Source organism: Nocardia xishanensis NBRC 101358, from assembly GCF_001613365.1.
GTDB classification, from domain to species: domain Bacteria; phylum Actinomycetota; class Actinomycetes; order Mycobacteriales; family Mycobacteriaceae; genus Nocardia; species Nocardia xishanensis.
Genome location: NZ_BDCF01000012.1, coordinates 1 through 57,209, shown reverse-complemented (window position 1 = coordinate 57,209; position 57,209 = coordinate 1). Strand labels below are relative to the sequence as shown.

Below are 57,209 nucleotides of genomic sequence, written 5' to 3'. Positions count from 1 at the left end.
CGACCAGCGCGGCGACGCAGAGGGCCGCGACGGCGGCCGTGCCGTAACGGGTGGCGACAGTGCGGTTTCGGGTGCGAACGAGGGCGCTCACCGGCATGCCGGAGAGGGTACAGGCGTCGAAAGACGCGGCCGAGGCGCGGGTGGCGGCCCGGGCCTCGGCGAACGAACCCGCTACCTCAGGCGACGTCGCCGCCGAGATGGAAGATCGCGCCGGTCGGATCGGCGACCGTGGCCATCCGTCCGTACGGGGTGTCCTGGGCGGCCGAGACGACCTTGCCGCCGAGCGCGATCGCCTGAGCGACCGCCTTGTCCACGTCGTCGGCGCCGAAATACACCGTCCAGCCCGCGGGGGCGCCCGGCGGCAAGAAGCCGGAGGCGTCCATCACGCCGCCGAGCATCGGGCTGGTCGAGTGGATGGTGGTGTAGCGGAAGTCGGGTGCGCCGGGCATCTCGTAGGTGTCGGACCAGCCGAACACATCGCGGTAGAACGCCAGCGAGGCCTGGTACGCCCGGGTGTGCAGCTCGAACCAGGACGGAGCGCCCGCGTGATTGCGCCACTTGCCACCCTCGACGATGGCCTCGGTCTCGATTCCGCCGAACGTGCCGGCCTGCCAGATGCCGACGCCCGCACCGTCCGCATCGGCGAGCACCGCCATCGTGCCGAGATCGCCCACGTCCATCGGCTCCACGATCACGGACCCGCCGTGCGCGCTCGCGGCCGCGGCGGTGGCACGGGCGTCCGGTGCGGACAGGTAGACGGTCCACCGATCCGGCCCGGTGTCGCCGTCGTCCATCCTGCCCATCCCGCCCGCGACGGCCTTGCCGTCCTTGCGGAAGGTGAGGTAGCCGCCGAATTCCGCGCCCGCGCGGTCGACGGTCCAGCCGAACAGGTCGCCGTAGAAGGCGATGCTGCGTTCGGGATCGGCGGTGTAGAGGTCGACCCAGACGGGGTCGCCCGGCTTCGGGGTGGTCATGTGCGGTCTCCTCGCAGGTGACGAACTGTTGTCATCGATAGAGACGACGGCCGCGCCGGGAACTCATCGGCGCACGCCACGGGTGTCGCGCGGGGTACCGCGGACGACCGGTGACCAACGAAATACGACGCAGAGTAGGACCCGTGCTGTCGGCCCTGACGGCACCGTTTACGATCTCAGGAGCGCAAGCGAACTGTCCGCTGTCTCGGGAACGGGATGAAGGCGAGCAGCGGAGCTCGCGGAGCGACCTAAAGGCACCTTCAGGAGGATCAGTGACTGCGGTAGAGCCCAGACCAGTCCCTCAGTTGGAAGCGACTCGACCGTATCCGGCCCGGACCGGACCCAAGGGTTCTTTCCTCTACAAGATGGTCACCACCACGGACCCCAAGGTGCTCGGCACCATGTACCTGGTGACCGCGATCAGCTTCTTCATGGTCGGCGGTCTGATGGCGCTGCTGATGCGTGCCGAGCTGGCGCGCCCCGGCCTGCAGTTCCTCTCCCCGGAACAGTTCAACCAGCTGTTCACCATGCACGGCACGATCATGCTGCTGTTCTACGCGACCGCGATCGTGTTCGGCTTCGCCAACATCATCCTGCCGCTGCAGATCGGCGCCCCTGACGTCGCCTTCCCGCGCCTGAACGCCTTCAGCTACTGGCTGTACCTGTTCGGCGGCACGATGGCGACCGCGGGCTTCGTCACCCCGGGCGGCGCGGCCGACTTCGGCTGGACCGCGTACGTCCCGCTGACCGACATCCTGCACTCGCCCGGCGTCGGCACCGACCTGTGGATCCTCGGCCTCGCCGTCTCCGGTCTCGGTACCATCCTCGGTGGCGTGAACATGCTGACCACCGTGGTCTGCCTGCGCGCGCCCGGCATGACCATGTTCCGGATGCCGATCTTCACCTGGAACATCGCCGTCACCAGCGTCCTGATCCTGCTCGCCTTCCCGCTGCTCACCGCGGCGCTGTTCGGCCTGGCCTACGACCGCCACCTCGGCGGCCACATCTACGACCCGGCCACCGGCGGCATCATGCTGTACCAGCACCTGTTCTGGTTCTTCGGCCACCCCGAGGTGTACATCATCGCGCTGCCGTTCTTCGGCATCGTCTCGGAGATCTTCCCGGTGTTCAGCCGCAAGCCGATCTTCGGTTACACCACCCTGGTGTACGCGACTCTCGGCATCGCCGCCCTGTCCATCGCGGTGTGGGCGCACCACATGTACGCGACCGGCGCCGTGCTGCTGCCGTACTTCTCGTTCATGACCTTCCTCATCGCGGTGCCGACCGGCGTGAAGTTCTTCAACTGGATCGGCACGATGTGGCGCGGCCAGCTGACCTTCGAGTCGCCGATGCTGTGGTCGATCGGCTTCCTCGTGACCTTCCTCTTCGGTGGTCTTTCGGGTGTCATCCTGGCCTCGCCGCCGATGGACTTCCACGTGTCCGACACCTACTTCGTGGTGGCCCACTTCCACTACGTGCTCTTCGGCACTATCGTGTTCGCCACCTTCGCGGGCATCTACTTCTGGTTCCCGAAGATGACCGGCCGCATGATGGACGAGCGCCTGGCCAAGTGGCACTTCTGGGCGACCTTCGTCGGCTTCCACACCACCTTCCTGGTGCAGCACTGGCTCGGTAACGAGGGCATGCCCCGTCGTTACGCCGACTACCTGCCGTCCGACGGTTTCACCGCGCTGAACACCATCTCGACCATCGGCGCGTTCGTCCTCGGCGCTTCGATGCTGCCGTTCCTCTGGAACGTCTTCAAGAGCTACCGCTACGGCGAGGTCGTGACCGTCGACGACCCCTGGGGCTACGGCAACTCGCTGGAGTGGGCGACCACTTGCCCGCCGCCGCGGCACAACTTCTACGAGCTGCCGCGCATCCGGTCCGAGCGTCCCGCGTTCGAGCTGCACTACCCGCACATGGTGGAGCGCATGCGCGCCGAGGCGCACGTGGGCTGGGGCTCCGGCAAGCACGCCACCGCCGTCACCGAGGGCGAGCTGGTAAAGCACTAGCATGCAAAACGACGAATGTGCACCCGTTGATACCAGCGGGTGCACACTCGTTTCATGAGGAAATAACGCCCCGAACCGGCACACAGACTTGGAGCGCACCGACTTGGCCGACACCACCGTTCTCGTCACTGTCACCGGACCCGACCGGCCCGGTGTGACGTCCGTGCTGCTCGCGGCGATGTCGCGGCACCAGGTGAGCCTGCTGGATGTGGAGCAGGTCGTCATCCGCGGCCGGCTCACCCTCGGTGTCCTGGTCACCTGCCCGAACGACCCCGAAGAGCTCCAGGAGGAGCTCGAGGAAGCGATGAACACCGTCGGCATGGTCGTCGACGTGGAGGTTGGCGCCGCGATCGGGCGGGCGCCGATGTCCACGCACGCGGTGGTCATTCTCGGTGCGCCGGTGACCGCCCGGGCGTTCAGCGCGGTGTCGCGGCAGCTCGCGGCGCTCGGCGCGAACATCGACACCATCCGCGGCATCGCCGACTACCCGGTCACCGGCATGGAGCTGCTGGTCTCGGCCACCGACACGGGCGCCGACACCGACTCCAGGCTGCGCACCGCGCTGGCCGAGGTCGCGGTCGCCGAAGAGGTCGACGTGGCGGTGGAGCGGGCCGGGCTGGCGCGGCGGGCCAAGCGGCTCATCGTGTTCGACGTCGACTCGACGCTGATCCAGGGCGAGGTCATCGAGATGCTCGCCGCGCACGCGGGTGTCGAGGAACAGGTCCGCCAGGTCACCGAGGCGGCCATGCGCGGCGAGATCGACTTCGCCGAATCGCTGCGCCAGCGCGTCGCGACCCTGGAGGGGCTGGACGAATCGGTCATCGAGGAGGTGGCCGACCGGATCGAGCTGACGCCAGGCGCGCGCACCACCATCCGCACGCTGCGCCGCATCGGCTTCCGCTGCGGTGTGGTGTCCGGCGGCTTCCGCCAGGTCATCGAGCCGCTCGCGCACGAACTCGAACTCGACTTCGTGCAGGCGAACACGCTGGAGATCAAGGACGGCAAGCTGACCGGCCGCGTGGTCGGCGACATCGTCGACCGCGCCGCCAAGGCGACCGCGCTGCGCAAGTTCGCCGCCGAGGCCGGGGTACCGATGGAACAGACCGTCGCGGTCGGCGACGGCGCCAACGACATCGACATGCTCAACGCCGCCGGGCTCGGCGTCGCCTTCAACGCCAAACCCGCGCTGCGCGAGGTCGCCGACGCGGCGCTCTCGCACCCCTACCTGGACGCGGTGCTGTTCATCCTCGGCGTCACCCGGCACGAGGTGGAGGCCGCCGACGCTCGCGACGGGCTGATGCGCCGCGTGCCGCTGATCCAGTAGTCCGCGCGACGCAACGTCTTTCGCTTCGACGGACCGAACGCGCTGTGGTCTCGGCGGCGAGGTCCGGCCGTGCGCGGGTAATCGACGGACCGCGTCCGACAGCGCCATTAGGCTGGTCGCAGAGTGATCGTTCGGTGATCGGAGGATGCGGTGCGGAAGTCCCTGGCTGTGCTGCTGCTCGGCGTCGCGCTCGCCGCGTGCGGAACCGACGACGGGCACGAGGGGCACACACCGGCGACGTCGACCGTGACCACCGGCGCCGAACCGTCCGGAAACGTCGAGCCGTCGGGAGATGCCATGCACGTGACCGAGGCCGACAGCGGGCAACAGCGCGCGCTGAGCGTCGGCGGGCAATTGATCGTCACACTGCCGTCGAACCCGTCGACCGGATACGGCTGGCGGCTCGCCGCATTGGACCAAAGCGTGCTCCGGCCCGCAGGCGAGCCGGATTACCGGCCGAACGCCGACCGTCCGATCGCGCCCGGCTCCGGCGGCAGCGCGATGTGGACGTTCGTCGGGAATGCCGCGGGCGTCACCGAGCTTGCACTGGAGTACGCGCGCCCGTGGGAGCACGGCGTCGAGCCGGCACAGAAGTTCACGTTGAGGGTCGAGGTGAAGTGAATGAGCAGTCCGGACAGCGGTACCGTGGACGAATTGTCCACGGGGGAGGAGGGATTCCGCATCCGGCACGCGGAACTCGCGCTCGGTTACGGTGGCGCGGGCGATCCCGACGACCCCGATCAGGTGCAGGCCATGCAGATGGTGCTGCACCTGCCGAAGGCGGATCCGCCGCCGCGCAGCGCGTTGCTCGCCGCCGCGGCGGCTTCGGCGGTCGCGCTGTGCCTGGACGAGCGGGTCGGCCCGGACGGGCCTTGGGCGCCACGGTATCTCGCGTGGAAGCGCTCCCGGATTCGCAAGGTGGCGCGGCGTGCCCGCGGAGCTCAGTGGCTGGCGGCGGGCGATGTCGACGGCGTCACCGTGGAGATCGGTGGTGCGCAGGCGCGGGCCTTCGTGCCGAGCGCGGTCGGCGAGGTTGACGCGCGGATCAAGAAACTCCAGATCGGCGGCACCGATCTCGAGCACGACGAGCCCGGCCCGCCGGAACCGGATCTGCCTGTTCTGTGGGTGAATTCGGCGCTGAGGATGACGCTGGGCAAGAGCGCGGCACAGGTCGGTCACGCCAGTATGCTGCTGGCGGCCGCACTGGGCCCCGAAGACGCCTACCGGTGGTCACAGCGCGAATTCCATTGCGCGGTGCGTGAAGCCGATCCCGCACAGTGGCGGGCGTGCACCGAGCGGGTGGCGCGTGGCAGCGCGGTCGCGGTGCGCGACGCCGGTTTCACCGAGATTGCCCCGGGTTCGCTGACGGTGATCGCCGTGCCGCCCGAGTCCTGGTGAGTGGCATCGGGGAAAGACTGGAACCCGCGCCCGGCCGGCACACTGCGCCGCGCCGAGGTGTGGGCGATGGGTATTTGGGTATCAGTGACGCAACAGGGCCTCGGCCCCGCCGTCTCCGGAGGATGTCATGACGACGCTGCTGTTGATTCTCGCCGGATGGGTGCTCCTTTCACTGCCGCTGGCGCTGATCGTCGCCAGGATGTTCCGCCCGCTCGGTGGGCCGCCGTCGGCTCGTCCCCGTGCCGCACGGGTGGCGCGGCGCACCGTCGTCGCCCGTTTGGCCCGTTCGCTGCGACCGATGTGGGTCGGTCGGGCAAACCCGGCGCATGTGGGCCAAGATGGAGCGCGTGCCGCAACCGGATCCCGATCTGCTCATTGATTTCACCGACGTGACCGTCCGACGCTCGGGGCACACCCTCGTCGGCCCGGTCACCTGGCAGGTCGAGCTCGACGAACGCTGGGTCGTGCTCGGCCCGAACGGCGCGGGCAAGACCTCCCTGCTGCGCATGGCCGCCGCCGAGATGCACCCGACCTCCGGAATCGCCCACCTGCTCGGCGAGGTGATCGGCAAGGTCGACATCAACGAGCTACGGCCGCGCATCGGCCTCTCGTCGGCGGCGCTGGCCAACCGCGTGCCGCTGGACGAGAAGGTCAGCGATCTCGTGGTGTCCGCCGGGTACGCCGTGCTCGGCCGCTGGCGCGAACGCTACGACGACGTCGACATCGACCGCGCTGTCGACATGCTGGAAAGCTTGGGCGCCGAACACCTTTCCGACCGCACCTACGGCACCCTGTCCGAGGGAGAGCGCAAGCGGGTGTTGATCGCCCGCGCCCTGATGACCGATCCGGAGCTGCTGCTGCTCGACGAACCGGCGGCAGGCCTCGACCTCGGCGGCCGCGAGGAGCTGGTCGAGCGCCTCGGTGATCTGGCGGCCGACCCCGACGCACCGGCGATGGTGCTGGTGACCCACCACGTGGAGGAGATCCCGCCCGGTTTCACCCACGGACTGCTGCTCAACGAGGGCGAAGTGGTCGCCAAGGGCCTGCTGACCGATGTGCTCACCTCGGAGAACCTCAGCGACGCCTTCCGCCAGTCGATCGCGCTCGACCGCGTCGACGGCCGCTACTTCGCCCGGCGCGCGCGGAAGGCGGGGCAGCACCGGTCCAGGTAGCGAGACGCTGGGGGCTCCATCCTGCAGCGCCGGTTATGGTGCAGGTGTGAGTGAGACAACGACGTCCCCCGGCGATCGGCCGCAGGATTCCCCGCCCGTCAAGGACGCGTCAACGGTGATGCTGGTCCGCGACGGGGCGAACGGTCCCGAGGTGTTCCTGCAACGACGGGTCGGGGCGATGGCCTTCGCCGCGGGCATGACGGTGTTCCCCGGCGGCGGTGTCGATCCCGCCGACAGCACCGTCGAGATCGAATGGGCGGGCGCGGATCCCGCCTGGTGGGCCGAGCGTTTCGCGACTACCGAGGCGCGCGCCAAGGCGCTGGTGTGCGCGGCCGTGCGGGAGACGTTCGAGGAATGCGGCGTGCTGCTCGCGGGTCCGACCGGCGACTCCGTCGTCGGCGACACCACCCCGTACCGCGAGGCCCGCGGCAGACTGGAGCGCCGCGAGCTGTCCCTGGCGACCTTCCTGGCCGAGGAGAAGCTAGTGCTGCGCGCCGATCTGCTGCGCCCATGGGCGAACTGGATCACCCCGGTAGTCGAACCGCGCCGATACGACACCCACTTCTTCGTCGCGGTCCTTCCGGAGGGCCAGCTCGCCGACGGCGCGACGACCGAGGCAGCCGAAGTGCAGTGGAGCACCCCGGCCGAGGCCCTCGACCGCTGGCGCGCGGGCACCGACATCCTGCTCCCGCCGACCTGGTCCCAGCTCGACGCCCTCAGCGAATTCACCTCGACGGCGGAGATTTTCGCGGCCGAACCGGTGATCGATCCGATCATGCCGGAACTCACCGAGGAGCACGGCGCCAAGGCGCTGAGCTTCCCTGGCAACGATCGCTACTTCGCCGATCTCCCCGGAACCGCCAAGCTCAGGGGCTCCGCCCGCGGATAGGGGCTCCTCGCAGAACTTCCACACGCTTCGCAGGCGTTACAGCCGCTGCGAAGCGTGCACAAGGTCTGCGAGGGCGTCAGGTCTGTTGGGCGATCGGTGATGCGGGACGCCGCGGTGGCGCGAGGTAGCGTGCGTGGCATGGCCGAATTCGTGACCCTGGAGCTGCCGGAAGGGGATGGTGCGCGGGGCGTCGCCGTCCTGCGGATCGCTCGTCCGCCGATGAACCTGATCAACGTCCAGGTGGTGCGAGAAGTGGCCGAGGCCGCGGCGGCGGTCGCGGCGCGTTCCGGCGTCGCCGCCCTGGTGGTCTACGGAGACGAGCGGGTGTTCTCGGCGGGCGACGACGTGGCCGAGCTGGCCGCGCTGGACGCCGACCAGGCCGCGGCCATGGCCGCCGACGTGCAAGCCGCGCTCGGCTGCCTGGCCAGGGTTCCGCAGCCGACCGTCGCCGCGATCAGCGGATACTGCCTCGGGGCCGGGCTGGAATTGGCGCTCGGCGCCGATCGCCGCGTCATCGGCGACAACGTCAAGCTCGGGCTGCCGCAGATTCACGCGGGACTGATCCCGCTCGCTGGCATCCGGCGGCTGTCGCTGCTGATCGGTCCTGGCGCGGCCAAAGATCTCGTGTACACCGGGCGTTTCGTGGAGCCGGACGAGGCGAAGGCGCTCGGTCTGGTCGACGAGGTCGTCGCGCCGGACGACGTCTTCACCGCCGCGCTGCGCTGGGCCGAACGCTTCACCGACGGACCCGGACGCGCGCTGGCCGCGGCCAAGGCGGTCTTCGAGGCGGGCCCGCACGGACTGGATCGCGCGCGCGGCGAATGGGCCGGATTGTTCGACACCGAAGATCGCCGGATCGGGACGGAATCCTATGTCGCCGATGGGCCCGGATCCGCGGCTTTCGTCGGGCGCTGAATTCGTCCGGTCAGGGTGTTGCGGGCGGCCGCCCGCACACAGACCGTCCGGTCTTTCCGGGGTGTGCCAGGAGATTGCCCTGATGGGAACACGTTCTCATCTGGCCATCGGTCCGGCGGGTCGCGGAATGCCCGGGCCGACAGCGGGCTTCATCTGGGGATTTATGTAGGCTAGGCGACCATGACGGTACGTCCCGACGACCCCGCGCCGAACCCGCACGCCACCGAGGCCGAGGTCGAAGCAGCGCTCAAGGATACGAAGCTCGCCCAGGTGCTCTACCACGACTGGGAGGCCGAGACCTACGACGACAAATGGTCCATCTCCTATGACGAGCGCTGTATCGACTACGCCCGCGGCCGCTTCGACGCCGCGGTGGGCCCCGCGCCGCTGCCCTACGAGAAGGCGCTCGAGCTCGGTTGCGGTACCGGCTTCTTCCTGCTGAACCTGATGCAGGGCGGCGTCGCCAAGTCCGGTTCGGTCACCGACCTCTCGCCGGGCATGGTGAAGGTCGCGCTGCGCAACGCCGAGAACCTGGGCCTGGACGTGGACGGCCGCGTCGCGGACGCGGAGACCATCCCCTACGACGACGACACCTTCGATCTCGTCGTCGGTCACGCGGTGCTGCACCACATCCCGGATGTGGAGCTGGCGCTCAAGGAGTGCCTGCGCGTGCTGAAGCCGGGCGGTCGCTTCGTCTTCGCGGGCGAGCCGACCACCGTCGGCAACTTCTACGCCCGCTGGCTCGGCCGCATCACCTGGAAGGCCACCACCACCGTCACGAAGCTGCCCGTGCTGGCGGGCTGGCGTCGTCCGCAGGAAGAGCTCGACGAGTCCTCGCGCGCCGCGGCGCTGGAGGCTGTCGTCGACCTGCACACCTTCGATCCGCGCGATCTCGAGGCGATGGCCAGGTCCGCGGGCGCCGTCGAGGTCAAGGCGAGCACCGAGGAATTCGCCGCCGCGCTGTGGGGCTGGCCGGTGCGCACCTTCGAGGCGGCCGTGCCCGCCGAGAAGCTCAGCATGGGCTACCGGATGGCGATGTACCGGGCGTGGCTCGGACTGAGCTGGGTGGACGAGAACGTCATGCGCCGCGTGGTGCCGCGCCAGTTCTTCTACAACGCCATGATCACCGGCGTGAAGCCGGGCGCGTCCGCCAAGTAGGTGGGCTACCGCTTCGGCCGCGCGGACATCGCGTTCCTCGCCTGCGCGGCGGGACGCGCCGCGCTGGCCGAGGTGGACCGGCTCGAGCTGACGTCGGCGACGCACCTGCGCGACTTGGAGCGGGTGCGTCGCGATCACGGCGAGCACGCCGCCGCCCTCGTGGAAACCGTACGGCTGCGGCGCAAAGCCGCCGCCAAACTGCACGGCGCGGGGGATTGGCTCTTCACCGACGACGCGCTCCAGCAGGCGACGCCGACGCCGGTCGCCCGCCACCGGGCGGCCCGGCTGGCCGGTCGGGCCGTGCACGACGTCACCTGCTCCATCGGCGCCGAACTCGTCGAACTCGCCGAGGTGTGTCCTGCCGTCGTCGGCAGCGACCTCGACGAGGTGCGCTTGGCGATCGCCGCGCACAATCTCGGTTCCCGCTGGGCGCCGCTGCCAGGCGGCGATCCGGCCGGACCGCGAAATGTGCTGCTGGCCAAGGCCGATGCCGTTGTGCCCAGTAGCACCGGCACGGTGATCATCGCCGATCCGGCCCGCCGCGCCGACGGCCGCCGCACCCACGATCCGGCCAAACTGCAACCCCCGCTGCCCGATCTGCTCGACGCGTACGCGGGGCGCGACATCGCCGTGAAGTGCGCGCCCGGACTGGATTTCGATCGCCTGGACTGGTACGGCGAGATCGAGGTCGTCTCGCTCGACGGCGCGGTGCGCGAGGCGTGCCTGTGGTCGGCGGGCCTCACCGAATCCGGTGTCGCCCGGCGCGCGACGGTGCTGAGTTCGCGCCGCGAGCCCGAGGTTCTCACCGACGCCGAGCCGGACGAGCTGCCCGAGCATCCGCCGGGCGAGTGGATCATCGATCCCGACGGCGCGATCGTGCGAGCCGGATTGGTCCGGCACTACGCCGCGAGACATGGTCTGTGGCAACTGGATCCGCACATCGCCTATCTCACCGGCGATGCGGTGCCCGATGGCGTGCGCGGCTTCCGTATCGAGGACCGGCTGGAGTTACGCGAGAAGACACTGAGGCAGGAGCTGGCGCGCCGTGGGTGCGGAGCGCTGGAGATCCTGGTGCGCGGCGTGGACGTCGACCCCGACGCGCTGCGCAAACGATTGAAGCTCAAAGGCAGTGAGCCCTACACCCTGGTGATCACTCGCATCGGCCGCACCGCGGCAGCGTTTCTGTGCATCGCGCACGCCGGAGCCGAGCGCTAGCGAGGTGTAGGCGTGAGTGCGGGCCAGATCTAGGACTCCAGCTTCTTCACGATCCGCTGCACCGTCAGCCAGGTGCGAGTGGTGATGTCCTTGCCGTAGGTCTTGTCCAGCCAGGCCATGAAGTCCGGCGTCTTCGGCGTGCTGTTGTCGATGACGGTGAGGAAGGCGCGGGCCTCGGCGTCGTATCCGACGACGCGGGTCAATTCGTCGCCGGTATCCGGGTGTTCGACGTTCGGGCTCTGGTCCTTGAAGAAGGTCACCGTGAGATACGAGCCGCGCTCGTGGGTGAGTCCCTCGAACGGATCGCGATCCAGCAGCTCGCGCAGTTCCTCGTAACTGCGCACGATGGTGCCCCCGGGAATCCCCAGTTCCCGGTTCAGCGCCTCCTGGATACGGTCCTCCAGCGCGGCCGCGTCGGCGTCGGCGCAGCGGAACACCACGTTGCCGCTGGACAAGATGGTCGCGACCTTCTCGAACCCGAGCCCCTCGAACACCGCGCGCAGCTTCTCGTTGCGCATGTTCGGGTTGGTCGGCATGATCCCGCGCAGCAGCGCCGCGTACCTGTTCATGCCGACGACCGTACTCGAGCCCACCGACGACTTCCGTCGAACGGCGCGGAGAACTACGCCTGCTGGGCGACGCCGTTCTTCTTGCGTTCGATGTCCTCCAGCGCGGCGATGTACTTCGCCCGCTCCTCGGCGCCCGCCTCCCAGGTGGCCTTGCGGTTCTTGACCACCTTCGCGGGCGCGCCGACGGCGATGCTGTAGTCCGGGATCTCGCCCTTGACCACCGCGTGCGCGCCGAGCACGCAGCCGCGGCCGACGCGGGTGTCGCGCAGCACGGTCACCTTCGCGGCGATCCACGTGTCGGGGCCGATCCGGACCGGGCTCTTCACGATGCCCTGATCCTTGATGGGCAGCGTGATGTCGTCCATCTTGTGGTCGAAGTCGCAGATGTAGCACCAGTCGGCGACCAGGGTGGATTCGCCGATCTCGATGTCGAGGTAGGTGTTGACGACATTGTCCTTGCCGAACACCACCTTGTCGCCGATCCGCAGCGAACCTTCGTGGCAGCGGATGGCGTTGCCGTCGCCGATGTGCACCCAGCGCCCGATCTCCATCCGGCTCAGCTCGGGGGTCGCGTGGATCTCGACCCGGCGGCCGAGGAACACCATGCCGCGCAGCACGATGTGCGGGTTGGCCAGCCTGAACTTGAACAGCCGGTAGTAGCGGACCAGATACCAGGGCGTATAGGCGCGGTTGGCGAGCACCCAGCGCAGCGACGCCTTGGTCAGAAATCGCGCCTGCTGCGGATCCCGGCGGCGCGAACCGCGCCACCGCGAGCGCAACGGTGCGCCCCACATGCTCGTCACGAACCGTTCTCCCGTCGTGTTCCCCGGGCAGCGACCCGAGGGTCCGTCATTGGCTACACAGCGTACTTTCGTGCCGCATCACGCCCGGGCTCTACCCTCACGTTCGCACTGCCGGAGGCGCGTCATATCGGGCGCAGGCTAGTCTTGCAGCGGCCATCGACCAGAGGGGAGAACAGCAGGTGCGAACCGGAGGCGTGCGGGTTGTCGCGACACGGCCGCGATCCCGGGTGCGTGCGGTGGCCGCGCTGGCCGCTCTCGGCACGCTGGCACTGACCGCCTGCGGCACCGATGTCGACGACATAGCGGTCGGCCCCGGCAAGGGGTGGCCCGCCGCGCATCACGACGGTCGCAACAGCGGCGTCAGCCCCGTGAGCGGCGCCCGCTCGCTGTCGTTGAGCTGGTCGAGACCCGCGGCGGGGCCCATCGAGCAGCCGGTCACCATCGGCGCCGAGGGACAGCTGTTCCTGACCACCCGCACCGCGAACGGGTGCGCCATCCTGTCGTTCCAGATGCCGACCGGCCGCAAGCGTTTCTGTGATGTGCTCGGCCCCAACGCGATCTCGTCGCCGACGGCGGTCGACGGCGTCAGCAATGTGTACGTCGGCGACGACGGCGCGGTGAACTCCTTCAATTACCTCGGTCAGCCGCGCTGGCGCACACCCGTTGCCGGCGTTCCGGTTTCGGTGCAGTTCACCGGTGACAGCAGGCTGCTCACCATCACCCAGTCCGGTCAGGTGGACGTGCTGGACCGGCAGACCGGCCAGCGGACGGTGCCGACCGTGCAATTGCTCGGCGAGCCCGACTTCCTGGAGAGCCCCGCTCTGACCCGGCCCGCCTCGGGCCAGGGGCTGGACGACTGCGGCACCGGCGGCCCGCAATGCCCGATCGCCAACATCTCGGCGATCGACGGAGCCACCGGCCGGTTCTACGTCACCGTGTGGCAGCCCGGTGCGCCCAGCGCCGCACTGATCGCGTTGCGCTACGCCGACAACAAGATTCAGCAGGAGTGGCGCGCGGAGATGCTGACCGAGGGCAGCGCAACCGGCCCAGCCCTTTCCGCCGACGGCGACACCGTCTACGTCGGCGACAACAGCAAGCGGCTGATCGCCGTCGACGCCGCCGACGGCCGCACCAAGTGGGTGCGGCCGCTGGGATTCGTTCCCAGCGGCGGGATCTCGGTGTCCGGCGACGGCCTGATCATCCCGGCGGGCGACGAGGGCTATCTGCTCGCCCTGCGTGACACCGGTGACGGCTCCGAGATCGCCTGGGAGCGCAAGGATCTTGCGTTGCGCGGCGCCCCGGTGCAGACCGCGGGCGACACCGGCTACACCGCCGCCGCGATCGGCGACGGCCTGAGCCTGATCACCTTCGACACCGGCAGCGGCGACACCATCGATTCCGATGTGCTGCCCGGCGCGAAGGGCACCACCACCGGCACCTCGGTCGGGCCCGAGGGCGAGGTGGTGGTGGCCACGCGCATCGGCGAGGTCTTCGTCTTCCAGCCGGAGTAACCCGCCGGTCAGAGCGGGTTGTTCGGATCCCGTTCCGGCAGTGGTCGTTCCACGATGACCGGCCTGCCGAGTGGATTGCGCACGCGGCGTTTGGCCGCCGAGTACACCTGCGCGGTCTCGGCCGCGACGACATCCCAGGCGAAGTCCGCCGTCAGTCGTTCCCGCGCGGCGTAGGCGCGGTCCTGGGTGGCGACGGGGTCGTCCAGCGTGGCGCGCACCGCCTCCACCAAGCCGTCCACGTCGGCGGGTTCGAAGGACGCGCCCGTCACGCCGTCGATGACGGCTTCGCCGAGCCCGCCCGCCGTCGAGGTGATCAGCGGGGTGCCCGCCGCGGCCGCCTCCAACGCCACGATGCCGAACGGCTCGTAGCGGCTCGGCAGCACGATGGCGTCGGCGCCGTGCAGCCAGCCGAGCAGTTCCTGATGACCGAGCTGGCCCGCGAAGGTGACCGCGCGCGCGACGCGGTGCACCCTGGCCCGTTCCCGCAGCCATTCGAATTGGGTGCCGACGCCCGCGATGGTCAGCGTGGTGCCGGGGTGGGCGCGGCGGATGCGGGGCAGCGCCGCGATGGCGTCCTGCACGCCCTTCTCGTACTCGAGCCTGCCGACGTAGAGCAGCCGGGGCGGGCCGGAGCGCGGGGAGCGCGGCCGGAAAGTCCACGCGCCCACGTCGATACCGTTGCGGATGACCGTCATCGGGATGCGCTCGGGACCGTAGAGGCGCTGCACTTCGTCCTGCATCGAGGTCGAGCAGGTGATCAGCGCGTCGGACTCGTTGGCGAGCCACCACTCGACGGAGTGCACCTGCTTGTTGACCTTGCCCGCGACCCAGCCGCTGTGACGGCCGGCCTCGGTGGCGTGGATGGTCGAGACCAGCGGCACGTCGTAGTACTCCGCGAGGGCGACGCCGGGGTGGGCCACCAGCCAGTCGTGCGCGTGCACGACGTCGGGCGTCCAGCCGTCACCGATGCCCGGCTTGCCGAGCGCGACGCCGGCGCGCACCATGGCGTGGCCCATGGCAAGGGTCCACGCCAGCATGTCCTCGCCGAAGTCGAAGCACGGCGGATCCTCGGCGACCGCGACCACCAGCACGCCGTCCTCGATGAAGGAGTGCGTCGGATGCGTCGACGAGTCGGTGCCGGAGGGGCGGCGGGACAGGACGACCACCTCGTGGCCCGCCGCGGCGAGCTCGGTGGCCAGGTGATGTACGTGGCGACCCAGCCCACCGACCACAACCGGTGGGTACTCCCACGACACCATCAAGATTTTCATGCAAGTCCTTCTCAGGCAGGGCCTTGTCGGTCAGGGCCTTCTGCGGCTTGGCCTTCGGGGGCCGGGCCCAGGTTCCCGGTGGGGTCGGTACTGGGGAGCCGTCGCGCATCCAATCCGGGAAAGAATCCGTCGGCCGCGTACCATCCTGCCGCCAACTGCCGCGCTTTGGCGACTTGACCCGCGCCGACCGCCGCCGCGATTTCCCTGACGGCATGCGCGTGCTGGTGCGCCCGCTCCCGCGCGTAGCCCGCCGCGGAGTCCTTGCTGACCATGAAAGCCCAGTCGCTGGACACCGTCAGGATCGCCTCGCGCAGCAACTGATCCGCGACCGGATCGCGCAGCGCGAACGAGTTTCCGGCGCGCATCTTGTCCAGGGTGTCCAGCGCCAGCCGCACCACCTCGTCGTTGAGTTCGACGAGATCGCGCACCTGATCACCGGCCCACACCCGCCAGTCCTTCCCGGAGCCCCAGGACGAATCGGTCAGCTGCACGGGCGCACCGACGTATCCGCGTTCCCGCGCGTCGGCCAGGGTGCCGACGGTGACGCCCGCCTCCGGCAGCGCGCGCAGAACCTGGGCCAGCCACTGCGGACCCTCGTGCCACCAGTGCCCGAACAGCTCCGTATCGAAGGCGGCCACCACGAGGGCCGGGCGGCCGATGCGTTCGGACTCGGCGACCAGCCGCTCGCGCACCGTTCGCACGAAGTCGTCGACGTCGCGCACCACCGCCGCGGCCGCCAGCTCTGGGTCGTAGGGCGCCTTGTCGGGCCCGGCGACCGTCTTGCCGGTGACGCGGGACGGTTTGAGACCTGTCGCGTGGTCGTAGTGATGAAAGTCACGGTACGCGGCCTGGCCCGGATATCCGGACTTGGGCGACCAGACCCGGTAGCTCACTGCGAGATCGCGCCCGAAGGCCACCACATCGGAGTCGCGCACCGGACGTCCGAGGCTGCTGTCGCCGCGCAAAGCGGGCCCGTCGACCATGAAATGCGTCACACCGGCGGCCGCGTAGCCGAGCTCCATCCCCGGGGTGTATCCGCACTCCGGCGCCCAGATGCCGGTCGGTGTGTGACCCCAGCGCCTGCGGGCGTCGGCCAGTCCCTCGCGCAGCTGGAAGTCGCGCAGTCGCGGGTCGAGCAGCGGCTGGAAGGGGTGTGCCAGCGGACCGCCGAGCAGCTCGATCGTCTGCGCGTCGACGAGTTCGCGCCAGACCGGCGCCGCGCCGTGCCGCCAGCGCTGCTCGAACTCGGTCAACGCCGCCGCGGCGAGCCGGTGTTCGTGCCTGCCGAGCGCGACGTTGCCCGCCATGGCGGCCTCGTCGGCGCGCAGCTGCCAGTTGCCGAGCCAGTGGTGCATGCCTGCCGAGCAGTGCGGGTCGTCCAGCTGGGCCGCGAGCACCGGCGTGATGCCGAGGCTGAGCAGATGTGAACGTCCTTCCGCCGCAAGGGTTCTCAGCACCTCGACGACGGGCAGGTAGGAGGCGGCCCATGACTGGTAGAGCCATTCCTCGCCGACCGGCCAGCGGCCGTGGTGGGCCAGCCAGGGCAGATGGGAGTGCAGGACCAGGGTGAACTGGCCGGGTACCGCGTTGTCGGTCAAGGTTTCACCGCGATGGCAACGAGATCGAGACTGGCGTCGATGTCCTCGGTGATCAGGTCGAAGTCGTCGATGGACACCGCGGCCACGTCGGCGGTCAGCTCGGCGGGCCACGGCTCGCCGGCGAGGGCGCGCTCGATCTGCGCATCGATGAACGAGCCACCGTGCTTGGCGTCCAGCGCTTTCAGTGTCGCGCCGTGGTGTACGCCGGTCATCAGCGCGACCTCGAAACCGGCGTCGACCAGCAGCTCGGTGAGTTCGTCCGCGTTCAGCTCGCGGGTGTGGAACGGATTGAGCGGGGTGTCGCGGCCGGGCGAGAAGGTGATCCGGTTGGGCGTGCTGATCAGCAGCTCGCCGCCCGGCCGCAGCACCCGCAGGCATTCCCGCAGGAACTGGCCCTGATCCCAAAGGTGTTCGATGACCTGGAAATTCACCACCACGTCGACCGAGGCGTCGTCGAGCGGCAGGGCGGCGAGGTTGCCCTGGATCATCTCGACGCGCGGGTAGCGCGCCCGCACGTGCGCGACCGCGCTCGCGTCGTAGTCGAGGCCGATCACCTTGGTGGCCACGCCGGCGATCATGTCGGCGCCGTAGCCTTCGCCGGAACCCGCCTCGAGCACGGTCTTTCCCGCGCATCGGTCGAGCAGCCGGGCGTAGACGATCTCGTGCCTGCGGAACCAGTAGTTCTCCTCGGCGATGCCGGGTACGGTGCGCTCGCCGGTCAGCGGCAAAGGCTCGACGGCACCGGCATTTTCCGCAGTCATGACCCTCGGGTCGCCCACTGCGGCAGGGATCACAGCCTCGCTCATCGCACCGACGTTACTGGTAAGGGTCGCGCACGATATCGCCCGGACCGGTGTAGTGAGAGAGAAGCCGCTAAGTTACCCATGAGTAACTTAGCGTAGGGTAGTGTCACGCCCTGAGCTACCTCAACAGGACGTACGGCCCAGCTCGTGCGACCGCCAGATACACGCCCCCAGAACAGGAGGTCGACGAAGACCGATGCCGAACATCGTCGTACTCATCAAGCAGGTTCCCGACACCTGGTCCGAGCGCAAGCTGTCCGATGGTGACTACACCCTGGACCGCGAGGCCGCCGACGCGGTCCTCGACGAGATCAACGAGCGCGCCGTCGAAGAGGCGCTGCTGATCAAGGAGGCCCAGGGCGGCGAGGTCACCGTGCTGGCCGCCGGTCCGGACCGCGCCACCGAGGCCATCCGCAAGGCGCTGTCCATGGGCGCCGACAAGGCCATCCACATCAACGACCCGGCGATCCACGGCTCCGACGCCGTGCAGACCGCGTGGGTGCTGGCCAGCGCGCTCGGCCAGGTCGAGGGTGTCGAGCTGGTCATCGCCGGTAACGAGGCGACCGACGGCCGCGCGGGCGCCGTGCCCGCGATCATCGCGGAGTACCTGGGCCTGCCCCAGCTGACCCACCTTCGCAAGCTGACCGTCGACGGCGACAAGATCACCGGCGAGCGCGAGACCGACGAAGGCGTCTTCAAGCTGGAGGCCACCCTCCCGGCCATCGTCTCGGTCACCGAGAAGATCAACGAGCCGCGCTTCCCGTCCTTCAAGGGCATCATGGCGGCCAAGAAGAAGGAAGTTCAGGTCTTCACGCTGGCCGATCTGGGTGTCGACCCGTCGACCGTCGGTGTGGCCAACGCGGGCACCAGCGTCACCGCGTCCACCCCGAAGCCCCCGCGCACCGCGGGCGAGAAGATCGCCGACGAGGGCGAAGGCGGCACCAAGATCGCCCAGTACCTCATCGGTCAGAAGATCATCTGATCCGCCCCGGCTGACGAGACTTCCTAGGAGAGAACACAAATGGCTGAAGTACTTGTGCTCGTCGAGCACGCCGACGGTGCGATCAAGAAGGTCAGCACCGAACTGCTCACCGCCGCCCGCACCCTTGGCACCCCGGCCGCCGTCGTGCTCGGCGCCGCCGGGACCGGCGAGAAGCTGGCCGACGCGCTGGCCGCCGCGGGCGCCGAGAAGATCTACATCGCCGAGTCCGACGATGTGGAGAACTACCTGGTGACCCCGAAGGTCGACGTGCTGGCCGGTCTGGTCGAGTCGGTCTCCCCGGCCGCCGTGATCGTCGCCGCCTCCGCCGAAGGCAAGGAGGTGTCGGGCCGCCTCGCCGCCCGCATCGGCTCCGGTCTGCTGGTGGACGTCATCGGCGTCAACGCCGACGGCTCCGCCGTGCACTCCATCTTCGGTGGCGCCTTCACCGTCGACGCCAAGGCCAACGGCGACGTGCCGGTCATCTCGGTCCGCCCGGGTGCGGTCGAGGCCGCCGCGCAGGCCGGTGCGGGCGAGAAGGTGACCGTCGAGGTCCCCGCTCAGGAAGAGGGTGTCGTCAAGGTGACCTCGCGCGAGCCGGTCGTCGCCGGTGACCGTCCCGAGCTCACCGAGGCGAACATCGTCGTCTCCGGTGGTCGCGGCGTCGGTTCGGCCGACAACTTCGCGGTCGTCGAGGCGCTGGCCGACTCGCTCGGCGCGGCCGTCGGCGCTTCGCGCGCCGCCGTCGACTCGGGCTACTACCCGGGCCAGTTCCAGGTCGGTCAGACCGGTAAGACGGTCTCCCCGCAGCTGTACATCGCCCTCGGCATCTCCGGCGCCATCCAGCACCGCGCGGGCATGCAGACCTCGAAGACCATCGTCGCGGTCAACAAGGACGAAGAGGCCCCGATCTTCGAGATCGCGGACTACGGCATCGTGGGCGACCTGTTCAACGTCGCCCCGCAGCTGACCGAAGCGGTCAAGGCCCACAAGGGCTAGGCTGTTCCGCCTCTCCGTGTCTAAGGCGGCTGCTTTGGGTGCGGGCTGGGTTGCGCCGCCGTGTTTCGTTGGCGCGGTAGCGGACTCAGCCCATACCCGGTGAGTTACCCGGACCCCGCCAAATCTGTTGTTACGTTGCGTAGCAGCAGGTTTGACGGGGTCTTTTTGTTGCTGTCTCAGCTGCGCTGGAGGGTGGCCAGCAGGGTGGTGAGGATGGGGGAGCGGCGGGCGTCGTCGCGGAGGACGGCCGAGACGGGGATGCGCAGGCGGTGTTCGGCGAGTTGCAGGACGACGAGTCCTTCGGTGGGGCTCTGGGCATAGAGAACGGTCCACGCCTCGGGGCGGTTGATCAGCTCCATGGTGGCGGTGTGGTCGGGCGGGATCGGCGGGCCGAAGGTCGGGCCCACGGGCAGATCAGCGAAGGCGCTGCGAATGATGTTGTGCAGCAGCACTTGTTCCTGTTCGGGCGGCAGCAGCAGGGGATACGGGCTGAGATCGTTGAGGGTGACGGTGTCGCGGGTGGCCAGCGGATGACCGCTGGTGGTGGCGATCACGAGATCCTCGACCCAGAGTTGTTCCACCATCAGGCCGGGCTGGTCGACCCGGCCGCGGATGAGTGCGAGATCACAGTCGCCGTCCGCGACGGCCGTAATGCGTTGGCGGAACGGCTTGATCACGAATTCGATCTCCGCGTCCGGATGCGCGGCCCGCGCGCCCGCGATGGCGGACAGCGATCGGCTCGCGAAGGACATGTTGGCGGCCAAGCGGATTCGTGGCCCGGAGGCCCGAACCGCCGCGCGGATAGCGGATTCCAGGCTGAGCATTTGTTTCGCCAGCGGAAGTAGCCGGGTGGTCGCGTCGGTGGGCACGACGGCCCTGGTAGAGCGCTCGAACAGCGGTACGCCCAAGTCGCGTTCGAGCCGGGCGATCTGGTGACTTATCGCCGATTGCGAGATGAAGCATCGCGCGGCGGCCCTGCTGAAGCTGAGTTCTTCGCAGACCGCGACGAAGTATGCCAGCTGGCGGAGCTCCACGGCAAATCTCCCATTCATGAACGATCCAGATAAGAGTCATCTCTATTATGCGCCTGAACACGTGAAATATCTGCGTTCCGAATGACGGTTGGTAATGAGAGAAGGAGGCTGTCATGGAACACGCAGATGTGGTCGTCGTCGGATCGGGATTCGGGGGGCTGGCCGCCGCCAAGCAACTGGCAAAGTCGGGAATCAACTACGTACTCATCTCCAGCACGCCGGAGCATCTGTTCCAGCCGTTGCTCTACCAGGTCGCGACGGGTGTGCTGGCGTCGCACGAAATCGCCCCGCCCATCGAGTCGGTGCTGCGCAGGCACAAGGAAGCCGACGTGCGCCTCGGCCAGGTCGTCGCCATCGATCCGGATCGCGCGGTCGTGACCTACGTCACCGACGGTGTGCGCCACCGGATTCGGTACGGCTCGCTGATCGCGGCCACCGGCGCCTCGCAGTCCTATTTCGGCCGTGACGATTTCGCCGAGAAGACTTTCGCGCTGAAGACCATCGACGACGCGAAACTGCTTCGCGCGCAGATCGAACGGGTCTTCGCCGAGGCCGCGACCGCGGACGCCGAGACCAAGCGCAGGCTGCTCAGCTTCGTGGTGGTCGGCGCGGGCGCGACCGGCGTCGAGGTCGCCGGCCAGCTGAAGGAACTCGCGAAAAGGCACTACCACCAGGAGGTTTCGGTCTCCCTCGTGGAGGGCGCCGGAGAGGTGTTGCCGCCCTTCGGCGGTGGGCTCTCGGAGTACGCGAAGAAGTCGCTCACCGGCAGCGGCGTCGAGGTGCTCGTCGACACCTTCGTCACCGACATCGAGCCGGGCAAGGTGACGGTCAAGGACAAGGCGGGCGTGGAGCGCAAGATCGCCGCGGAGACCGTGGTCTGGTCGGCGGGTGTGCAGGCGGGCGGGTTCGCCCAGATCCTCGCCGAGGCCACGGGCGTCGAGACCGACCGTGCGGGACGGCTGCTGATCAACCCGGACCTCACCGTCGCCGGTTACGCGGACATCTACGCCATCGGCGATATGACCTCGCTCAACGGCTACCCCGGTCAGTCGCCGGTGGCCATGCAGGAGGGCAGGCACGCCGCCGACATCATCCGCCGCAAGAAGCTGCCGGGCACCCCGTTCAAGTACTGGGACAAGGGCAGCATGGCGGTGATCAGCCGGTTCAGCGCGGTGGTGAAGCTCAACGACCGTATCACCTTCCGCGGCGTGATCGCCTGGTTCATGTGGCTCGCCGTGCACCTGCTGTACCTGGTCGGCTTCCGGAACCGCTTCGCGGCGGTGGCCTCGTGGCTGATCGCCTTCATCGGAACGGGACGTCCCGGCTTCGACGAGGTGGAACCGGCGCCGACGCGAGCCCGCGTACCGGAAAAAGTCGCCGCCTGAAAGCGGCCGAACGAATCGCACCGATGCGCCCGCATCGGTGCGATCGCCGTCTTCGGACGCTGAAAACTTGCCTAAGCAGGGAAAAGGCGACTCCACGACGCGTCGATGCTAACGGTGCGCGACGGGTCGGTGAACCTTGGGTGTGATCGTCGTCTCGTTCACCTAGCCTGCATCGGCAGGCAACTTCGAGGTTGCCCCGGCGCAGTGTCGGACTGGCTTCATGACGGATATGACTATTTCGTCCGTGCTGACGGCCCCGGCTCGACCGACGGACTCGGGGGTGGAGCGGTCGCGCTACTCGCTGGTCGTCTCGTCCGACGCCGACCATCGTGAGGCGGCGCAGCGGCTGCGCTACGGCGTGTTCGCCAACGAGCCCGGCTTCCACATCCCCGACGACGGCACCGGACGCGACGCCGACCGCTTCGACGAGCACTGCGACCACCTGCTGGTCCGCGACGACGTCACCGAGCAGTTCGTCGGCTGCTATCGGATGCTGCCGCCGGACAAGGTCGCCGCGGCGGGCGGGTACTACACGGCCACCGAATTCGACCTCGCCCAGCTGGATCCCTCAGGTCGGCGGATCGTAGAAATGGGCAGGGCCTGCGTGGTTCCCGATCACCGCAACGGTTCGGTGCTCACCCTGATGTGGGCGGGCATCCTGCACTACATCCAGCTCACCGGATACGAGTGGGTGATGGGGTGCGTGTCGGTGCCGATGCAGGACACCCCGGAGGATCCGGCCGGTGTGAATGTGCGCGGCGTGCGGGACATGCTGCTCGGACGGCACGCCTCCGACCCCGAGCGGCGGGTGCACCCGCACCGTCCGGTGGTCGTCGAGGGCAAGACGCTCGACGAGCTGACCCCGCCCTCGCGCCCCAAGCTGCCCCCGCTGCTGCGCGGCTACCTCCGTCTCGGCGCGGAGATCTGCGGTGAACCGGCACACGATCCCGACTTCGCTGTCGCCGACTTCGTCGCGCTGCTCGGCCTCGACACCATCAACACGCGGTATCTGGAGCGACTACAGGGCGCGGCCGCTTCCCTCGACGGGGGACGGTGAGGACCGTGGTCTTCGATGCGCCGCCCGCACAGGCCGTGCACGCGTGGATGCCGTCGAGCCCCTGCGGGCCCGGCTGCATCGAGCCGATCGGCGAGATCGGCACGGCGCGGGTGGTCGCCCGCGCGCTCGGTATCGCCGGGCTGCTGCTGACCTATCCGGTGTGCCACCTCGCGCTCCCCGCGGGACGGCGGGCGGACGTGCAGCGCGGATACGCGCGCGTGCTGCTGCGCTGTCTCGGCATGCGGCTTCGCGTGGTGGACAACCGGATTCCCACCGACCCGGTGCCCGCCGAGCGCGCCATCGCCTCGCGCGTCGGCGCCGAACGCGCCGCCGCCGCGGCCGCCGCCGCCGATGTCCGCTACGCCGATCCCGGCACCGGGGTGCTCGTGGTGACCGGGCACATCGGCTGGACCGACGTGGTCGCGCTGGCCGCGGTGCAGCCGCTCGGGTTCGTCGCGCGGGCGGACCTGATCGACTGGCCGCTGCTCGGTAGCCTCGCCCAGCTGATGCGCGTCATTCCGATCGAACGCGAGCGGTTGCGCCAATTGCCCGATGTCGTCGCACAGCTCAGTGCCCGCCTCGCTGCGGGCGAGCGCGTCGCGATGTTCCCCGAGGGGACCACCTGGTGCGGACGCGCCTACGGCACTATGCGGCCCGCCCTGTTCCAGGCCGCGATCGACACCGGCACTTTCGTGCAGCCCGTGCGGTTGCGCTACTTGAACGGGCACGGCGACCGCTGCACCGTGCCGAGCTTCGTCGGCGAGGACTCCTTCGGCAACTCGGCCGTGCGCGTGCTGCGTTCGCGCGGCATGATCGCCGAGATCGTCCTGGAGACACCGGAATACCCCGGTCTCGACCGCAAGGATCTGGCCCGCCGCTGCGAGCTGGCCGTGCGCGGCGCGGAACTCCCGCGTCACTCGTCGACCGACACCGAATGGATCGAAGCAACCGCGACCCGCGTGCAGGATCCGGCCCCTGCGCCGCAGGAACCGGCGCGAACCGGCGCGGGCGCACATCACGGTGTCAGGCGACCCGGGTTGCGCAGCAGGGCCGTCGCGCTTTTCCGTGGCCGCGCGGCACACCCGCGGCAGGCCACCGACGGCACGCCCGCCTGAGTTCAGCGGTCGCGCGGTTCGCCCGTGGGAGGCACCGACGGATGCCTGCCTGAGTTGAGCGGTCGTGCGGCTCGCCCGCGGGAGGTCGCCGAGGGCACGCCCGCCTGAATCCGAGAGGCGTCGCACGCCGGTGTCGACGGTCGGCATGGACGTACAGTCGACTCACAACCCTCTGGCGCGCTGGCGAATTCAGTCTTCGCTCGGCAACCTGGCCTCGCCGGCAGGCTTGCGAACTGCGGCCTGCACGAGATCGCCGATCCGCGCCGCGGGGACGGCGATGCCGGGCGTGCGCAGCGTCCAGCGGAGGACGTCGTCGACGTTCATCGCGCGCCGTGGCGGCGAACGTCTGCGCGAGTCAGCGACCGCCGTACGCGTTGAGCACGGCGCCGAGCAGTCCGGGAAAGCGGGCCTCGAGGTCGTCACGCCGCAGCCGAACGACGCGCGTGCGTCCCTCGATCGTGGTCGCCGTGACCCCGGCCTCCCGCAGCACCCGGTAGTGGTGCGACAGGGTCGATTTGTGCAAGTCGATGTCCTCGCCGATGCCCGAGCAGTTCTCGCCGTCGCTGTCCGCGAGCCGGAAGGCGATCTCGAGTCGCGCTGGATCGGAGAGCGCGTGCATCACCCCGACGAGGGTGATGTCGGCTGTCGCCGGCTGAAAGGGCACGCGCGGCACGGTCTATCCACAGCCTCGCGATGGCTCGTGCGGAAGGAATCTCCGGCGCCGACCTCGCGCCGTTCGCCGCGAGCATCACCGCGTTACTGCCGGAGATGCTCGATCGGTTCGCCGGCCAGGTCGAGGCGGACGACTTCCCTGGCGGCATATCGACCATCGCCTCGGCGTCGGCAGGACTCGCTCATCTCTCCGAGAGCGCTCGAACCCTCGGCTTCGACGGCACGATGTTCCAGGCATCGCAAAGCCTCGTGCAACGCGCCGTCGATTCCGGTTTCGGGGCCGACGGTCTGGCTCGTTTGGTCGACGCCATCGCCGCCAGGCCCGCGGCCTGATCGATGCGTGTCATGGCGCGCTCCGGCATCTGCGCGGCACACAGCTACTCCCTCGACACCGGGCATTCGGAGTGCTCGCGGTCTAATCAGGGAGGCCGACCGTTTGATCGCAGCTTTCGGGCGGGTCTACCAGGGCGCATTCGGCGGGCGGACGAGTCGGTCGATAGTCCGCGGGGACCCCGCCGGATCGGATGATCGTGCGGTAGGCCTCGACGGCGTCCGTCGGTTGGCGGGCCAGGGTGGGGTCGGCGCGGACGTCGACGGTGTAGAGGCCGAAACGCGGTGTGTAACTGCCCCATTCGTAGTTGTCGGTCAGGCTCCAGTAGTTGTAGCCGACCACGTCGATGCCATCGGCCTTGGCGCGCTGCAGCCAGTAGACGGTGTCGCGGAGGTGTTCGGAGCGAGTGTAACCGTCCGCCCGCGGGAGGCCGTTCTCGGTGGGCATGCCGTTCTCGACGACGTACAGCGGGCGGTCCGGGAACAGGCGCGAATAGTGCCGCAGCGCGTAGTAGATGCCTTCGGTGCGAATCGGCAGTTCCCAAATCGCGGGGCCCTGGTTCGAACCGCCCTGTACCGACTGACCGGATTCCGGCAGCACCGCGAAATAGTAGTCGACGCCGATGAAGTCGAGCTTGTCGGCGATTCGGTCGACCATTGGCTGGTTGACCTCGGTCTCGGCGCCCGCTACGTAGCCGAGGTTGCTGGTGACCTGTGCGTTGGGCGCGGCGCGGTGGATGGTGTCGTAAATCGTGTTGTGGGCCTGAGCCATTCGGTCCAGCATCGCGGGAGCCTCGTCGACGGTGATGGCGCCGATACGCAGCTCGGTTCCGACATATGCGGCGGGCTCGTTGAAAGTGATCCACAGCGGGTTGCGAGAGGCATAGCGGTTCACCACCTTTCGCATATTGGCCAGCCAATCCTCGACCATGCCCGGATTGCGCCAGCCGCCGCGATCACTCGCCCAGCCCGGGTACACCCAGTGGTCCAGAGTGAGCATCGGCCGCATTCCGGCCGCGACGATACGGGCGATCACGTCGTCGTAGAACTGGAATGCCGACGCGTCCCAGATTCCCGGTTCCGGCTGCAATCGAGCCCATTCGACCCCGATCCGGTACACCCGAACCCCCAGGCGCGCGGCCAGATTGATATCGGAGGCATAGTGGTTGATGAAGTCGACCGAATTCGGATACTCGTCCCCGGCCGCACCCGAATCGATGTAGCGGGTCCAGTTGCTCTCGGGCGCGTACCCCTCGGACTGGAACCCGGACGACGCCACACCCCAGAGGAACTCATTGCCGAACGGCACGACGGTCGCGTTCGCCGAGGGGACCACGACCCCGGGCACGAGCAGTGCCGCCGCGATCGTAACGAGTGCGACCAGGGCGTGCCAGCGCTTCCGTGTACGCATCGAACTCCCGTCCCGTCCGGCGCTGCTCGATCGTGCGCACAGCCCGGAACTCGATCGCCGCCGGGTCCACACGATGATCGCCAAACGTAACTATCGGATTGCTGAATCTTTCGAGCCGAAATCGACCGGCGCTCGATACCGGTCCTGAGTCAGTTGTCGGCCGGTCGCCACTGCCGGACCGCGGCGACTATTTCGTCGGCGGCGTCTTCCTGGATGTAGTGGCCGGCGCCGTCGAGAAGGACCGTCCGATGGTCAGCGAACAGTTCCTCCCAGTGACGGCGTTCGGGGGCGCGGAAGGCGACATCCTTGGTGCCCCACACGATCAGTGCCGGCCGGTCCCGCACCGCGTCGAGGTCGCGCTCGACATCGGCGAGAAACGGTCGGCTCGCCAGGATTTCGCGAGGGAACACATGGACCGGCTCGCGCGATTCCGGTGTCGGGAAGGGGCCCCGGTAGGCGTCCATCACCGTCTTGTCCAGTTTCTTGCGGCGCACACCAGCGGGGATGATCCGTTCGACGAAGAAGTTGCGCTGCCGGATCAGCCAACCGCCGACCGGGCCGCCCAGAAATCGCGAGAAGGCCTGCGTGCTCGGGTCGGATTTCGGCCAGGCCCAGGTATTTCCGATGATGAAGGCCACGAAGCGATCCGGGTGCCTGCCTGCCGCGGCGAATCCGATCGGTCCACCCCAGTCCTGCACCATCAGCGTCGCCTCGCGCAAGTCGAGCCGGGACACCAGTTCCGCCACGACCCGGGCATGCTCGACCGGCGTGAAGCCGTAGCCGGGCGCCGCCCGGGACAGTCCGAAGCCGGGATAGTCCACCGCGATGCAGCGGAACCGGTCACGCAGGCCGGCGATGATATCGCGGTAGAGGAATGACCAGGTCGGATTGCCGTGCAGCAGAACCAGCGGTGGCCCGCTGCCTTCGTCGAGGTAGTGCACACGCGAGCCGTCGATCTCAGCGAAATGACTGGAATACGGGTACAGGTTTTCCGGTACCCAGGTCGGGCGGATGGGAGTGCTGGCTTCCTCGCTCACACTGCTACCTCCGATCGCCGGAACTTCATGGTCAACCAAGTCTGGACGACAACGAGCGCGGTGCAGAGCAAATTGACAGCAAATATTTGAATCGTAGAAACCGGCCGGGAAACTGTCGTGCGTTCACTCGAGTGCGGTCCCGGTCCGTGAGGCATGCACTTCATGGCGGATCGTCGCCGCGACGCCCTTTCTGGCCGAGACGGTGCAGACGGCTCGCCTAGCCCACACAACTGTTGACGGTGGAGATCTTCGCCGGTCCGAGTCGTCGGGAACTCATCCACCGCGAGCCAGGTGACCCCGCTGTGACTCATACGCAGCCATTCACCTGGGGCGATTCACCTCGTCGAACATTGTGAGCCGGGGCGCGCACGGGCCTCGTCCAGCAGCAACTCTCCCTGCTGCACGTGCCATGGCCACTGGCATGCGTGTGACTTCTCGAGGTGGGCTCTGCCCTTTGTCCAGGTCCGTTGGGAGGCCGTCGGCTCCCATGAGGTACGCCAAGCCGAGTTCGAAGTGGGGCGTTGCCCTGCACGAAGTAACCCGACAGCAGGCCGGGTCTACTACGACAGCAAGGAGGCCGCTGTCCGGTGGCCGGGCCCCTCCGGTCAATTCCTCGCCTCGGCGAGTTCCACTGTCCTGGCAAGGCGTTCGACGTCCGGCGGCAATCGGCGCCGCTGTGCGAGAGCCCGCGGCAGGCGGCGAACGATTCCCGCGATCGTCAGCAAGGTCCCCGGGTCACGCGTCGCTCGACGCAGCAAGCCGACGGACTCGGCCGCACAACGCCGTAGCGGCCGCCGCATCCAGACGATCAACACGCTGTTGCGCTGTTCGGTCCGCCTGCGCCGACCGGTGGGCGGTCGCCGCTGCGACGGATGGTGGTGGGCGCGGACTTCCGCCACGTAGCAGAGGTGCCAGCCCTGGGCCGCCAGATCGAGTGACAGCAACCCTTCCTCGCCACCGACACCGAACAGCGGACTGAAGCCGCCTGCCTCCAGGTACGCCTCCTTTCTGACGATCGCGGCGCAGGCGAGGAAGCCGAGCACCGATGGGCCTGGCAGGCCGGGGAGGCGTCCGAGCGGGCTGCTTGCCATCCGTTGGTTGACGGGATCCTCGCGGTGGTCCGCGCCGACGAGCGTGCGTCCCGCTATCAGGGCGAGCCGGGGATGGGCGTCCAGCAGCCGCTCCGCTGCCGGGAGCGCGTCGGCGGCCCACCAGGAGTCGTCGTCACTGAAGGCGACGTAGGGTGTCCGGGCCATCGCGACGCCGAGGTTGCGTGCGGCCGCTCCGAGATTGCGCGGCAGCCGGACGACTTCCACATCAGGGAAAGCCTCCGCCGTGCCCGCGGTGTCGTCGTCGGAAGCGTTGTCCAGCAAGACGATCGCTGGACTCGGGCGCAGTGCCCGCAACTCGGTCAAGGTGCGGGCCAGTTCCGCGGCACGGTTACGAGTGACGATGACGACGGTGGTCCGCGCCGTGCTCTGCGCTTCCGGCGCGTCTCGATCGTCGCGGGGTGGGACCACCGGGTGCGGCGACCTACTCGGGCGCCGGACGCAGGTGCACTACCTTCGTCTGGGTCATCTCGTCCAGCAATTCGGGTCCGTAACCGAAACCGGTTCCGCTGGCCCGATGTGGATGCGCCGCACCACCGGGCGCTCCACCGAACACCGCGTTGATCTTCACCGTGCCGACCGGCAGTTCCCGCCAGGCGTGCTGGGCATTGGCCAGCGACGGAGTCAGCACGGTCGCCGCGAGACCGTAATCGTCGTTCGCGGCCTCCGCGATGCCCTGCTCGAACGTATCCACCACCCGGACCGGCGCGACAGGACCGAAGGTCTCTTCGCGCATGATCCGCATGGTCGAATCGCAGTGCGTCAGTACGGTGGCCGGATAGTGCGCACCGGCGCCGTCCGGCACCACACCGCCCGTCACCAGTTCGGCCCCGTGGTCCACCGCGTCGCGCACGTGGGCGTGGACCCGGTCGCGATGGCGCCGGTCGACCAGCGGCGCCGGCTTCCTGGACTCGGCTTCGGCGACCAACGCCGCCAAGAACGCCTCCGCGACATCGACGTGCACGAAGATCCGCTCCACTGCCACGCAGATCTGACCGGAGTTCGCGAACGCGCCGAGCGCGGCCTGTCCCGCGGCCCACACCGGATCCACCCCGGCGTCGACGACGAGTGGGTCGTTGCCGCCGTTCTCCAGCAGGGCCTTGGCCCCGGTGCAGGCGGCGCTCTTCGCGATCGACCGTCCCGTGGCCGTGCTGCCGACGTGCGCGATGACGTCGATGTCGTGGCGCGCGGCGAGCAGTGCGCCGACCCTCCCATCGCCCTGCACGGTCTGCAGGACGCCCTCGGGCAGCGCAGGGGCGAGTAGGTCGCCGAGCAGGCCGCCGGTATGGGGTGCGCGCTCACTCGGCTTGTGCACCACCGTGTTTCCGGTGACCAGCGCGGCGCCGAGCAAACCGCAGGACACCGCGACGGGATCGTTCCACGGCGTCAGGGCGACGACGACGCCGCGCGGTTCCCACACCATCAGGTCGGTCGCCTCGAAGTCGCCCTGGAGGCTCTTTCCCCGGTGCACCGGTCCCAGTTCGGCGTATTGCTCCAATGTCGCGGCTCCGGCCAGCACTCCCTCCTTGCCCTCGGGTCGCGGGCGTCCGGTCTCGACGTGGTTGAGCTCGGCGAGTTCGTCGGCATGCGCGCGCAGCGCGGCGGCGCAAGCTCGAAGCGCCGCGGCCCGCTCGGCCGCCGGGGTGCGCGCCCACATGGGCTGAACACGAGTGGCCAGCTCGATCTGCGCATCGATCTCGGCGACACCGGTCATCGGCACTTTGCCGACGGTGGCGCCGGTGGTGGGATCGAGTATCTCGATCGTCTCGGTGGACGCATTGCCGGTAAGGAACGTGACTGCGTTCGGTCCGCTCATATCGCCGGCATTTCCTGGCGCCCCCGGTTCAAACCGCCGTCGAGGACGCCGCGCCGGTGTTGCCGCGGGACATGGCCGGAGCCGGGCCCGGCGAAGCGCGACGCAGGTTTGATCCGGCGGCAAGAGGCAAGAGCTATCGACATGGCCGAGACGATCGGACGGCTGAACGTACTGCTCTGGCACGTGCACGGTTCCTGGACGACTTCGTTCGTCCGAGGACCCCACCACTACCTGGTCCCCGTGGTGGACGGCGGCGGGCCCTGGGGCCGAGGGCGGTGCGGCCGCGAGTGGCCGTCCGCCGAAGACGTGCCCGCGGGGGAACTGCGCGACACCGAGCCCGATGTTGTGGTGCTGCAACGCCCGGAGGAAATCGATCTCACCCGGCGTTGGCTGGGTCGTGATCCAGGCCGCGAGATTCCGGCGATCTATGTCGAGCACAACACGCCGCGTCCCAGCGCGGCCACCACCAGGCACCCGCTGGCGGATCGCGCCGACATCCCGATCGTGCACGTCACCCATTTCAACCACCTCATGTGGGACAACGGAATCGCGCCCACCAGCGTCGTGCCGCACGGCATCGTCGACCCCGGCGCGCTGTACACCGGCGAAGTGCCGCATGGCGTGGCGCTGATCAACGAACCGGAGCGGCGCGGAAGGATCACCGGAAGTGATCTGCTGCCCGACTTCGCGATGGCGGGGCCCATCGATCTGTACGGCATCGGAGCCGTCGACTTCACCGCGGACAGACCCACCGGACATCCGATTCGCGGCATCGGCGACTTCGAACAGCGGGCATTGCATCGCGAAATGGCGCAGCGGAGGGTCTATCTGCACACCGCGCGCTGGACCTCGCTCGGATTGTCTCTCCTCGAAGCCATGCACCTGGCCATGCCGGTGGTGGCGCTGGCCACGACCGAGGCCGTCAGCGCGGTGCCGCCGGAAGCGGGCGTCCTGTCCTCCGACGTCGCCCGGCTCACCGCGAAGTTCCGCGAATTCCTGCACGAACCCGACTTGGCGGAGCTCGCGGGCAAGGCCGGACGGCAGTTCGCGCTGGAGCATTACGGCCTCGACGCTTTTCTGCGCCGGTGGAATTCCCTGCTCGCCGAGGTCATCCGATGACGGCGGAACGCGCGTTGGTCACCGGCGGTTGCGGGTTCGTCGGGTCGCATCTGTGCGAGCAGTTGCTCGACGCGGGCACCTCGGTGGTCGCGCTCGACAACTTCGCGACGTCCACACTGGACACGGTCGCCCGGCTGCTCGACCGAGCCGGCTTCGATCTCGTGCGGCACGACGTCACCGAGCCGTTGCCCGCGCTAGGTTCCTTCGACGTGGTCTTCCACCTCGCGTCCGCCGCATCGCCTCCGGACTATCTGCGGCTGCCGATCGAGACGCTCCGAGCCGGTTCGCTCGGCACCGCCAACGCCCTGGAGATGGCCGAGCGGAATCGAGCGCGATTCGTGCTCGCGTCGACGAGCGAGGTCTACGGCGACCCGGTCGTCCACCCGCAGCCCGAGAATTACTGGGGGCACGTCAATCCGGTCGGTCCGCGCAGTGTCTACGACGAGGCGAAACGGTACGCCGAGGCGTTGACCATGGCGTTCGGCCGGGAGCGCGGCGTGAACACCGGAATCGCCAGGATCTTCAACACCTACGGTCCATGGATGCGCACCGACGACGGCCGGATGGTGCCCACCTTCATCGCGCAGGCGTTGTCGGACGCACCACTCACCATCGCAGGAACCGGCCAGCAGACCCGCTCGCTCTGCTACGTCGAGGACACCGTGCGCGGGCTGCTCGCGCTGGCGTTCACCGGCCATCCCGGACCGGTCAACATCGGCAATCCGGAGGAAGTCTCCGTCCGTCGTCTCGCGGAGGAGATTCGGGAGGCGACCGGAAGCCGGTCCACCGTGCGGTATGTCGACGGCGCGATCGACGATCCGAAGCGGCGCTGCCCGGACATCTCGCTGGCCCGCCGCGAACTCGGCTGGCGGCCGGTGATCAGCAGGGCGGATGGCCTGCGCCGCACGATCGACTGGTTCGCCGGGCGCGCGGCCGTGTCGGCCGACGAGGCGCGCCGCTGATCGGCGCGCCGGTTTAGTGGTGACTTCGACGGGTAGCGCCCCCATATGTCAGCGGGCAGGCCGACAGGTCGCCGCGTCTCGAACAGAAAGGCGGGCCCGTGCGCATTCTGGGAATCAACGCGATCTTCCACGATCCTGCCGCTGCCTTGATCGTCGACGGCGAAATCGTCGCGGCCGCAGAGGAAGAGCGGTTCACCCGTCGCAAACACGGCAAGCGGCCGGTGCCGTTCTCCGCCTGGGAGCTGCCCGAGCACGCGGCCGCCTGGTGCCTGCGCAAAGCGGGATTGCGTCCCGATCAGCTCGACGCGGTGGGTTACTCCTACGACCCGCGGCTGGTCGACCATTCGCTCGACGGCCTCGACCCTGGAAGCGAAGCGACCCGAACGGACTACGCGCGCAGGGCGCCCGCGTTCCTCGCGGCCGCGTTGCCCGGCCTCGATCCCACGATCGTCCGCTTCGTGCGACATCACCTGGCGCATGCCGCGTCGGCGGCGCTCGCGGCCCCGTGCGGTGACTCCGCGGTCCTGGTGGCCGATGGACGCGGCGAGAGCCAGTCCTATCTCGCGGGCGAATACCGCGACGGCAAGTTCGTCGAGCTGGCGGCCCAGCGGCTGCCGCACTCGCTCGGGCTGCTGTACGAAAACCTCACCGAACACCTCGGATTCGCCCGCTCGAGCGACGAATACAAGGTGATGGCACTCGCGTCCTACGGATCCCCGAGGTTCCTCGACCGGTTCCGGGAACTCGTGTACTCCACCGACGACGGCTGTTTCCGCACCGAACCGGTGGACTGGGAGCGTTTCGCACCCGCCGCGACCGGCGGTGAACTCGGTCGCGACCATGCCGACCTCGCGGCGAGCGTGCAACGACGACTCGAAGACGTGCTGCTGGAGCTGACCTCATGGCTGCACCGTCAGACCGGTCAGCGCGACCTCACCCTGGCCGGCGGCATCGCGCTCAACTGCGTGGCCAACACCCGGCTGCACGCCGAAGGCCGCTACGAACGGATCTGGGTGCAGCCCGCCGCCGGTGACGCGGGGACCGCGCTCGGCGCCGCGCTGCAATTGGCGGCCGAGTTCGGTGAGCGTGCCGCCCCCATGCGGGCCGCAGGCCTCGGTCGCGAGTGGACGGACCCGGAGCTGGAAAGCGTTCTGCGCACGGCGAAGGTCCGATACACGAGGTCCGACGACGTCGCGGCCGCCGTGGCGCAGGCGCTCGCCGAGGACGAGGTGGTGGCCTGGTTCCAGGGCCGCGCCGAGTTCGGCCCGCGCGCGCTCGGGCATCGTTCGCTGCTCGCGCATCCCGGCCGGGCCGCGAATCTCGAACGCCTCAACGACGTGAAAGGGCGTGAACAGTTCCGGCCGCTCGCGCCGATGGTGCTCGCCGAGCGGGCGTCCGAAATCTTCGGCCGCGGACCGTTGCCGAGCCCGTACATGCTGTTCGTGCACGATGTCGCTCCCGACTGGCGCGCGCGAATCCCCGCCGTGACGCATGTCGACGGCACCGCGCGGGTGCAGACCGTCGATCCCGCGGACAACCCGCTCGTGGCGAGGATGCTGGCGGAGTTCGACCGGCGCACGGGTCTGCCGGTCGTGGTCAACACGAGCCTGAACACCGCGGGCAGGCCGATGGTCGATTCGCCGCGCGACGCCCTCGAGTGCTTCGGTTCGGCACCGATCGATCTGCTGGCCATCGGCCCGTTTCTGGTCCGCCGCGCATGAACGGCCCCGCCGTGGACTACAGCGTGGTCATTCCGACCGTCGGCCGGGAAAGCCTTCGATCCCTCGTCGAGTCGCTGGCCGCCGCGGTGGGTCCCGAGCCACGGGAAATCGTCGTGGTGGACGATCGGCGCGGCGGTGCGGATCTACCGTTGCCCGATCTGGAACTGCCGCTGCGGGTCATCCGCTCGGGTGGCCGCGGACCCGCCGCGGCGCGGAACGCGGGTTGGCGGCACGCGTCGGGCGAGTGGATCGCCTTCCTCGACGACGATGTGCTCACCGCGCCGGATTGGCCCGCCCGCTTGGCCGGCGATCTGCGCGGCCTCGACGAGCGGACGGCGGCTTCCGTAGCCCGTATCGAGGTTCCGCTACCGGAGGACCGCCGCCCGACCGACGAGGAACGCGGAACCGCTCGACTGGCCAACGCCCGGTGGATCACGGCGGACATGGCCTATCGCCGGTCCGTACTGGCCGAGGTCGGCGGCTTCGACGAACGATTCCCCAGGGCATTTCGCGAGGACGCGGATCTGGCGCTGCGCGTCTGCCTCGCCGGTTACGTCATCGCGACCGGACAACGGCTCACCCGCCACCCGGTCCACGAGTCGGGGCCGATGGCCAGCCTCCGAGCGCAACGCGGGAACGCCGACAACGCGTTGCTGCGGCGAAAGTACGGTCCTCGGTGGCGTCAGCGCATCGGCGAAGACGCGGGTCTGCTGCCACGCCACGCGCTCACCACGGTCGCGGGCGCGCTGGCCGTCGCGCTCGGCGCGGCCGGTCGCAAGCGCCAAGCCCTCGCGTCCGCGGCGGTCTGGGCGACGCTGACCGGCGTATTCGCCGCGCGCCGGATCGCGCCCGGACCGCGTACGCCCGGCGAGATCGGCCGGATGCTGTCGACCAGCGCGCTGATTCCGCCCGCCGCGTGCTGGCATCGCCTGCGCGGCGAGCTACGTCATCGGCACGCGACGCACACTTCGCCGCTGGCGTTGTTGTTCGACCGGGACGACACGCTCATCGTCGATGTCCCCTACCTCGCCGACCCCACTGAGGTGCGACCGGTGCCGGGGGCCACCGAGGCGCTACGCATGGCCCGTGCGGCCGGTCTCCAGCTCGGCATCGTGAGCAACCAGTCCGGTATCGCGCGAGGGGTGATCAGTCCGGGACAGCTCGTCGCGGTGAACACTCGGGTCGAGGAGTTGCTCGGACCGTTCGCGACCTGGCAGGTCTGTGTGCACCGCGAAGGCGATGGCTGCGCGTGCCGCAAACCCGAGCCGGGGATGGTTCGTCGCGCCGCGGCCGTCCTGGGCGTCGATGTCGGCAGGTGTGTCCTCATCGGCGACACCGGCGCCGATGTCACGGCCGCGATGTCCGCGGGCGCCCGCGCGATTCTGGTGCCGACGGCGAGGACCCGCGCCGAAGAGGTCGACTACGCGCGGCGCGAAGCGATCGTGGCGCGCGACCTGACCGAAGCGGTACGGCTGGCGATGGCGGGTCCTCCGTGACCGCGGCAGCGATCCTCGTGCTCCGCGCGCTCGGCCTCGGCGACTTGCTGACCATCGTGCCCGCCTTACGCGGCCTGCGAAACGCCTACCAGGAACACCGCGTCGTACTCGCCGCGCCGGAAGCGCTGCGCCCCTTGGTCGACCTCATCGATGCCGTCGACGAACTGCTGCCCACCGCGGGGCTGGGTGCGCTGCGATGGCAGTCCGCGCCGCCGAGGCTCGCTGTCAATGTGCACGGCAGCGGGCCGGAAAGCATCCGCGATCTCCTGGCGACCCGCCCGGAGACACTGCTGACTCATCGTCACCCGGATTTCGCCGATCTGCCCGGCCTCGAATGGCGCGACGACATGCACGAGGTGGATCGCTGGTGCCGCCTGCTGGAGTGGGGCGGGATCGACGCCGATCGAACCGCGCTGCTGTTGCCCGCGCCGCCGGAGCCCGCCGCCGAGCGGAACGTGGTCGTGATCCATCCTGGCGCGGCCTATCCAGCACGCCGCTGGCCATCCGAACGGTTCGCCCGGGTGGCCCGAGAACTCGGCGCAGACGGCCACCGAGTGGTGATCACCGGCACGCGCGGCGAAATCGGTTTGGCGACTGCGGTCGCCGAGGAAGCCGGCCTGCCGCCGTCGTCGGTGTACGCGGGACGCACCGATCTGGCGCAACTCGCCGCAATGGTGGCCGCCGCGGAACTGGTCGTCTGCGGCGACACCGGCGTAGGGCACTTGGCCACCGCCTTCGGCACACCGTCGGTCCTGCTGTTCGGTCCGACGCCGCCGCACCGGTGGGGGCCGCCCGCCACCGCGAGACACCACGTGGCGCTGTGGTCGGGGGACATCGGCGATCCGCATGCCGATCGTCCGGATCCCGGACTGCTCACGCTGCGGCCCGAACAGGTGCTGTCGGCCGCGGCCGGATTGCTCGACGAGAGGGTGCGACATGGGTAGCCGCGTGGGGGTGGTCGGCGCCGGATACGTTGGGTTGACGAGTGCCGCTTGCCTGGCGCACCTGGGACATCATGTGGTCTGTGTCGAGAGCGACGAACGCAAGGTAGCGGCGCTGCGCGCGGGTGAGGTCGCGATCGTCGAGCCGGGCTTGCCCGAACTGGTCGGGGAAGGGCTCGCGGAGAACCGGCTCGCCTTCACCTCCGACCCGGAGGCGCTGCGCGAATGCGAAATGGTCCTGCTGTGCCTGCCGACGCCGATGGCCGCCGATGGCAGGGCCGACCTGGGCGTCTTCCGGGACGCGGTCGAGACGTTGTCCGCTGTCCTGCCGCCGGATTGCGTGCTCGTCACCAAGTCGACGGTCCCGGTGGGGACGGCGGCGCGGATTCCGGCGCTGTCCGGGCTCGAAGCAGTCGTGAGCAACCCCGAATTCCTCCGTGAGGGTCACGCGGTGCACGACTTCCTGCACCCGGACCGCGTCGTGGTCGGGGCGGCCGAGCGGCATCGGGAATCGGCCGACCGTGTCGTGGCTCTGTACGAGGGAACAGGCGCGCCGGTGCTGCGGTCGGACACGGCCAGCGCCGAGCTGGCCAAGTACGCCAGCAACGCGTTTCTCGCGGTCAAGCTCTCGTTCGTGAACACCCTGTCCGAACTGTGCGAACGGGTCGGCGCCGATATCACCGAGGTCACCGAGGCGATGGGCATGGACGATCGGATCGGTCCCGCCTTCCTCGCGCCCGGCCCTGGCTGGGGCGGCTCGTGCCTGCCCAAGGACACTCGCGCGCTCTTGCGGGCCGCTGAGGCGGCGGGCGTGGACTTCGCGCTGGTCCGTGACGCGCTGCGAGCCAACGACCGTCAGCACGCGATGGTGATGCGCAAGATCCGCCGCGCCGTCACCGGCACGGTCGACGGCTCGCTGGCGGGCGCCAGGATCGGCGTGCTCGGCCTCGCGTTCAAGGCCGGGACCGGGGATCTGCGCGACTCTCCCGCCGTCGCCGTGGCACGGCAGCTGTCCCACCACGACGCCACGGTAGCCGCCTACGACCCGTGCGTCCCAGCGTCGGCCGCCCCCGGGCTCGACGGCATCCGGGTGGTGGACGACCCCTACGCGGTGGCGAAGAACGCCGACGCGATCGTGATCCTCACCGAGTGGCCCGAGTTCCGTTCGCTCGATTGGGCGAGGCTCGCGACCGACGTCGACCGCGCCGTGATCGTGGACACCCGAAACCTGCTCGACGAGCGAATGCTGAGCGGCACCGGTTTCACCTTGTTCGGTACCGGCTGGCGCAGAAGCAGCACCGATATCGATGATCCGATGACGCCGGGACCGGCAGACGAGTGACTTCGGCCCGCGGTTGCAGGGGCCGGACGGCACGCCGCGCCCACCACGGGAGCGGTCCGCGGCGCGCGCTCCGGGAATATCGGAAGGCCGTCAGCCGGTTGCCGATCGTGAGCAATTCGTAGAAGGCGGGGGACACCCCCAAGTTGTGCAGGTCAACGCTGGGATAGGCTTTATCGGTCATGAAGTCGGCTTTTTCGGGTCCGGTCACCGGTGCTGCGCCCCAGACGGTCTACCTCGATCATGCGGCCACCACACCGATGCTGCCTGCCGCGATCGAGGCGATGACGGCTGCCATGGCGCGGCCGGGAAACGCCTCGTCGGTGCACGGATCGGGGCGCGCAGCGCGCCGGTTGCTCGAGGAGGCGCGCGAGTCGATCGCCGCGAATCTGGGCGCGAGGCCCTCCGAAGTGATCTTCACCTCCGGCGGCACCGAGAGCGACAACCTGGCGGTCAAGGGCATCTACTGGGCGCGCAGGGACGCCGATCCGCGCCGCACCAGGATCATCGCGAGCTCGATCGAGCATCACGCGGTCATCGACGCGGTCGAGTGGCTGGAGCAGCACGAGGGTGCGCAGGCCACCTGGCTGCCGGTGGACGCCGACGGCGTCGTGTCGCCGCGCACGCTGCGGGCGGCGCTGGCCGAACATCCCGACGAGGTCGCCCTCGTCAGCGTCATGTGGGCCAACAACGAGGTAGGCGCCATCCAGCCGATCGCCGAATTGGCCGCGGTGGCACAGGAATTCGGCGTGCCCCTGCACAGTGACGCGATCCAGGCCGCGGCCCAGCTGCCGATCGACTTCGCCGCGAGCGGTCTGTCCGCGGCCAGTTTCGCCGGACACAAGGTCGGCGGACCGCACGGTGTCGGCGTGCTGCTGCTCGGCAGGCAGGTGAGTTGCGTGCCGCTGCTGCACGGCGGCGGGCACGAGCGCGACCTGCGCTCCGGCACCTCGGACACCGCCGCCGCGGTCGGCTTGGCCACCGCGCTGGACGTCACCGTCGCCGAACTGCCAACGCGCGCTGCCGAATTGGCCGTGCTGCGAGACGCTCTCATCGCGGGCGTGACCGCGGCGGTTCCGGAGGCCGTGCTGAACGGCCCGCCCGGCGCGCAGCGCCTGCCGGGCAACGCGCACTTCACGTTCCCCGGCTGCGAGGGTGACTCGCTGCTCATGCTGCTGGACGCCGCCGGGATCGAATGCTCGACCGGCTCCGCCTGCAACGCGGGCGTCGCCACGCCGAGTCACGTGCTGATCGCCATGGGCGTCGAACCATGGGTCGCGCGCGGCTCGCTGCGGTTCTCCTTGGGGCACACGTCGACCCGCGCCGACGTGGACGCCCTCCTCGATGTCTTGCCCCAGGTGGTGGAGCGGGCCAGAGCCGCTGGTCTTGCCAGTGCGAAAGGTGGTGTGTGATGCGGGTACTCGCGGCGATGAGCGGTGGTGTCGACTCGGCCGTAGCGGCGGCGCGCGCCGTCGACGCCGGGCACGAGGTGGTCGGCGTGCATCTCGCGCTCTCGGCCACCCCCGGCACGCTGCGCACAGGTTCGCGCGGCTGCTGCTCGAAGGAGGACGCGGGCGATGCCCGCCGCGCCGCCGACGTGCTCGGAATTCCCTTCTACGTCTGGGATTTCGCGGACCGCTTCAAGGAAGACGTGATCGACGACTTCGTCGCGGCCTACGCGGCGGGCGAGACGCCGAACCCGTGCCTGCGCTGCAACGAGAAGATCAAGTTCTCCGCGCTGGCCGACCGCGCGGTCGCGCTCGGCTTCGACGCCGTCGTCACCGGTCACTACGCCCGGCTCGAGGACGGCGTGCTGCGCCGCGCGGTGGACGCGGACAAGGATCAGTCCTACGTGCTCGCCGTGCTCACCGCCGAGCAGCTCTCCCGCGCCATGTTCCCGGTCGGCGACACCCCGAAGCCGCAGATCAGGGCCGAGGCCGCCGAGCGCGGCCTCGCGGTGGCGAACAAGCCGGACAGCCACGACATCTGCTTCATCCCTTCCGGCGACACCCGCGCCTTCCTCGGCGCCAAGATCGGCATCCGCCCCGGCGCCGTGGTCGACGCGGAAGGCAAGGTGCTCGCCGAGCACGAGGGCGTGCACGGCTTCACCATCGGCCAGCGCAAGGGCCTCGGTCTCGCGGGCCCCGCCGCCGACGGCAAGCCGCGCTACGTCACCGACATCGATCCCGCGTCCGGCACCGTGCGCGTCGGCTCGGCCGAGGACCTGCGGGTCTGGACGGTGCGCGCCGAACGTGCGATCTGGACCTCGGGCTCGGCGCCGCAAGGCCCGATCGAGTGCGTCGCGCAGGTGCGCGCGCACGGCGGCACCGCGCCCGCGATCGCCGAGACGGTGGACGGCGGCCTCGAGGTGCGGCTGCGGGAACCGCTGACCGGCGTGGCGCGCGGGCAGGCCGTCGTGCTGTACCGGCCGGACGCGCTCGGCGACGAGGTCATCGGCAGCGGCACCATCAGCGACACCTCGCGCGAGCCGCACTCCGCCGACGACGCGGCGCGGGTAGAGGCGCGGTAGGGCGTCCGCGGGACACGCCGGCTGGCCGCTGAATCCGCTCGCGGTACTGTCACGATGCCCCGGCGGAGACTCGACCGCGGATGGCGCGCACCGTCGGAACACCGCGGCGGTGTACGGCACACATCGACATGAGCAGGGTAGGACGTGTGAGCGAAACCGGTACTGACGCTGCGGCTTCCGCCGAACACGGTGCGGCCGAGCCGTTGACCGGCGGTATCGCGACGGCCGTCGGTTCGTGGCCCGGCGCCGATCCGCGCGAGGCCGCGAACACCGTGCTCGGCGAGCTGGCCGAGCTGACCCACTTGCCCGAGCTACCTGGCCGCGGCGTCGGCGCCGACATGATCGGCCGTGTCTCGGCGCTGCTCGTCGACATGCGTTTCGACACCAGCACCCGCGGCTACCGGCTCGCCGCGCGTCCCGGCGCGGTCTCGCGCCGCGCCCGCGATCTGTTGCGCGCCGACCTGGACGCGCTCGAAGAAGCTTGGGAGACATCGGGTTCGGCGGGCACCGGACGCGTCGTCAAGGTTCAGGCCGCCGGTCCGCTCACGCTGGCCGCCGAGGTAGAGCTGCCCGGCGGGCACCGCGCGCTCACCGATCCCGGTGCGTTGCGCGATCTTTCGGACTCCCTCGCGGAGGGCCTGGCCCAGCACGTGGCCGAGGTGGGCAAACGGCTCGGCGCGCGGGTCGTGCTGCAACTCGACGAGCCGTCGCTGACCGACGTGCTGAACGGTTCGCTGCGCGGGGTCAGCGTGCTGGACACCGTGCGCGCGATGCCGGCCCCGGAGGCGCTCGCCGTGCTCGACGGCGTCATCGAGGCGCAAGCCGCGCCGGTGCTGGTGCACAGCTGCGCCGAGCCGCCCGCGCTGGGCTTTCTGCGCCGCAGCGCGGCCGCAGCGGTCGGTTTCGATGTCGCGACGATCCGCACCCGCGATCTGGACAGCATCGGCGAAACACTCGATGCCGGGAAGCGGCTGGTGCTCGGGTTGGTGCCGACCACCGACCCGGCGGCCAGGACCACCGAGGCGGCGACCAAGGGCGCGCCGCGGCCGGTGACGTGGCGCGAGATCGCGGAACCGGGTGTACGGCTGATCGATCGTCTCGGCTTCCCACGCACCGCGCTGGCCGATCGCGTGCTCGTCGCACCGGCGTGCGGGCTCGGCGGCGCGCCGCTCTCCTGGGCTAGGAAGGCGCTGAGCCTGGCGAACGAGGTCGCCCGCGCCTACGCGGAAGACCCGGAATCGCTGACCTTCTCCTGACCGGTCCTGACCGGGCGGCAGGGCCTCGACGTGCGGGAATGTGTCGGTTCGCTCGACTAATGTGCCTGTCGTGAGTGACAGCGACAGTGCGGCGGTTCCGGCGACGGCAGAGCAGCGGGTGCGGTGGCAGCGGCTGGCGGACGAGGTGCGCGAACACCAGTTCCGCTACTACGTGCGCGACGCGCCGATCATCTCCGACGGGGAGTTCGACGAGTTGCTGCGGCGGCTGCAGGCCATGGAGGACGAACACCCGGATCTGAGGACGCCCGATTCGCCGACTCAGCTGGTCGGCGGCGGTTTCGCGACCGACTTCACCGCGGTCGACCACCTGGAGCGGATGCTGTCGCTGGACAACGTGTTCAGCTACGACGAGCTACGCGCATGGGCCGCGCGGGTGGAGGCAGAGACCGGTCCGGACCTGCACTACCTGTGCGAGGTGAAGATCGACGGCGTCGCGCTCAACCTGGTCTACGAGAAGGGCAGGCTGGTCCGCGCCGCGACCCGTGGCGACGGCCGCACCGGTGAGGACGTCACGCTCAACGCGCGCACCATCGACGACATCCCGGCCGAACTCGCCGTCACCGACGAGTTCCCCGTCCCCGACCTGCTCGAGGTGCGCGGCGAGGTCTACATGCGGCTGGCGGATTTCGAGGCGCTCAACGCGTCCATCGTCGCCGAGGGCAAGCCCCCGTACGCGAACCCGCGCAACACCGCGGCAGGCTCGCTGCGGCAGAAGGACCCGTCGGTCACCGCGCGCAGGCGGCTGCGGATGATCTGTCACGGCTTCGGCCGCATCGAGGGCTACACCCCGGCCTCGCAACACGACGCGTACCTGGCGCTGGCGGCTTGGGGACTGCCGGTCTCCGAGCACACCAGGCGCGTGCACGGCGTCGAAGCGGTGATCGAACGGGTGGCCTACTGGGGCGAACACCGCCACGACATCGAGCACGAGATCGACGGTCAGGTCATCAAGGTCGACGAGATGTCGCTGCAACGCCGCCTCGGATCGACCTCGCGGGCGCCGCGCTGGGCGATCGCCTACAAGTACCCGCCCGAGGAAGCCACGACCAAGCTGCTCGACATCGAGGTCAACGTGGGCCGCACCGGGCGGGTCACCCCGTTCGCGGTGATGGAGCCGGTGTCCGTCGCGGGGTCGACCGTCGCCATGGCGACGCTGCACAACGCCTCGGAGGTCAAGCGCAAGGGCGTGCTGATCGGCGACACGGTCACGATCCGCAAGGCGGGCGACGTGATCCCCGAAGTGCTGGGCCCGGTGGTCGACGCGCGCACCGGCGAGGAACGCGAGTTCGTCATGCCGACGCACTGTCCCGAGTGCGGCACCGAATTGGCGCCGGAGAAGGAGGGCGACGCCGACATCCGCTGCCCGAACCAGCGTTCCTGCCCCGCGCAGCTGCGGGAGCGGGTGTACCACGTGGCCAGCCGCAATGCCTTCGACATCGAGGCGCTCGGCTACGAAGCGGCCATAGACCTGCTGAAGTCCGGCGCGATCACCGACGAGGGCGACCTGTTCGACCTCGACGAGCCCCGCCTGCTCACCACCTCGCTGTTCGCCAACAAGAACGGCAGCCTCTCCGCGAACGGCAAACGGCTGCTCGACAACCTCGACGCCGCCAAGGACCGTCCGCTGTGGCGGGTGCTGGTCGGCCTGTCCATCCGGCACGTCGGCCCCACCGCGGCCAGGGCGCTGGCCGCCGAATTCGGCAGCATGGCGCGGATCGAGTCGGCCACCGCCGAGGAGCTGGGCGCCGCCGACGGCGTCGGCCCGACCATCGCCGCGGCGGCGGCCGAGTGGTTCACCGTCGACTGGCACCGCGCGATCGTGGACAAGTGGCGCGCGGCAGGGGTGCGGATGGAGGACGAGCGCGACGAGTCCATCGAACGCACGCTGGAGGGTCTGTCGATCGTCGTCACCGGTTCGCTGCAAGGCTTTTCCCGCGACGGCGCGAAGGAGGCCATCCTGATCCGCGGCGGCAAGGCGGCGGGCTCGGTCTCCAAGAAGACGGCTTTCGTGGTGATCGGCGAGGCGCCGGGTTCGAAGGCGGCCAAGGCGGAGGAACTCGGCGTGCCGATCCTGGACGAAGACGGATTCCGGTTGCTGCTGGAGCGCGGTCCCGCGGCGGTGACGCCCGCCGGGGCCGCTGCCGGGGAAGACGCCGAGACGTAGCTCGCGGCCGGTGATTTCGCGCGGCGGCGAACGGCACTTGACCTGAACCATGCTTCAGGTATGACGATCGATCGGGTAGGCAACTATCAGGAGACCGTCATGACTCACCGTCCCACCGCCTTGATCACCGGCGCATCGGCCGGGCTCGGCCGCGCGCTCTCCCGGGCGCTGGCCGGGCGCGGCTGGCGGGTGATCGGCACCGCCCGTCGCGCCGACCGGCTCGACCGGGTCCGCGCCGAACTCGGCGCCGCGTTCATCGCCGTCACGGGCGATGTCACCGATCCCGCGCACCGCGCCCGCCTGGCCGAAGTCGCCGCGGGCGCGGGATCGCTCGACCTCGTGGTCAACAATGCCAGCAGGCTCGGACCGAGTCCGCAGCCCCGGCTGGCCGACTATCCGCTCGACGAACTCGAGGCCGTCTACCGCACGAATGTGGTTGCGCCGCTGGCGATCCTGCAAGCGGTGCTGCCGATGCTCGATCTCGGCGGCGTCGTGGTCGACATCAGTTCCGACGCCGCCGTCGAACCGTATCCGGGATGGGGCGGATACGGTTCGGCCAAGGCGGCGCTGGACCAGCTCACCGCGGTCCTCGCGGCCGAGCATCCGGAGCTTGCCATCTACTCCTTCGATCCGGGCGATATGCGCACCGAGATGCACCAGGCCGCGTTCCCCGGCGAGGACATCTCCGATCGGCCGGAACCGGACACCGTCGTGCCCGCGCTGCTGCGGCTGCTCGACGAACGTCCGAAGAACGGCCGCTACACGGCGGCGGATTTCGCGGTGGCGCGATGAGTGAGGCGTCGATCGTGCCCGCGCGGGGCGCACCACGGCACCGCCCGCTGACGAAACACGGGAATGCCGGGGCGGAAACGGCTTCCGCCGGCTGGGCGCGGTTCTTCGACCTGCCCGACCGGTACAACGCCGATGCTCCGCCGGAGACGCGCGGTACGGCGCGGGACGAGGTCCGGCTGCTGGTCGCCGGAGATCGGGCGACCCACGCCCGATTCCGCGAGCTGCCGCACTACTTGCGTCCGGGCGACCTGGTGGTGGTGAACAATTCGGCGACCACCTCCGCCGCCGTCGACTCCGCCATCGGGGACCTGCCGATCACCCTGCACTTCGCCACCTGGCTGGACGACGGCGGCTGGGTGGTCGAGGTTCGGACCCGCGAGCGCACTCCGCTGCCGAGCCGGGAATTGCGGGCAGGCACCGTGATCGAGTTGCCGGACGGCGCGCGCGCGACACTGCGCGGGACGTGGTTGCCGGGGGCGCGCAGGCTGTGGATCGCCGACGTCACTGTTGACCCGCGCGTCCTCATGAACGAGCACGGACGACCGATCACCTACTCCTACGTGCCGCGCCGCTGGTCGCCGTCGTATTACACGACGGTATTCGGGCGGGTGCGAGGCAGCGCGGAAATGCCGAGCGCCGCACGGCCTTTCACGCCCGAAGTGGTGCTCGATCTGGTGACTTCCGGGGTGTCGCTCGCGCCGATCACCCTGCACACCGGCGTCTCGTCACCGGAGGCCGGGGAGCCGCCGAGCCCGGAGCGTTTCGCCGTCCCCGCCGCGACGGCGCGCATGGTGAACGACACCGCGGCCGCGGGCGGTCGGATCGTCGCGGTGGGCACCACGGTCACCAGGGCGCTGGAATCCGCCGCCGACGAGGCGGGCCGGGTGCGGCCGGCGAGCGGATGGACCGAGCTGGTCCTCGGCGCGGACCGTCCGGCCAGGGTGGTCGACGGCCTGATCACCGGATGGCACGCGCCGGGAGCGTCGCACCTGGATCTGCTGGTCGCGGTCACGGGGGAGGCCACGGTGCGCCGTGCCTACGCCGAGGCGCTCGACACCGGCTATCTGTGGCACGAATTCGGCGACAGCGCACTGCTTTTCCGCGGCGAGGGACACGCCGCGTGACTCGCACCGAGGCACATGGTCGTCGAGCGCGAACGTCGTCGGGCGATGCCTCGATCAGGCGGGCGTGACCTGCACGGTCGCGCTCTGCTGTCCTTCGAGCTCGAAGCGTGCGCAGTGCCCGCCCGGCTCGAGTTCGACATGTCGACGGTTGATCCGCCGCGGACCGGTGGTGTCCACGACGACCTTGGTGCCGCCGGTCGAACACACCTTGCTCACCGCGGGTAGCGCGGTGTAGGTCGCGCTGCCGCTCTGGCACAGATTGGTGGAGTTGTTCAGGAAGACCCGTGCGGTTCCGTCCTGGCACGGCGCCTCGGCGACCGCCGTCTGCGGTATCGCGACCACCGCGCCCGCGGCGATCGCCCCGATCACCGAACCGCGGATCGCGAGCCGACGAAGCGTACGTGTCATCGCTGGACCTCATCCCTTGGAGACGTTCGAACAGCCACGCCCCCACAGGAGCTAGCGCCAGCATGCTAACCCCGATCGCCCCCGCTGTCCGCGCGTACGCCGCGCCGGGGTGGAGGGTTGGTGTCGCTTCGCGGCACGTGAGACGGAAGTATGGCGGCATGCTGCGGAGTTTTCAGGTGACCAACCACAAATCGCTGGCCGACCGGCAGGAGTTGCGGCTGACCAAGGGGAGCGGGCCGGTGGCGGTGCCGGTGACCGCGGTGCACGGTGGGACGGCGGCGGGGAAGACGAGCCTGATCGACGCGCTCGGGCACATGCGCGACGCGGTGCTGCATTCGGTCACCGGCTGGGATCCGTACGCGGGCCCGGTTCGCTCGCCGCACTTGGGTTTTCCGGACCGGCCCACCGAGTTCGTCGCGGGGTTCGTCGCCGAGGGCTGCCCGTTCAGCTACGGCTTCCGGCTGGACAACGCCGAGGTGACGGCCGAGTGGTTGCACAGTCACCCGCGCTCGCGCAAGCGAATCGTGTTCGAGCGCAACGGCGAACAGATCAAGATCGGCCCCATGTTCGAGGCCGCGCGCTACGGCATCGCCGCGCTGGTGCCGCTGGTGCGCCCGAACGCGTTGCTGCTCAGCCTCGCCGGGCAGATGTACGCCGAGGCGCTGGTACCCGCCTACCGGTGGTTCTCCTCGATGCTGGAGGTGCAGCGCGGCACGGTCGAGCCGGAAGCGGTGGCGCACCGGCTGGGCAGCCACATCTCGCGTTCCCCGGACAACGCGGCGCGGCTGCTGCTCTTGCTGCGCGCCGCCGAACTGGGCATCACGGATCTGCTGATCGCCGATCATGACCCGCTCTACGCCGACTATCTACGCGAACTCGACGCCGACATCGAAGGCGCGGCGAAACAGGTCGAGCTGTGCGCCACCTCGCCCGCGCATGCCGACCGGCTGCTACAGGAAACCGGGGTCACACCGCTGCTGCTGGAACGGGAGCTGACGAACTTGCGCGCTGCCAGGGACGCGCTCTACACCCGCATGGTGGCCCGGCGTGGGGTCGGGCTGCGCCTCGTGCACGCGGGCATCGACACTCCGTTCGTCATCACCGACGAATCCGCCGCGACGCTCTCACTGCTGCGTCTGCTGCCAACCATGCTCGACGCGCTCGACAACGGCCGGGTGCTCGCGGTCGACGACATCGGTGCACACCTGCCCGCCGAACAGGCCGACCGGCTGATCCAGCTGTTCCAGAACCCGGAGACCAACGCCAACGGCGCCCAACTGGTCTTCACCACCGACAGCCGCTCGCTGATCGATCGGGGCAACGGGCGTTCGCAACGCACCCGCACCGCGGTCTGGCAGGTCCGCCGCACCGAGCTCGGAGCCACCGAACTCGCCGCGCTCTGACCCGCCGGCCCCGGCGCCGTCCTCGCAGGTCGTTCGTACGCTTCGCAGGTGGAGCAACCTCTGCGAAGCGAGTGGAAGGTCTGCGAGGACGGGTCGACCAGGTGTTGGGGGTTGTGTGGTGCTGGCTTGGGGACTGGGTTCATACGATGGGGGCATGCTGGAATTCGCAATGCTGGTGATCATGGTCACCACGCTCGTGGCGCTGCTGGTGGCCTATCGCCGGGGGCGGCAGGGCTTCCAGCCCGCCGAACCGGAGTCCGGCACGCTGTACGTCACGGGCGTGAGCCCGCGCCCGGACGCCGAGGGTGAGCAGTTCGTCACCATCACCGGCAATCTGTTCGGTCCCTCGGTGCCGGAGACCGTGGTCTACGGCCGCTTCGTGTGGGACGTGAACCATTGGCCCGCGATCGGCGATTACATCCCGGTCGTCTACCCGCACGGCAAGCCGGATCGGTGGCAGATCGCTCAGCCCGGCGGTCGTCCGGGCCCCGGCTTCTGAACTGGTCGGATGTCAAGGTCGCCCGCGGCGGTGGCAGGATGCCGGTATGGGCGTGCACGAGATGGTCATCCGGACGGCGACTCCGGAGGAGTACGCCGCGATCGGCGAGCTGACCGTCGACGTCTACGTGGGCGAGGGCTATGTTCCGCCGGGCAGCCCGTACGCCGCCGAGCTCGCCGACACCGTGCGCAGGGCGGCCGCGGCGCAGGTCTTGGTCGCGGTGCACGACGATCGGGTGATCGGCTCGCTCACCGTCGCCCGCTACGGGATGCCCTACGCGGAGATCGCCAGGCCGGGCGAGCTGGAGTTCCGCATGCTCGCGGTCGACAAGCGGGCGCGCGGCCTCGGCGCGGGAACGGCGCTGGTGCGCACCGTGCTCGAGCTGGCGGCCGCGGAATCGTGCGAGGCGGTGGCGTTGACCACCATGCCCGCGATGGTCGACGCCCGCCGCATCTACGACCGCTTCGGTTTCGTCGCCGTGCCGGAACGGGACTGGACGACCCCCGCGGGCGAACTGCTCACCGTCTTGCGCTTGGCCCTCGCCGAGAGCTGACCGCGGGCGCGACTCCGGTTGTGCGGCAAGCCCGCCCGAGACGTTCGAGTCAGCCGAGAACGGTCGCGACGATGCCCGCCAGGTAGCCGAGCCGGGCCACCTCCGACGGACGGAAGTCCGGTCCGCCCGGCCTGCCGAGCAGCAGCACCTTGCCCGTGTTGCCGAGCGGCGCGGCGGCCAGCTTGGTGTCCATATCGCGCCAGATCTGCGGCACCCAGTCGGCCTCCGGGTCGAGCACCGACGGCTTCTCCAGCGGCATCCACGGCGCCGAACCGGCCTGCGTCTGCGGCGCGCTCTGGCTCCCGACCACCCGGTACGCGCCGTGCGGGCCCAGGTCGATCACCGTGCTCCAGCCGACCCGCAGCACCCGGGGCACGCCGTCGACGAGCACTTGCAGCCGGTCGTCGCGGGCGCTGGCCACCTGGTCGATGAGCTCGAGTTCACGGTGGGTGTCCAGCACGCCCGAATAGGGGCGGATGGAGTCCACGTGCACGTCGCCGATCGATTCCGCGGCGGTGATCAGGGTGTCCGGGAGTGCGTTGGGTGGAACTTCCACGACGAGATCGTCCACGGCGAAGCCTGCCCCGCGTTCCACCACATCCAGCGAGAGGATGTCGGCGCCGACGGAACCCAATGCGAGCGCGAGTGCGCCGAGGCTTCCCGGGCGATCCGGAAGTTGCACGCGAAGCAGGTAAGACACGCGCGTTCCTTTCCTCTGGCCGGCCGAGCCTGGTGGTCGGATACCCGGATGACGCAATACTTACACCCCCGACGCCGTGTTATCGACTCGAAGCGCTGCCAGTGACGAACGCCACGTGGCGGTTTCGCGACATTGCGGCGTGTCGGGCTAGATTCGGCGGTGTGTCGTCGGAGTACATGCGGTCGGATGGGCGGTCGGTCGCGCGGCGTACCGCCGGTGCGTTCACCGCGTCCCTGTCGTGACCGGGGTGGGCGGAGGTGACCGGGTGGGCGGAGCCATCCCGGTCGCCGACTAACATCTTCCGTGCACGATGTGAGCCGAGCGCGAGCACGGTCGTCGTGCACGGCCCACCCATGCACAACCATGCCGAAAGGGGTCCCGCGGTGCCCGCCATCTCCCGCGACGAGGTCGCACACCTCGCCCGGCTGTCCCGGCTCGCGCTGTCCGACGCCGAACTGGATCAGTTCGCCGGTCAGCTGGATTCGATCCTGAGCCACGTGCGGACCATCTCCGAGGTCGCCGCCGCCGACGTCCCGGCCACGTCCTCGCCGAATCCGGCGACCAACGTGACCCGCCCCGACGAGCTCGTGCCCGGCCTGACGCCGCACGAGGCGTTGGCGGCCGCGCCCGCGGTCGACGAGCAGCGCTTCATGGTGCCGCAGATTCTGGGAGAGGGCGAATGACCGATCTGACCACCCTCAGCGCGGCCGAGCTGGCCGCGAAGATCCACGCGCGCGAGGTGACCTCGGCCGAGGTCACCCAGGCGCACCTGGATCGGATCGCCGAGGTGGACGGCGAGCTCAACGCGTTCCTGCACGTGGCGGGCGAGCACGCGCTCGCGGCCGCGTCCGCGGTGGACGCGGCGCTGGCCGACGGGCAGGCTCCTGCCTCGCCGCTGGCCGGAGTTCCGTTGGCGCTCAAGGACGTCTTCACCACCACGGACATGCCGACCACCTGCGCCTCGAAGATCCTCGAGGGCTGGATGTCGCCGTACGACGCGACGTTGACGTCCAAGCTGCGCGCGGCGGGCATACCGATTCTCGGCAAGACCAACATGGACGAGTTCGCCATGGGCTCCTCCACCGAGAACTCCGCCTACGGCCCCACGCGCAACCCGTGGGACACCACGAGGATCCCCGGTGGTTCCGGCGGTGGCTCGGCGGCCGCGCTCGCCTCCTATCAGGCGCCGCTGGCCATCGGTACCGACACCGGCGGCTCGATCCGGCAGCCCGCCGCGGTGACCGCGACCGTCGGCACCAAGCCGACCTACGGCACGGTCTCGCGCTTCGGCCTCGTCGCCTGCGCGTCCTCGCTGGATCAGGGCGGCCCCTGCGGCCGCACGGTGCTCGACACCGCTCTGCTGCACGAGGTGATCGCCGGATACGACCCGAGGGACTCCACCTCGCGCAACGTGCCGGTGCCGCCGGTGGTTGCCGCCGCCCGCGAAGGCGCGGCGGGCGATCTGCGCGGCGTGAAGATCGGCGTGGTCAAGGAACTGCACTCGGACAGCTACCAGCCAGGCGTGCTCGCCTCCTTCGACGCCGCCGTCGGCGTGCTGAAGGAGCTGGGCGCCGAGGTCGTCGAGGTGTCGTGCCCGCACTTCGAATACGGCCTGCCGTCCTACTACCTGGTGATGCCGTCGGAGGTGTCGTCGAACCTGGCGCGTTTCGACGCCATGCGCTACGGCCTGCGCGTCGGCGACGACGGCACGCACAGCGCCGAGCAGGTCATGGCGATGACCCGCGCGGCGGGCTTCGGCCCCGAGGTCAAGCGCCGCATCATGATCGGCACCTACGCGCTCTCGGCGGGTTACTACGACGCCTACTACGGTCAGGCGCTCAAGGTCCGCACGCTGATCGCGCGCGACTTCGACGCCGCCTACGAGCAGGTCGACGTGCTGGTCTCGCCGACGAGCCCGTTCACCCCGTGGAAGCTGGGCGAGAAGGTCGACGACCCGCTGGCCATGTACCTGTCGGACCTGTGCACGCTGCCCACCAACCTGGCGGGCCACCCGGCCATGTCGGTGCCGTCGGGTCTGAGCAAGGACGACGGCATGCCGGTGGGCCTGCAGATCATGGCGCCCGCGCTGGCCGACGACCGGCTGTACCGGGTGGGCGCGGCCTACGAGGCCGCCCGCGGGCCCGTCGCCTGACGACGGATCGGACAACGGCGAGCGGGCCGGGGCGCGATGCCCCGGCCCGCTCGCCGTTCGGTCGATGTTCAACTGTTCGGTCGGTGTTCAGCGCAGGTCGGCGAGATTCACCGCTTCCGCCATCGCGCGGTAGCCGGCGTCATTGGGGTGCAAGCGATCTCCGCTGTCGAAGGCGGGGTGCAACCGGCTCGGGTTCGCCGGATCGGCGAGCGCGGCGGCGGTGTCGACGACCGCGTCGTATTCACCCGAGGTGCGGATCCATTCGTTGACGGCGAGGCGCTTGGCTTCGGCCCCCGGCGTGTCGTACGGCGAACCGCCCAACGGCAGGATGGTCGCGCCGATGACGCGAAGTCCGGCGGCGCGGGCACGGGCGATCAGCTCCCGGTGCGCGGCGATCAGCTGGTCCGCCGAGACCGGTACCGGGGGTTCGCCCAGGTTGGCCGCGCCCGTGCTGAGGCCGATGTCGTTGGCGCCCTCCAGGATGATCACCGTGCCGGCGCCCGGCTGGTCGAGGACGTCGTGCTGGAAGCGGCGCAGCGCGCTGTCGCCGAGCCAGTCGGAGTCGACAGTCACCCGGTTGCCGCCGATGCCCTGGTTCAGCACCGCGCGCGGGACGCCTGCGGCGGCGAGGCGTTCGGCGAGTTCGTCGGGGAAGCGGTTGTCCGCGTCGGCGTTCGATCCGACGCCATCGGTGATGGAATCGCCGAAGGCCACCACGGCGGACCGGTTCGGCGCGAGATCGGCCACCTCGACGCCCGCCAGGTAGTACCAGGTCGCGGTGGTTTCGGTGAACGCGGCGGCGGTCGGGTCGGCGCGGTGATCGCCCGCGGCGCGGTAGGTGGTGGCGATGGCCTGCGCGTGCTGCGTCGCGGGGCCGGTCGGCTCGGCGAAGTACAGCGTGATGGTGATCGAGTCGAAGGCATTGAGCGGCAACGGGGCCGGATCGGTGACGAGGTCGGCGCCCGGCGCGATCACGAAGGTGGGTGACATCCCGACGGTCAGATTCGACAGGGTCTCGGGCTGGATCGCTCCCGCGCCCGCTGTTCGCGCGATGGTCGCGCCGGTGATCGTCAGCGGCGCTGCGCCGTAGCGGTTGGTCAGCCGCACCCGTGTGGTGAGGCCGCCCTCGCTGACCCGAACCACCTGGCGCAGTGTCTGATTCGCGAAGCCTTCTTGGGCCCAGTTCGTCACGAACGCGCGGCTCGGCAGATGCGGCGACGTCGCCCACGCCGTGGTCCACCCCGGCGGGTCAGCGGGGCGCGCAGCCGCGCCCGCGGCGGTGAACGGTAGCAGGATCAGCAGCAGAGCCAGCAGGGCTCGGACGATACGCACGGCGTAATCCGTTCTCTCGTGGTCGAACTCGGCGAATCGCCGAACAGGACGACACAACCACGAGAGAGCGGAGACGATTCCCGGCGCGCGTCAGGCGGTGCGCAGCGTCTCGGCGCGGCGCTGGATGCCCGCGGTCATGCCCTCGAAACCGCGGCGCAGATTCGCACCGAGCGCCGCGGCCACCACCGGGTGGAGCCAGCCGCCGAGTTCGAAATGCGATTCGTAGCGGGTGCGATCGGCGTTCACCGCGGTCACGGTGTGCGAGCGCAGGCTGTGTAGCGCGCCGAGGGGCACCGGCTTCATCGAGTAGCTGAGTTCACGGCCGGGAGTGTGGCTGCGAATCCATTCGCGCTGGCGCCGCGGGGTGGAGCCGTAGACCTGCACGAGCATGTCGATCGGTTCGCCGGGCGTCAGCGTGCTCTCGCATTCGGTGACGAAGGGGTTCCACTCGCCGTAGCGGGGGAGGTCCGTGATCACCTGCCACACCAGGTCGGCCGGTGCGTCGATGTACACGGCCGCGTCGATGACAAAGCCCATGGGAGCAAATTAGAACAAGTTCTACTGTCGCGTCAATGAACTGCCCCGCTGAGTGGGAGCTCAGCGAGGACCGGCGCGGTCGGCATGGATCTTGCGTCGGCTGGTGCGCATGGCGTGAGCCCGGCGCTGACCAGGGCAGTCAGCAGGAACTGAGCGCCGTGCCCTGGTCGATGCCGTAGCGGTGGCCGTGGCCGGGTGGCGCGTCGAGAGCCGCGAGGAGATCCGCAGTGGTCTGCACGAAACTCACCCCCGGGAGCCAGCGTGGGATGGGGGCGTCGATCCGGACTCCGGTCAGGTCGGGCGCCCGCCACAGCAGTGCGGGCGACCAGTGCACGACCGGATCAGAGCTGTTGGCCAGCACGGTCGCGCCCGCGCGGTGCACATCGCCCGCGGGCGGACCGGCCCACAGCACGGCGCAGGTGCGGCGGTCCTGCTCGGCATCGTCGGCGAAGATCGCGCTGCCGCCGAGGGCGCCGAGGCTCTGGCCGTAGACGAACAACCGAGGGGGTTCGGACATGGCGCGCAGGCGTCGTTCCACGGCGTCGAAGAGGGCGCGGGCGGCCGCGACGGCATCGGCGCGGCCGAAGACGAACGTCGCCCAGCTCGGCGCGTACGAGTACTGGAGACCGACCACCGCCACGTCGCCGCCGAAGCGCTCGGCGAAACCGGTCACCGCGCCCGCGTCGATCCAGCCGGATCCGGTCGGCAGCGCGACCACGACATTGGACCGGTCGAGCCCGCCCGAGCGCTCCAGCTCCCGGATCGCCAGCGCCACACGGGATTCGAGATCCGGCGCGGAGTCGAGTCCGATGTACACGCGCACCGGCCCTTCCGGTCCTCCGCTGACGAACTTGCGGCCCTGCGCGCCGAGCGAAGGCCAGCTGACCGCCGATTCGGCGCTGCCCGATCTGGTGCGCGAAACGGGTTGCGTCAGCAACGGATCCATCGCGACGTTGGCGGCCGCGTAAACCTGCTGACGCCAACCGACCACCGCGGGCGTCAGCACGAGGTAGCCCACCGCCGCGGCGACCAGTCCGAGCGCCGAGCCGCGCAGCAGCCCGAGTTTGCGCAGCACCCAGCGCAGCGCCTTCGCCACCCCGACGACCAGACCGGTGAGCAGTGTCGCGCCGATCGCACAGCGCAGCCAGTACCCGGGCCCGATCTGCGGGGTGCCCATGGCGGCGCGCAGATCGTTCTGCCAGTGGCCTGCGCGCCACGCGGCGACCGCGACCGCCGCGACCGCCGCGAGGAGCAGTGCCCCGCGGTAGTGACCGAAGCGCTCGTCGACGTCGAAGTGCCAGCGGCGGAGCAGCATTCGCAGTATCGCGGCGAACCCGAGCGCGCACGAGATCAAGAGAGCGGTGAGGATCGCCTGCGCGCCGGCCGTGCGGGGGAGCAGACTCGGCGCGAGCGAGAGAAGCGCTCCGACGACGACTGCCAGCGTCGTCCCGATGCCCGGTGCGGTCGTGAACCGGGTCCAACCCGGGCGCTTCGGCTGCGGTGCCTCCGGCGTGGGGTCTGCGCTGTCGGTGAGTCGCTGTGCGGTGGTGGTCATGCCGAAACTCCCACGGCGACTGCATCGTTCGACACCCGCGCGGCAAGGGTGCTCGCTTGCCGCGGTGCGCCGAGGACGAGCGTGAGGAGCGCGCCGAGACCGAGCAGCCCGAGCCCCGCGAGACCGACCAGCCAGCCGCCGCGTCCGGCCGCCGCACCGCCAGCGCCGAGCAGCGTCTCGACGACGGGCGCCCCGTAATGCTGGCGGCGCGAGTTCAGATCGACCACGGTGTCGGCGATATCCGCCATCGCGTAGCACCTGGCCCGCCCCCACGGTTCGGTGCGGGCGTCGCACGCCGCCCGCATCCGGCGGTCAAGCGCCGCGTCGACGGCCTGCCTCGCCCACGGACCGAGCGGCTCGCCGCGCCGATCCGCGTAGCGCAGCAGGTCGTACCCGAGATCGTGTGCCTTGCAGGCGGTCTCGAACTCGGCGGGCAGCGGGACGGGTGAGGAGCAGTCACCGCTCGGATTGGCCAGCAGGCCGCGCACCGGGACCGGCCGATAACCGAGCACGGTCGCGAAGTCGTCCGGAATTGCTGCCGCCGAGGCTGTCTCGCCGGAGGTGAGGGCGGCGATCGCGGTGGCGGCCGCGACGTTCTCGACGACGGGATGCGCGGCGCTCGCCGCTTGTGCCGCGGGGGCCAGGGCGACAACGGCCGACATCGTGGTCAGCGCCGCGGCCGCCAGCGCCGCGGCCCGGCGCAGCCCGGCGGGGGCGGCGTCCTGGCGGCGGTCGGGGGCGGCGATGGTCTCGGTCCTCATGGGCCTCGACGCTAGGAACGGCCAACGCCCACCGGCCTCCCGCCGCGGTGCGGTTTCGGTCGCCGTGCCGTCGGGGGAGCGGGTCCGTCGTCTCCCACCGCGGTACGGGGTATCAATTCACCCTTGGGTATGAGGCACGCGACGGGCCAGGGTTCCTAGGGTCGTCATCATGAAGCAGAAGACCCGTGGCCTGACGGAGCGGATGGACGCGCGCGCATGGTTCGACGCTTTCGTCGTGCTCTCCGCGCTGATCCTCTACTCCGTCGCGTGGCCGACGCTGCACCTCACGCACGCCGTGTCGCCGGGAGCGCAGCCGTTCATCGCCGCGCTGGCCGCGTTCCCGATCCTGCTCGTGCGGGTCAACCCGGCGCTGGGCTGGGCCATCTCGGCGGGCTCTGCGCTGCTCATCGCGCTGGCCATCCCGCACCAGCCGAACAATGATCTGCCGTTCCAGGTGGTGCAGGTGATCGTGCTGATCGCGCTGCTGTTCGCGGTGGGGCTGCGAGCGCCGGTGCAGATCGTCGCGGTCGCCTGGGGCGCGACCTCGCTGTTGTTCGGCACCACCATGCCGGGCGAGGGCGAGGCGTTCGCCAACGCCGCATGGGGCTGGCCCATCGCGCTGGCCGCGGTGGTGCTGTTCGCCCTGCTCGTCCGATGGCTGGTGCTCTCGCGCAGGGAACTGCTGCGCCGAGAGGAGGAGAACGAGCTGGAGCGGGCCCGCCGCGCGATTCTGGAGGAGAAAGCGCGCATCGCCCGCGACCTGCACGATGTGGTCGCCCATCACATGTCCCTGGTCGTGGTGCAGGCGCAGACGGCGCCGTACCGGGTGGAGGGGGTGACCCCGGCCGCGCGCGCCGAATTCGAATCGATCGGCGCCACCGCGCGCGAGGCGCTCAACGAGATCCGCGGCATGCTCGGCGTGCTGCGCAGCGACGGACAGCTGCCAGAACACGCGCCGCAACCGAAGGCCGAGGATGTGCTCACCCTGTTCGACAGCGCCGAGCGCGCGGGCGTCACGATCGACTGGACGGTCGAGGGCGAGCTCGGCTCGGTACCGGAGACCACTGGGCTCGCGCTGTACCGGATCGCCCAGGAGTCGCTGTCGAACGCTTCGCGGCACGCGCCGGGAGCGCCGGTGCGGGTGGAGATCGTCTGCGGCATGGAACTACACCTGCGGGTGGTGAACGGACCCGGCGCGACGCCGGCGCGGCCGGTCGGCAACGGCGGCCACGGCATCGCGGGCATGCGGGCGAGGGCGTTGGCCGTCGGTGGCGAGGTCACCGCC

54 protein-coding genes (1 of these 54 running past the window's edge) are annotated in these 57,209 nt (G+C 69.8%); 34 read left to right on the top strand and 20 right to left on the bottom strand.

Annotated elements, in window-relative coordinates; all coding sequences use genetic code 11:
• Positions 1–97, bottom strand: partial view of an ABC transporter substrate-binding protein gene (locus tag NX1_RS11805; protein WP_068057627.1) — the start only. The gene continues 971 nt to the left of window position 1, outside the view; the window shows 97 of its 1,068 coding nt (coding positions 1–97); it begins with the start codon at positions 95–97; the stop codon falls past the left edge of the window.
• Positions 98–176: 79 nt separating this feature from the next.
• The gene (locus NX1_RS11800; protein ID WP_068057624.1) at positions 177–974 is read right to left on the bottom strand and encodes a VOC family protein; all 798 of its coding nucleotides are present in this window, start codon (positions 972–974) and stop codon (positions 177–179) included.
• A gap of 272 nt (positions 975–1,246) precedes the next feature.
• On the opposite strand from NX1_RS11800, the gene ctaD reads away from it, so the two are divergent.
• The 9 genes from ctaD (at position 1,247) to NX1_RS11755 (ending at position 11,060) form a co-directional block, all read left to right on the top strand.
• Entirely contained in the window at positions 1,247–2,989 is a 1,743-nt protein-coding gene (gene ctaD / locus NX1_RS11795) for an aa3-type cytochrome oxidase subunit I (RefSeq protein ID WP_084501345.1), read from the top strand.
• Between the two features lie 103 nt (positions 2,990–3,092).
• Entirely contained in the window at positions 3,093–4,313 is a 1,221-nt protein-coding gene (gene serB / locus NX1_RS11790; RefSeq protein WP_068057831.1) for a phosphoserine phosphatase SerB, read from the top strand.
• A 150-nt stretch (positions 4,314–4,463) separates the two neighbouring features.
• A complete protein-coding gene (locus tag NX1_RS11785) occupies positions 4,464–4,934 on the top strand; it encodes a protease inhibitor I42 family protein (protein ID WP_157119682.1) in 471 nt (156 codons plus the stop codon).
• Positions 4,935–5,711 carry an aminoacyl-tRNA hydrolase gene (locus NX1_RS11780; RefSeq protein WP_068057618.1) on the top strand — a complete coding sequence of 259 codons (777 nt, stop codon included), beginning with the start codon at positions 4,935–4,937 and terminating at the stop codon, positions 5,709–5,711.
• 338 nt (positions 5,712–6,049) lie between these two features.
• Positions 6,050–6,883: an ABC transporter ATP-binding protein gene (locus NX1_RS11775; RefSeq protein ID WP_068057829.1), complete on the top strand. Its 834-nt coding sequence runs from the start codon at positions 6,050–6,052 to the stop codon at positions 6,881–6,883.
• Positions 6,884–7,001: 118 nt separating this feature from the next.
• Positions 7,002–7,772 (top strand): NUDIX hydrolase, encoded by a 771-nt coding sequence (locus NX1_RS11770; protein ID WP_157119698.1) that lies wholly within the window; start codon positions 7,002–7,004, stop codon positions 7,770–7,772.
• A gap of 138 nt (positions 7,773–7,910) precedes the next feature.
• Positions 7,911–8,687, top strand: coding sequence for an enoyl-CoA hydratase-related protein (locus tag NX1_RS11765; RefSeq protein WP_068057827.1), 777 nt, complete (start codon positions 7,911–7,913; stop codon positions 8,685–8,687).
• A gap of 180 nt (positions 8,688–8,867) precedes the next feature.
• Positions 8,868–9,845, top strand: coding sequence for a class I SAM-dependent methyltransferase (locus tag NX1_RS11760; protein ID WP_068057614.1), 978 nt, complete (start codon positions 8,868–8,870; stop codon positions 9,843–9,845).
• Positions 9,846–11,060, top strand: a complete 1,215-nt coding sequence (locus tag NX1_RS11755) for a THUMP-like domain-containing protein (RefSeq protein WP_068057613.1) — start codon at positions 9,846–9,848, stop codon at positions 11,058–11,060.
• Positions 11,061–11,089: 29 nt separating this feature from the next.
• Here NX1_RS11755 and NX1_RS11750 read toward each other — a convergent pair whose 3' ends face one another.
• The gene (locus tag NX1_RS11750) at positions 11,090–11,629 is read right to left on the bottom strand and encodes a DUF1697 domain-containing protein (protein ID WP_068057826.1); all 540 of its coding nucleotides are present in this window, start codon (positions 11,627–11,629) and stop codon (positions 11,090–11,092) included.
• A gap of 53 nt (positions 11,630–11,682) precedes the next feature.
• The gene (locus NX1_RS11745; RefSeq protein WP_068057612.1) at positions 11,683–12,432 is read right to left on the bottom strand and encodes an acyltransferase; all 750 of its coding nucleotides are present in this window, start codon (positions 12,430–12,432) and stop codon (positions 11,683–11,685) included.
• Between the two features lie 179 nt (positions 12,433–12,611).
• Here NX1_RS11745 and NX1_RS11740 point away from each other — a divergent pair, with 179 nt between their 5' ends.
• Entirely contained in the window at positions 12,612–13,943 is a 1,332-nt protein-coding gene (locus tag NX1_RS11740) for an outer membrane protein assembly factor BamB family protein (protein WP_245668446.1), read from the top strand.
• An 8-nt stretch (positions 13,944–13,951) separates the two neighbouring features.
• Here the strand turns inward: NX1_RS11740 and NX1_RS11735 are convergent, their stop codons facing one another.
• From NX1_RS11735 to NX1_RS11725, 3 genes are read right to left on the bottom strand one after another with little or no spacing between them, the layout of a single operon-like run.
• Positions 13,952–15,214: a glycosyltransferase family 4 protein gene (locus NX1_RS11735; protein WP_068057610.1), complete on the bottom strand. Its 1,263-nt coding sequence runs from the start codon at positions 15,212–15,214 to the stop codon at positions 13,952–13,954.
• Between the two features lie 11 nt (positions 15,215–15,225).
• Complete coding sequence (locus NX1_RS11730) at positions 15,226–16,812, bottom strand: 1,4-alpha-glucan branching protein domain-containing protein (RefSeq protein WP_068057608.1); 1,587 nt, start codon at positions 16,810–16,812, stop codon at positions 15,226–15,228.
• Positions 16,809–17,573 carry a class I SAM-dependent methyltransferase gene (locus NX1_RS11725; RefSeq protein ID WP_084501362.1) on the bottom strand — a complete coding sequence of 255 codons (765 nt, stop codon included), beginning with the start codon at positions 17,571–17,573 and terminating at the stop codon, positions 16,809–16,811. The genes NX1_RS11730 and NX1_RS11725 overlap by 4 nt, the downstream gene beginning before the upstream one ends.
• 238 nt (positions 17,574–17,811) lie before the next feature.
• On the opposite strand from NX1_RS11725, the gene NX1_RS11720 reads away from it, so the two are divergent.
• A complete protein-coding gene (locus NX1_RS11720; RefSeq protein ID WP_068057604.1) occupies positions 17,812–18,597 on the top strand; it encodes an electron transfer flavoprotein subunit beta/FixA family protein in 786 nt (261 codons plus the stop codon).
• A gap of 39 nt (positions 18,598–18,636) precedes the next feature.
• Complete coding sequence (locus tag NX1_RS11715; RefSeq protein WP_068057602.1) at positions 18,637–19,593, top strand: electron transfer flavoprotein subunit alpha/FixB family protein; 957 nt, start codon at positions 18,637–18,639, stop codon at positions 19,591–19,593.
• Positions 19,594–19,769: 176 nt separating this feature from the next.
• Here NX1_RS11715 and NX1_RS11710 read toward each other — a convergent pair whose 3' ends face one another.
• Positions 19,770–20,627, bottom strand: coding sequence for a LysR family transcriptional regulator (locus NX1_RS11710; protein WP_068057600.1), 858 nt, complete (start codon positions 20,625–20,627; stop codon positions 19,770–19,772).
• A gap of 113 nt (positions 20,628–20,740) precedes the next feature.
• Here NX1_RS11710 and NX1_RS11705 point away from each other — a divergent pair, with 113 nt between their 5' ends.
• The 3 genes from NX1_RS11705 (at position 20,741) to NX1_RS11695 (ending at position 24,184) form a co-directional block, all read left to right on the top strand.
• Positions 20,741–22,012, top strand: a complete 1,272-nt coding sequence (locus tag NX1_RS11705; protein ID WP_068057598.1) for an NAD(P)/FAD-dependent oxidoreductase — start codon at positions 20,741–20,743, stop codon at positions 22,010–22,012.
• 229 nt (positions 22,013–22,241) lie between these two features.
• Positions 22,242–23,069 carry a GNAT family N-acetyltransferase gene (locus tag NX1_RS11700; RefSeq protein WP_068057821.1) on the top strand — a complete coding sequence of 276 codons (828 nt, stop codon included), beginning with the start codon at positions 22,242–22,244 and terminating at the stop codon, positions 23,067–23,069.
• A 5-nt stretch (positions 23,070–23,074) separates the two neighbouring features.
• Entirely contained in the window at positions 23,075–24,184 is a 1,110-nt protein-coding gene (locus tag NX1_RS11695; RefSeq protein WP_373864876.1) for a lysophospholipid acyltransferase family protein, read from the top strand.
• 189 nt (positions 24,185–24,373) lie between these two features.
• On the opposite strand, the gene NX1_RS38365 is transcribed toward NX1_RS11695, so the two are convergent.
• Both NX1_RS38365 and NX1_RS11690 read right to left on the bottom strand, forming a co-directional pair.
• Positions 24,374–24,508 carry a hypothetical protein gene (locus tag NX1_RS38365; protein WP_281216256.1) on the bottom strand — a complete coding sequence of 45 codons (135 nt, stop codon included), beginning with the start codon at positions 24,506–24,508 and terminating at the stop codon, positions 24,374–24,376.
• A gap of 31 nt (positions 24,509–24,539) precedes the next feature.
• Positions 24,540–24,848 (bottom strand): ArsR/SmtB family transcription factor, encoded by a 309-nt coding sequence (locus NX1_RS11690; protein WP_245668445.1) that lies wholly within the window; start codon positions 24,846–24,848, stop codon positions 24,540–24,542.
• Here NX1_RS11690 and NX1_RS11685 point away from each other — a divergent pair.
• Positions 24,827–25,189: an imine reductase family protein gene (locus NX1_RS11685; RefSeq protein WP_373864877.1), complete on the top strand. Its 363-nt coding sequence runs from the start codon at positions 24,827–24,829 to the stop codon at positions 25,187–25,189. The two genes, NX1_RS11690 and NX1_RS11685, sit on opposite strands and share 22 nt — an antisense overlap.
• 82 nt (positions 25,190–25,271) lie before the next feature.
• Here NX1_RS11685 and NX1_RS11680 read toward each other — a convergent pair whose 3' ends face one another.
• From NX1_RS11680 to NX1_RS11665, 4 genes are all read right to left on the bottom strand, one after another.
• Positions 25,272–26,597 carry a family 1 glycosylhydrolase gene (locus tag NX1_RS11680; protein ID WP_068057592.1) on the bottom strand — a complete coding sequence of 442 codons (1,326 nt, stop codon included), beginning with the start codon at positions 26,595–26,597 and terminating at the stop codon, positions 25,272–25,274.
• 149 nt (positions 26,598–26,746) lie between these two features.
• Positions 26,747–27,634 carry an alpha/beta fold hydrolase gene (locus tag NX1_RS11675; RefSeq protein ID WP_068057591.1) on the bottom strand — a complete coding sequence of 296 codons (888 nt, stop codon included), beginning with the start codon at positions 27,632–27,634 and terminating at the stop codon, positions 26,747–26,749.
• Between the two features lie 605 nt (positions 27,635–28,239).
• The gene (locus NX1_RS11670) at positions 28,240–29,154 is read right to left on the bottom strand and encodes a glycosyltransferase family 2 protein (protein WP_068057589.1); all 915 of its coding nucleotides are present in this window, start codon (positions 29,152–29,154) and stop codon (positions 28,240–28,242) included.
• 13 nt (positions 29,155–29,167) lie between these two features.
• Positions 29,168–30,559 carry an aldehyde dehydrogenase family protein gene (locus NX1_RS11665; protein WP_068057587.1) on the bottom strand — a complete coding sequence of 464 codons (1,392 nt, stop codon included), beginning with the start codon at positions 30,557–30,559 and terminating at the stop codon, positions 29,168–29,170.
• A 141-nt stretch (positions 30,560–30,700) separates the two neighbouring features.
• Between NX1_RS11665 and NX1_RS11660 the strand changes: the two genes are divergently transcribed.
• The 12 genes from NX1_RS11660 to NX1_RS11605 all read left to right on the top strand — a co-directional run bounded on the left by NX1_RS11660 (position 30,701) and on the right by NX1_RS11605 (position 46,024).
• Complete coding sequence (locus NX1_RS11660) at positions 30,701–31,678, top strand: glycosyltransferase (RefSeq protein WP_068057586.1); 978 nt, start codon at positions 30,701–30,703, stop codon at positions 31,676–31,678.
• Positions 31,675–32,640, top strand: a complete 966-nt coding sequence (locus tag NX1_RS11655) for an NAD-dependent epimerase/dehydratase family protein (protein ID WP_068057584.1) — start codon at positions 31,675–31,677, stop codon at positions 32,638–32,640. Before NX1_RS11660 ends, NX1_RS11655 begins: the two co-directional genes overlap by 4 nt.
• 98 nt (positions 32,641–32,738) lie before the next feature.
• Complete coding sequence (locus NX1_RS11650; protein WP_068057582.1) at positions 32,739–34,361, top strand: carbamoyltransferase family protein; 1,623 nt, start codon at positions 32,739–32,741, stop codon at positions 34,359–34,361.
• Complete coding sequence (locus NX1_RS11645; protein ID WP_068057580.1) at positions 34,358–35,857, top strand: HAD-IIIA family hydrolase; 1,500 nt, start codon at positions 34,358–34,360, stop codon at positions 35,855–35,857. The genes NX1_RS11650 and NX1_RS11645 overlap by 4 nt, the downstream gene beginning before the upstream one ends.
• Positions 35,854–36,801 (top strand): glycosyltransferase family 9 protein, encoded by a 948-nt coding sequence (locus NX1_RS11640; protein ID WP_068057578.1) that lies wholly within the window; start codon positions 35,854–35,856, stop codon positions 36,799–36,801. The genes NX1_RS11645 and NX1_RS11640 overlap by 4 nt, the downstream gene beginning before the upstream one ends.
• Positions 36,794–38,140 (top strand): UDP-glucose dehydrogenase family protein, encoded by a 1,347-nt coding sequence (locus NX1_RS11635; RefSeq protein ID WP_068057576.1) that lies wholly within the window; start codon positions 36,794–36,796, stop codon positions 38,138–38,140. The genes NX1_RS11640 and NX1_RS11635 overlap by 8 nt, the downstream gene beginning before the upstream one ends.
• A gap of 179 nt (positions 38,141–38,319) precedes the next feature.
• Positions 38,320–39,549 carry a cysteine desulfurase family protein gene (locus NX1_RS11630; protein ID WP_068057574.1) on the top strand — a complete coding sequence of 410 codons (1,230 nt, stop codon included), beginning with the start codon at positions 38,320–38,322 and terminating at the stop codon, positions 39,547–39,549.
• Positions 39,549–40,667: a tRNA 2-thiouridine(34) synthase MnmA gene (gene mnmA / locus NX1_RS11625; protein WP_068057572.1), complete on the top strand. Its 1,119-nt coding sequence runs from the start codon at positions 39,549–39,551 to the stop codon at positions 40,665–40,667. Before NX1_RS11630 ends, mnmA begins: the two co-directional genes overlap by 1 nt.
• A 203-nt stretch (positions 40,668–40,870) precedes the next feature.
• Positions 40,871–41,923: a methionine synthase gene (locus NX1_RS11620; protein ID WP_068057817.1), complete on the top strand. Its 1,053-nt coding sequence runs from the start codon at positions 40,871–40,873 to the stop codon at positions 41,921–41,923.
• A 70-nt stretch (positions 41,924–41,993) separates the two neighbouring features.
• Entirely contained in the window at positions 41,994–44,108 is a 2,115-nt protein-coding gene (gene ligA / locus NX1_RS11615) for an NAD-dependent DNA ligase LigA (protein WP_068057571.1), read from the top strand.
• A 60-nt stretch (positions 44,109–44,168) separates the two neighbouring features.
• Entirely contained in the window at positions 44,169–44,900 is a 732-nt protein-coding gene (locus NX1_RS11610; RefSeq protein WP_068057569.1) for an SDR family NAD(P)-dependent oxidoreductase, read from the top strand.
• Positions 44,897–46,024, top strand: a complete 1,128-nt coding sequence (locus NX1_RS11605; RefSeq protein WP_084501343.1) for an S-adenosylmethionine:tRNA ribosyltransferase-isomerase — start codon at positions 44,897–44,899, stop codon at positions 46,022–46,024. The genes NX1_RS11610 and NX1_RS11605 overlap by 4 nt, the downstream gene beginning before the upstream one ends.
• Positions 46,025–46,078: 54 nt before the next feature.
• On the opposite strand, the gene NX1_RS11600 is transcribed toward NX1_RS11605, so the two are convergent.
• Positions 46,079–46,432 carry a hypothetical protein gene (locus tag NX1_RS11600; RefSeq protein ID WP_068057567.1) on the bottom strand — a complete coding sequence of 118 codons (354 nt, stop codon included), beginning with the start codon at positions 46,430–46,432 and terminating at the stop codon, positions 46,079–46,081.
• Between the two features lie 158 nt (positions 46,433–46,590).
• Here NX1_RS11600 and NX1_RS11595 point away from each other — a divergent pair, with 158 nt between their 5' ends.
• From NX1_RS11595 to NX1_RS11585, 3 genes are all read left to right on the top strand, one after another.
• A complete protein-coding gene (locus NX1_RS11595; protein ID WP_068057565.1) occupies positions 46,591–47,835 on the top strand; it encodes an AAA family ATPase in 1,245 nt (414 codons plus the stop codon).
• A gap of 154 nt (positions 47,836–47,989) precedes the next feature.
• A complete protein-coding gene (locus NX1_RS11590) occupies positions 47,990–48,334 on the top strand; it encodes a hypothetical protein (protein ID WP_068057562.1) in 345 nt (114 codons plus the stop codon).
• Positions 48,335–48,380: 46 nt separating this feature from the next.
• The gene (locus tag NX1_RS11585) at positions 48,381–48,887 is read left to right on the top strand and encodes a GNAT family N-acetyltransferase (RefSeq protein WP_068057560.1); all 507 of its coding nucleotides are present in this window, start codon (positions 48,381–48,383) and stop codon (positions 48,885–48,887) included.
• 49 nt (positions 48,888–48,936) lie between these two features.
• Here NX1_RS11585 and NX1_RS11580 read toward each other — a convergent pair whose 3' ends face one another.
• Entirely contained in the window at positions 48,937–49,587 is a 651-nt protein-coding gene (locus NX1_RS11580; RefSeq protein WP_068057558.1) for an ACT domain-containing protein, read from the bottom strand.
• Positions 49,588–49,970: 383 nt separating this feature from the next.
• Here NX1_RS11580 and gatC point away from each other — a divergent pair, with 383 nt between their 5' ends.
• Together gatC and gatA are read left to right on the top strand one after the other, a co-directional pair.
• Positions 49,971–50,270 (top strand): Asp-tRNA(Asn)/Glu-tRNA(Gln) amidotransferase subunit GatC, encoded by a 300-nt coding sequence (gatC, locus tag NX1_RS11575; protein WP_068057813.1) that lies wholly within the window; start codon positions 49,971–49,973, stop codon positions 50,268–50,270.
• The gene (gene gatA / locus NX1_RS11570; RefSeq protein ID WP_068057557.1) at positions 50,267–51,739 is read left to right on the top strand and encodes an Asp-tRNA(Asn)/Glu-tRNA(Gln) amidotransferase subunit GatA; all 1,473 of its coding nucleotides are present in this window, start codon (positions 50,267–50,269) and stop codon (positions 51,737–51,739) included. Before gatC ends, gatA begins: the two co-directional genes overlap by 4 nt.
• An 87-nt stretch (positions 51,740–51,826) precedes the next feature.
• Here the strand turns inward: gatA and NX1_RS11565 are convergent, their stop codons facing one another.
• From NX1_RS11565 to NX1_RS11550, 4 genes are all read right to left on the bottom strand, one after another.
• Positions 51,827–53,071, bottom strand: coding sequence for an SGNH/GDSL hydrolase family protein (locus tag NX1_RS11565; protein WP_068057554.1), 1,245 nt, complete (start codon positions 53,069–53,071; stop codon positions 51,827–51,829).
• 90 nt (positions 53,072–53,161) lie between these two features.
• Positions 53,162–53,608 (bottom strand): SRPBCC domain-containing protein, encoded by a 447-nt coding sequence (locus NX1_RS11560; RefSeq protein WP_068057553.1) that lies wholly within the window; start codon positions 53,606–53,608, stop codon positions 53,162–53,164.
• 139 nt (positions 53,609–53,747) lie between these two features.
• Positions 53,748–55,163: an alpha/beta-hydrolase family protein gene (locus NX1_RS11555; RefSeq protein WP_084501342.1), complete on the bottom strand. Its 1,416-nt coding sequence runs from the start codon at positions 55,161–55,163 to the stop codon at positions 53,748–53,750.
• A complete protein-coding gene (locus NX1_RS11550) occupies positions 55,160–55,924 on the bottom strand; it encodes a hypothetical protein (protein WP_174555479.1) in 765 nt (254 codons plus the stop codon). Before NX1_RS11550 ends, NX1_RS11555 begins: the two co-directional genes overlap by 4 nt.
• Before the next feature lie 169 nt (positions 55,925–56,093).
• Here NX1_RS11550 and NX1_RS11545 point away from each other — a divergent pair.
• On the top strand, positions 56,094–57,209 hold a 1,116-nt coding region (locus tag NX1_RS11545), incomplete at its 3' end, for a sensor histidine kinase (protein WP_068057552.1).

What these genes read in the sequence shown, in the direction of transcription:
- NX1_RS11715 (WP_068057602.1), top strand. Translation starts at nt 18,637, where the DNA reads ATGGCTGAAGTACTTGTGCTCGTCGAGCACGCCGACGGTGCGATCAAG.
- NX1_RS11655 (WP_068057584.1), top strand. Translation starts at nt 31,675, where the DNA reads ATGACGGCGGAACGCGCGTTGGTCACCGGCGGTTGCGGGTTCGTCGGG.
- NX1_RS11765 (WP_068057827.1), top strand. Translation starts at nt 7,911, where the DNA reads ATGGCCGAATTCGTGACCCTGGAGCTGCCGGAAGGGGATGGTGCGCGG.
- NX1_RS11780 (WP_068057618.1), top strand. Translation starts at nt 4,935, where the DNA reads ATGAGCAGTCCGGACAGCGGTACCGTGGACGAATTGTCCACGGGGGAG.
- NX1_RS11770 (WP_157119698.1), top strand. Translation starts at nt 7,002, where the DNA reads ATGCTGGTCCGCGACGGGGCGAACGGTCCCGAGGTGTTCCTGCAACGA.
- NX1_RS11665 (WP_068057587.1), bottom strand. Translation starts at nt 30,559, where the DNA reads ATGAGCGGACCGAACGCAGTCACGTTCCTTACCGGCAATGCGTCCACC.
- NX1_RS38365 (WP_281216256.1), bottom strand. Translation starts at nt 24,508, where the DNA reads ATGAACGTCGACGACGTCCTCCGCTGGACGCTGCGCACGCCCGGCATC.
- NX1_RS11590 (WP_068057562.1), top strand. Translation starts at nt 47,990, where the DNA reads ATGCTGGAATTCGCAATGCTGGTGATCATGGTCACCACGCTCGTGGCG.
- mnmA (WP_068057572.1), top strand. Translation starts at nt 39,549, where the DNA reads ATGCGGGTACTCGCGGCGATGAGCGGTGGTGTCGACTCGGCCGTAGCG.
- gatA (WP_068057557.1), top strand. Translation starts at nt 50,267, where the DNA reads ATGACCGATCTGACCACCCTCAGCGCGGCCGAGCTGGCCGCGAAGATC.
- NX1_RS11585 (WP_068057560.1), top strand. Translation starts at nt 48,381, where the DNA reads ATGGGCGTGCACGAGATGGTCATCCGGACGGCGACTCCGGAGGAGTAC.
- NX1_RS11760 (WP_068057614.1), top strand. Translation starts at nt 8,868, where the DNA reads ATGACGGTACGTCCCGACGACCCCGCGCCGAACCCGCACGCCACCGAG.
- NX1_RS11725 (WP_084501362.1), bottom strand. Translation starts at nt 17,573, where the DNA reads ATGACTGCGGAAAATGCCGGTGCCGTCGAGCCTTTGCCGCTGACCGGC.
- NX1_RS11720 (WP_068057604.1), top strand. Translation starts at nt 17,812, where the DNA reads ATGCCGAACATCGTCGTACTCATCAAGCAGGTTCCCGACACCTGGTCC.
- NX1_RS11555 (WP_084501342.1), bottom strand. Translation starts at nt 55,163, where the DNA reads ATGACCACCACCGCACAGCGACTCACCGACAGCGCAGACCCCACGCCG.
- NX1_RS11660 (WP_068057586.1), top strand. Translation starts at nt 30,701, where the DNA reads ATGGCCGAGACGATCGGACGGCTGAACGTACTGCTCTGGCACGTGCAC.
- NX1_RS11600 (WP_068057567.1), bottom strand. Translation starts at nt 46,432, where the DNA reads ATGACACGTACGCTTCGTCGGCTCGCGATCCGCGGTTCGGTGATCGGG.
- NX1_RS11680 (WP_068057592.1), bottom strand. Translation starts at nt 26,597, where the DNA reads ATGCGTACACGGAAGCGCTGGCACGCCCTGGTCGCACTCGTTACGATC.
- NX1_RS11750 (WP_068057826.1), bottom strand. Translation starts at nt 11,629, where the DNA reads ATGAACAGGTACGCGGCGCTGCTGCGCGGGATCATGCCGACCAACCCG.
- NX1_RS11630 (WP_068057574.1), top strand. Translation starts at nt 38,320, where the DNA reads ATGAAGTCGGCTTTTTCGGGTCCGGTCACCGGTGCTGCGCCCCAGACG.
- NX1_RS11605 (WP_084501343.1), top strand. Translation starts at nt 44,897, where the DNA reads ATGAGTGAGGCGTCGATCGTGCCCGCGCGGGGCGCACCACGGCACCGC.
- NX1_RS11560 (WP_068057553.1), bottom strand. Translation starts at nt 53,608, where the DNA reads ATGGGCTTTGTCATCGACGCGGCCGTGTACATCGACGCACCGGCCGAC.
- NX1_RS11800 (WP_068057624.1), bottom strand. Translation starts at nt 974, where the DNA reads ATGACCACCCCGAAGCCGGGCGACCCCGTCTGGGTCGACCTCTACACC.
- NX1_RS11700 (WP_068057821.1), top strand. Translation starts at nt 22,242, where the DNA reads ATGACTATTTCGTCCGTGCTGACGGCCCCGGCTCGACCGACGGACTCG.
- NX1_RS11550 (WP_174555479.1), bottom strand. Translation starts at nt 55,924, where the DNA reads ATGAGGACCGAGACCATCGCCGCCCCCGACCGCCGCCAGGACGCCGCC.
- NX1_RS11635 (WP_068057576.1), top strand. Translation starts at nt 36,794, where the DNA reads ATGGGTAGCCGCGTGGGGGTGGTCGGCGCCGGATACGTTGGGTTGACG.
- NX1_RS11595 (WP_068057565.1), top strand. Translation starts at nt 46,591, where the DNA reads ATGCTGCGGAGTTTTCAGGTGACCAACCACAAATCGCTGGCCGACCGG.
- NX1_RS11705 (WP_068057598.1), top strand. Translation starts at nt 20,741, where the DNA reads ATGGAACACGCAGATGTGGTCGTCGTCGGATCGGGATTCGGGGGGCTG.
- NX1_RS11735 (WP_068057610.1), bottom strand. Translation starts at nt 15,214, where the DNA reads ATGAAAATCTTGATGGTGTCGTGGGAGTACCCACCGGTTGTGGTCGGT.
- NX1_RS11645 (WP_068057580.1), top strand. Translation starts at nt 34,358, where the DNA reads ATGAACGGCCCCGCCGTGGACTACAGCGTGGTCATTCCGACCGTCGGC.
- NX1_RS11610 (WP_068057569.1), top strand. Translation starts at nt 44,169, where the DNA reads ATGACGATCGATCGGGTAGGCAACTATCAGGAGACCGTCATGACTCAC.
- NX1_RS11775 (WP_068057829.1), top strand. Translation starts at nt 6,050, where the DNA reads ATGGAGCGCGTGCCGCAACCGGATCCCGATCTGCTCATTGATTTCACC.